The 57,671-nt window shown below is 32.1% G+C and carries 41 protein-coding genes and 1 tRNA gene (2 of these 42 only partly in view); 26 read left to right on the top strand and 16 right to left on the bottom strand.

Annotated elements, in window-relative coordinates; genetic code table 11:
* The 7 genes in view from VCM48_RS08120 to VCM48_RS08090 are tightly spaced (at most 57 nt apart) and all read left to right on the top strand, a layout consistent with a single transcriptional unit that may run on beyond the window.
* Window positions 1-3,104 carry the 3' portion of a hypothetical protein gene (locus VCM48_RS08120; protein WP_482270183.1) on the top strand. The gene continues 2,011 nt to the left of window position 1, outside the view, so 3,104 of the gene's 5,115 nt are visible here — the last part of the coding sequence; the start codon falls outside the window, past its left edge; the stop codon is at window positions 3,102-3,104.
* Window positions 3,104-4,882, top strand: coding sequence for a contractile injection system tape measure protein (locus tag VCM48_RS08115; RefSeq protein ID WP_482270182.1), 1,779 nt, complete (start codon window positions 3,104-3,106; stop codon window positions 4,880-4,882). The genes VCM48_RS08120 and VCM48_RS08115 overlap by 1 nt, the downstream gene beginning before the upstream one ends.
* Window positions 4,883-4,906: 24 nt before the next feature.
* Complete coding sequence (locus tag VCM48_RS08110; protein ID WP_482270181.1) at window positions 4,907-5,965, top strand: eCIS core domain-containing protein; 1,059 nt, start codon at window positions 4,907-4,909, stop codon at window positions 5,963-5,965.
* Between the two features lie 45 nt (window positions 5,966-6,010).
* Entirely contained in the window at window positions 6,011-10,333 is a 4,323-nt protein-coding gene (locus tag VCM48_RS08105) for an eCIS core domain-containing protein (RefSeq protein ID WP_482270180.1), read from the top strand.
* 57 nt (window positions 10,334-10,390) lie between these two features.
* A complete protein-coding gene (locus tag VCM48_RS08100) occupies window positions 10,391-11,617 on the top strand; it encodes a hypothetical protein (protein WP_482270179.1) in 1,227 nt (408 codons plus the stop codon).
* Between the two features lie 26 nt (window positions 11,618-11,643).
* Window positions 11,644-12,996, top strand: coding sequence for an ATP-binding protein (locus VCM48_RS08095; protein WP_482270178.1), 1,353 nt, complete (start codon window positions 11,644-11,646; stop codon window positions 12,994-12,996).
* Between the two features lie 11 nt (window positions 12,997-13,007).
* Window positions 13,008-13,829 (top strand): hypothetical protein, encoded by an 822-nt coding sequence (locus VCM48_RS08090; RefSeq protein ID WP_482270177.1) that lies wholly within the window; start codon window positions 13,008-13,010, stop codon window positions 13,827-13,829.
* Between the two features lie 5 nt (window positions 13,830-13,834).
* Here the strand turns inward: VCM48_RS08090 and VCM48_RS08085 are convergent, their stop codons facing one another.
* Window positions 13,835-14,191 carry a hypothetical protein gene (locus VCM48_RS08085; RefSeq protein WP_482270176.1) on the bottom strand — a complete coding sequence of 119 codons (357 nt, stop codon included), beginning with the start codon at window positions 14,189-14,191 and terminating at the stop codon, window positions 13,835-13,837.
* Window position 14,192: 1 nt separating this feature from the next.
* Window positions 14,193-18,566, bottom strand: coding sequence for a DNA polymerase III subunit alpha (gene dnaE, locus VCM48_RS08080; protein ID WP_482270175.1), 4,374 nt, complete (start codon window positions 18,564-18,566; stop codon window positions 14,193-14,195).
* A gap of 241 nt (window positions 18,567-18,807) precedes the next feature.
* Between dnaE and VCM48_RS08075 the strand changes: the two genes are divergently transcribed.
* The 3 genes from VCM48_RS08075 (at window position 18,808) to rimM (ending at window position 20,219) form a co-directional block, all read left to right on the top strand.
* Entirely contained in the window at window positions 18,808-18,999 is a 192-nt protein-coding gene (locus VCM48_RS08075) for a cold-shock protein (protein ID WP_028891302.1), read from the top strand.
* A gap of 172 nt (window positions 19,000-19,171) precedes the next feature.
* Window positions 19,172-19,675 (top strand): 30S ribosomal protein S16, encoded by a 504-nt coding sequence (locus VCM48_RS08070; RefSeq protein WP_482270174.1) that lies wholly within the window; start codon window positions 19,172-19,174, stop codon window positions 19,673-19,675.
* A gap of 16 nt (window positions 19,676-19,691) precedes the next feature.
* Window positions 19,692-20,219 (top strand): ribosome maturation factor RimM, encoded by a 528-nt coding sequence (rimM, locus tag VCM48_RS08065; RefSeq protein WP_274639715.1) that lies wholly within the window; start codon window positions 19,692-19,694, stop codon window positions 20,217-20,219.
* Here the strand turns inward: rimM and VCM48_RS08060 are convergent.
* A complete protein-coding gene (locus VCM48_RS08060) occupies window positions 20,216-20,719 on the bottom strand; it encodes a GNAT family N-acetyltransferase (protein WP_274639488.1) in 504 nt (167 codons plus the stop codon). The two genes, rimM and VCM48_RS08060, sit on opposite strands and share 4 nt — an antisense overlap.
* A 51-nt stretch (window positions 20,720-20,770) precedes the next feature.
* Here VCM48_RS08060 and VCM48_RS08055 point away from each other — a divergent pair, with 51 nt between their 5' ends.
* Together VCM48_RS08055 and VCM48_RS08050 are read left to right on the top strand one after the other, a co-directional pair.
* Window positions 20,771-21,361: a PhnA domain-containing protein gene (locus tag VCM48_RS08055; protein ID WP_124590441.1), complete on the top strand. Its 591-nt coding sequence runs from the start codon at window positions 20,771-20,773 to the stop codon at window positions 21,359-21,361.
* Window positions 21,362-21,363: 2 nt separating this feature from the next.
* Window positions 21,364-21,945 (top strand): outer membrane protein, encoded by a 582-nt coding sequence (locus VCM48_RS08050; RefSeq protein ID WP_482270173.1) that lies wholly within the window; start codon window positions 21,364-21,366, stop codon window positions 21,943-21,945.
* A 28-nt stretch (window positions 21,946-21,973) separates the two neighbouring features.
* Here the strand turns inward: VCM48_RS08050 and VCM48_RS08045 are convergent, their stop codons facing one another.
* Together VCM48_RS08045 and VCM48_RS08040 are read right to left on the bottom strand one after the other, a co-directional pair.
* The gene (locus VCM48_RS08045) at window positions 21,974-23,029 is read right to left on the bottom strand and encodes a nucleoid-associated protein (RefSeq protein WP_482270172.1); all 1,056 of its coding nucleotides are present in this window, start codon (window positions 23,027-23,029) and stop codon (window positions 21,974-21,976) included.
* Between the two features lie 33 nt (window positions 23,030-23,062).
* Window positions 23,063-23,662 carry a ribonuclease HII gene (locus VCM48_RS08040; protein WP_482270171.1) on the bottom strand — a complete coding sequence of 200 codons (600 nt, stop codon included), beginning with the start codon at window positions 23,660-23,662 and terminating at the stop codon, window positions 23,063-23,065.
* Between the two features lie 70 nt (window positions 23,663-23,732).
* On the opposite strand from VCM48_RS08040, the gene VCM48_RS08035 reads away from it, so the two are divergent.
* The gene (locus VCM48_RS08035) at window positions 23,733-25,682 is read left to right on the top strand and encodes a putative porin (protein WP_482270170.1); all 1,950 of its coding nucleotides are present in this window, start codon (window positions 23,733-23,735) and stop codon (window positions 25,680-25,682) included.
* Window position 25,683: 1 nt separating this feature from the next.
* Window positions 25,684-25,920: a hypothetical protein gene (locus tag VCM48_RS08030; RefSeq protein WP_274639493.1), complete on the top strand. Its 237-nt coding sequence runs from the start codon at window positions 25,684-25,686 to the stop codon at window positions 25,918-25,920.
* Here VCM48_RS08030 and VCM48_RS08025 read toward each other — a convergent pair.
* The 3 genes from VCM48_RS08025 to VCM48_RS08015 all read right to left on the bottom strand — a co-directional run bounded on the left by VCM48_RS08025 (window position 25,897) and on the right by VCM48_RS08015 (window position 29,269).
* The gene (locus VCM48_RS08025) at window positions 25,897-26,355 is read right to left on the bottom strand and encodes a GNAT family N-acetyltransferase (protein ID WP_482270169.1); all 459 of its coding nucleotides are present in this window, start codon (window positions 26,353-26,355) and stop codon (window positions 25,897-25,899) included. The two genes, VCM48_RS08030 and VCM48_RS08025, sit on opposite strands and share 24 nt — an antisense overlap.
* Before the next feature lie 36 nt (window positions 26,356-26,391).
* Entirely contained in the window at window positions 26,392-27,876 is a 1,485-nt protein-coding gene (gene nhaC, locus VCM48_RS08020; protein WP_482270168.1) for a Na+/H+ antiporter NhaC, read from the bottom strand.
* A gap of 193 nt (window positions 27,877-28,069) precedes the next feature.
* The gene (locus VCM48_RS08015) at window positions 28,070-29,269 is read right to left on the bottom strand and encodes an aminotransferase class I/II-fold pyridoxal phosphate-dependent enzyme (protein ID WP_482270167.1); all 1,200 of its coding nucleotides are present in this window, start codon (window positions 29,267-29,269) and stop codon (window positions 28,070-28,072) included.
* 165 nt (window positions 29,270-29,434) lie between these two features.
* Between VCM48_RS08015 and VCM48_RS08010 the strand changes: the two genes are divergently transcribed.
* The gene (locus tag VCM48_RS08010; protein ID WP_274639496.1) at window positions 29,435-29,893 is read left to right on the top strand and encodes an Lrp/AsnC family transcriptional regulator; all 459 of its coding nucleotides are present in this window, start codon (window positions 29,435-29,437) and stop codon (window positions 29,891-29,893) included.
* Here the strand turns inward: VCM48_RS08010 and VCM48_RS08005 are convergent.
* From VCM48_RS08005 to VCM48_RS07990, 4 genes are all read right to left on the bottom strand, one after another.
* Window positions 29,888-30,988 (bottom strand): DUF4407 domain-containing protein, encoded by a 1,101-nt coding sequence (locus VCM48_RS08005; protein ID WP_482270166.1) that lies wholly within the window; start codon window positions 30,986-30,988, stop codon window positions 29,888-29,890. The two genes, VCM48_RS08010 and VCM48_RS08005, sit on opposite strands and share 6 nt — an antisense overlap.
* Window positions 30,989-31,069: 81 nt before the next feature.
* On the bottom strand, window positions 31,070-32,473 hold the full coding sequence (locus VCM48_RS08000; RefSeq protein WP_482270165.1) for a M56 family metallopeptidase: 1,404 nt from the start codon (window positions 32,471-32,473) through the stop codon (window positions 31,070-31,072).
* Window positions 32,473-32,841 carry a BlaI/MecI/CopY family transcriptional regulator gene (locus VCM48_RS07995; RefSeq protein ID WP_274639499.1) on the bottom strand — a complete coding sequence of 123 codons (369 nt, stop codon included), beginning with the start codon at window positions 32,839-32,841 and terminating at the stop codon, window positions 32,473-32,475. The genes VCM48_RS08000 and VCM48_RS07995 overlap by 1 nt, the downstream gene beginning before the upstream one ends.
* 107 nt (window positions 32,842-32,948) lie before the next feature.
* A complete protein-coding gene (locus VCM48_RS07990; protein WP_482270164.1) occupies window positions 32,949-34,337 on the bottom strand; it encodes a dipeptidase in 1,389 nt (462 codons plus the stop codon).
* A 101-nt stretch (window positions 34,338-34,438) separates the two neighbouring features.
* On the opposite strand from VCM48_RS07990, the gene VCM48_RS07985 reads away from it, so the two are divergent.
* The 4 genes from VCM48_RS07985 (at window position 34,439) to cls (ending at window position 38,275) form a co-directional block, all read left to right on the top strand.
* Window positions 34,439-34,520, top strand: a tRNA-Leu gene (locus VCM48_RS07985).
* A gap of 546 nt (window positions 34,521-35,066) precedes the next feature.
* On the top strand, window positions 35,067-35,897 hold the full coding sequence (locus tag VCM48_RS07980; RefSeq protein WP_482270163.1) for an ATP-binding protein: 831 nt from the start codon (window positions 35,067-35,069) through the stop codon (window positions 35,895-35,897).
* Window positions 35,898-35,974: 77 nt separating this feature from the next.
* Entirely contained in the window at window positions 35,975-36,244 is a 270-nt protein-coding gene (locus VCM48_RS07975) for an STAS-like domain-containing protein (RefSeq protein ID WP_482270162.1), read from the top strand.
* A gap of 588 nt (window positions 36,245-36,832) precedes the next feature.
* Window positions 36,833-38,275 carry a cardiolipin synthase gene (cls, locus tag VCM48_RS07970; RefSeq protein ID WP_482270161.1) on the top strand — a complete coding sequence of 481 codons (1,443 nt, stop codon included), beginning with the start codon at window positions 36,833-36,835 and terminating at the stop codon, window positions 38,273-38,275.
* An 89-nt stretch (window positions 38,276-38,364) separates the two neighbouring features.
* Here cls and VCM48_RS07965 read toward each other — a convergent pair whose 3' ends face one another.
* The 4 genes from VCM48_RS07965 to VCM48_RS07950 form a co-directional block, all read right to left on the bottom strand.
* The gene (locus tag VCM48_RS07965; RefSeq protein WP_482270160.1) at window positions 38,365-40,314 is read right to left on the bottom strand and encodes an OmpA family protein; all 1,950 of its coding nucleotides are present in this window, start codon (window positions 40,312-40,314) and stop codon (window positions 38,365-38,367) included.
* A 12-nt stretch (window positions 40,315-40,326) separates the two neighbouring features.
* Window positions 40,327-41,262 carry a PorP/SprF family type IX secretion system membrane protein gene (locus VCM48_RS07960; RefSeq protein WP_440122694.1) on the bottom strand — a complete coding sequence of 312 codons (936 nt, stop codon included), beginning with the start codon at window positions 41,260-41,262 and terminating at the stop codon, window positions 40,327-40,329.
* A 15-nt stretch (window positions 41,263-41,277) separates the two neighbouring features.
* Complete coding sequence (locus VCM48_RS07955) at window positions 41,278-45,105, bottom strand: DUF7507 domain-containing protein (protein WP_482270159.1); 3,828 nt, start codon at window positions 45,103-45,105, stop codon at window positions 41,278-41,280.
* Between the two features lie 101 nt (window positions 45,106-45,206).
* On the bottom strand, window positions 45,207-47,849 hold the full coding sequence (locus VCM48_RS07950) for a SprB repeat-containing protein (protein WP_482270158.1): 2,643 nt from the start codon (window positions 47,847-47,849) through the stop codon (window positions 45,207-45,209).
* 768 nt (window positions 47,850-48,617) lie between these two features.
* On the opposite strand from VCM48_RS07950, the gene VCM48_RS07945 reads away from it, so the two are divergent.
* The 7 genes from VCM48_RS07945 to VCM48_RS07915 form a co-directional block, all read left to right on the top strand.
* On the top strand, window positions 48,618-49,094 hold the full coding sequence (locus VCM48_RS07945) for a GbsR/MarR family transcriptional regulator (protein WP_274639556.1): 477 nt from the start codon (window positions 48,618-48,620) through the stop codon (window positions 49,092-49,094).
* A 30-nt stretch (window positions 49,095-49,124) separates the two neighbouring features.
* Window positions 49,125-50,249: an efflux RND transporter periplasmic adaptor subunit gene (locus VCM48_RS07940; RefSeq protein WP_482270157.1), complete on the top strand. Its 1,125-nt coding sequence runs from the start codon at window positions 49,125-49,127 to the stop codon at window positions 50,247-50,249.
* An 11-nt stretch (window positions 50,250-50,260) separates the two neighbouring features.
* Complete coding sequence (locus VCM48_RS07935; RefSeq protein WP_482270156.1) at window positions 50,261-53,398, top strand: efflux RND transporter permease subunit; 3,138 nt, start codon at window positions 50,261-50,263, stop codon at window positions 53,396-53,398.
* Window positions 53,399-53,400: 2 nt separating this feature from the next.
* Window positions 53,401-54,801, top strand: a complete 1,401-nt coding sequence (locus tag VCM48_RS07930; RefSeq protein WP_482270155.1) for an efflux transporter outer membrane subunit — start codon at window positions 53,401-53,403, stop codon at window positions 54,799-54,801.
* 10 nt (window positions 54,802-54,811) lie between these two features.
* Window positions 54,812-55,381 (top strand): TetR/AcrR family transcriptional regulator, encoded by a 570-nt coding sequence (locus VCM48_RS07925; protein ID WP_274639560.1) that lies wholly within the window; start codon window positions 54,812-54,814, stop codon window positions 55,379-55,381.
* Window positions 55,382-55,580: 199 nt separating this feature from the next.
* Window positions 55,581-57,083 carry a tetratricopeptide repeat protein gene (locus tag VCM48_RS07920; protein WP_482270154.1) on the top strand — a complete coding sequence of 501 codons (1,503 nt, stop codon included), beginning with the start codon at window positions 55,581-55,583 and terminating at the stop codon, window positions 57,081-57,083.
* 178 nt (window positions 57,084-57,261) lie between these two features.
* Window positions 57,262-57,671, top strand: the 5' portion of a protein-coding gene (locus tag VCM48_RS07915; RefSeq protein WP_482270153.1) for a BspA family leucine-rich repeat surface protein. 6,706 nt of this gene lie beyond the right edge of the window; the window shows 410 of its 7,116 coding nt (coding positions 1-410); the start codon lies at window positions 57,262-57,264; its stop codon lies beyond the right edge, outside the window.

Here is a 57,671-nt window from a genome sequence, read left to right as displayed (position 1 = left end):
ATCTTACAGAAACCTTAGTTCATACCTATATTTTAGATACAAAAATCCCATTAAATATAAGAGATATAGATAGTCTTGTGCTAACAAGTTATAAACTAACGATAGCAGAGTTGTGTAAAAGAGTAAAAAAACTACAAGCAAAGTATAACAGTACTTCATTAGAACTATCAACCAAGCAAATTCTAGGTCTATTAATTAACCAGTTGTCAATTGTTTGTTGTTCAGGAAAAAAGTTAGAAACACTACTTGCAGAAATAGATAAAAGAAAGAAAAAGATTTTAGAAAGAATACAGCTTTCAGAATTTGTAAAACAACACCCAGGACTTGAACATAAAGCAGGGGTTGTTCCGGGAGGAACTTTTGTAATGGTATATGTTACCGAAAACGCAGCTGATAAAAATACATTTGATGATGTAGTATTAGATGTAGTATTTAAAAATCAACCGATATTATCGGATATCGGATTTATAAAAGACGGGTTCTTAGCTTCTAAAGAAACTTTTTTGGAAAAAGAAGTGTTGTACAAAAATGGAGGAGTAATCAAATTATGGGATACAAGCTCTAGTATTAATTTTTCATTTGTAGATGGAAGTTATTTTAACCTAAAAGACAGGCTGTTTTTTGAACAAGATGTTGTATTGGTTGGAAAAACATTAGCAGAAACAGTAAATAATTTTACAGCATTCTTAAATAGAACTTGGTTTAGAGCGGGAGTATCTAAAGTTCTTAAGGCTGAAGAAACCAAAATGTACAAAGATGGATCCGTTGGAATGCGTATTACGATTAAAGATCACTTAGTACCGAAAGGAGAATACTTCTTTCAGGTATACAATCCTGTTGTTTTAGAAACTACCAAACGTTTGTATTTCGACGAAAATGAAGTGATCAGTGAAAACGAAACATTAAAAAACACCGTGGTAGCAGATTTTTCTTTGCCATATATGTGTTGTTCAGACTGTGCACCAGTGAACTTCATCATTCCTAAAGAGCCACCATTTTTAAGTTTACCAGTAAGTACTATCTGTTTGAAAAAAGATACTGTAATTGAACCTTTAATTTTTACTGTAAGACCTGTGGATGGAGAAGTAAAAGCAATTGCTCCAGAAGGAGTAATATCAGGAGTATTTAAAGATCCAGAAGATGAAAAATGGAAAATTGATGTAACTAAAACAGATAAAAGTTTATTAGGTAAACCAATGAAGTTTACAGTAAACGATGAACCTACCGATTGTGAACTTATCGTATATCCAGCATTAGAGTTGTTGGTTGAAGTAGAACAACCTATTGAATATAATGAAGATAAATCTAAAGCTAGGGTAACTTATGTATTACATTGGAAAGATGCTGATTTTGTTGAAGCTGATTTCTTTAATAACATCAAGTATTCTTGGGACTTTATGGGAGATGGTAATAGAGTAGAACATACACCAATAAACAACAAAGTTTTCCATAACTATACATTACCAATTGATGATATAAATAATGAAATAAACCCAGCATTAGAAATTTCATTAGGACCATGCTCGAAAGAAATTTCTATAAGTCCAATAAAGTTTGACACCTTAACGCCATCAGAGTTGGCTATTGAATCGTCATACTGTATCGATTTTACTGAAGAAAAAACAGCAAGAATCCCATTTACCAATGTAAACGGAACTATAACCATAGCAGGAGTTGCTATTGAAGGAGTAACCATTGAAAGTAATGAATTGGTAATTGATGTAGCGACTTTTAAAAGCTACGATCAAACCATTGAGTTTTTAGAAGACGGGCAAACAACAAATGCAAGAATAACAATTCATGAAGTTAAACAAATAAGCATTTCAGAACGAAGCGAATCAAGATTTATATGGAAAGACGGACAGTTATTTTACGAAGCAGCTTTTGAAGCAATACTTCCAGAAGGTGTAAAGCCGGAAGGATTAAAGTTTAATTGGAGTGTAAATAGCATTGAGTCGGAGACAGAGTTGTTTAATCCTCAGTTATTAGTAAAAGAAGGTGTAGGAAACTCTTACACAATAAAATTAATGATTACTGATGGCAACGGATGTTTTTCTAAAGCAGATTTTACAAAGAATATAGCCTTCCCAGAGTTTACAATAAGCTTACCAAACACCACTTTTTGTTTAAGTGATAAAGAGTCTTATTCTGTTGTAGTAAGACCACAATTTGAAGGGGTACAACTTACAGGAGGAAATGTAAAGTTTAATGAAGAAATAAAATTATGGGAGTTTGTACCAGCAAACTCAGGATTAACAGATTCAGGTACTGTAAGTATAAGTCTAGTAGGAGCTTTTGTTACACAGACTATTAATTTAACAGCAACACCACAAGCAAGCTTTACTCATAGTTTTGATCCAGAAACTAGAATATTATCATTAACAAATACTTCAGAAAAAGGAGACAAGTATGTTTGGGTAATTAATGGAGTTGAAAGAGAACCTCAAATAAATAGAACAACAATAACAGAAGACCTGAGCAATTTTGATGGAGATTTAGTAAAAGTCTCTTTAACGGTAGCAAGTAAGTGTGGAGAGAACACATCAACAGAAGTTGTAGAAATAGGAAAAATACAAGATAAAACCTGTGAGGAAATAATAAGAACAGAAGTTGAAAACTATTATAAGTTAAATAAGTTTAGCATAAATGATGGAGGAAGTGGAACTAATGTTAACATGGTAGTAGTAGTTCCTACAAATGATGCTTATACAGCAATTATAACCGATGAAAGTAATTCTTATTTAACAGGAGAAAACAACAATCAATTAAGAGGAATGTTTTCTAAGTTACTTATCAATACGTCAAAATTACTTATTGAAGATATTGAAAACAGAACATTACTTACAAGGTATTTTAGGGCAGAAGTAAGGTTGTTTTTAAATATTCTTCATTGTCAAGACCAAACTGTTTTAGAGTTGGATGAAAATCAAGGAGTTATTTTAGAATTGTTACAAGTTATAGATAGTGCTTTTATTTCTTTTAAAGAAAATCAAATAAAAGTAGCAAATGAAGCTTTTTTACAATTTTTAAAGGAGTTCACAACTGAAATTCAAGCAGAATATATTTCTAAGTTTATTAATGAAAACTTAATACAAAACTTATAATGGTTGCTAAAGAACATACCATTCAAAAAGTATTTGTTGAGGTAAATACGAAAAGTAAAAAAGTAGCAGAAGAGTATAAAAATACTATCGAAGACTTTTTACAGGAAGAAGTATTTCCAGAAATAGAAAAATATTTTAACTCTCAAGAAATCGAATATGAAGCATACATTCAGCAAATAGAAAACTTAAATATTGAAGTAGATATATCAACTAACAATAAGTCTATAAATGATAACAGTACAAAGAGAGAAATAAAAGAACAACTTATAACAAAGTTAAAAGCAATTTTCAAAGCCCCAGAACTACATAAGGTAGCTATAAAAAAGGTTACTACATCAGAATCTAAATTAGATACTTTTTTTCACTTTTTGCAACACGGAACAACAGCTTGGTGGAATCAAAAGGAAGAGGAAAATTTTACAAAAAAGATGTTGTTTGAAATAACAGAAAGTCAATTTTTTGAAGAATGTTTTTTTAAATCATTAAGAGATCCAGTTCAACAGAATAGATTAATTCAACAGTTTAAGACTGAAGAATTGCAAATATTATTCCTAGGAGTTTTTAATAAACCAATGGGGTATGAGGCTTTTCTATCAACTATCAAAAAATTTGATTTTAAGAGCTACTCCATAAGGAATAAAGTGTGGAAGTTTTTCATCAAAGCAACAATTAATAATAATTTTTCAAGAATAGTAAATGAAGTTCAAGAAGAAATAGAGATATGTAAAAGAACAAAGGCTTTTAATTCTTCAAAAAATCTAACTCAATTTTTACAAGAGCTAATTTCTCAAGAAAGAATATTTAGAAGTCAGTTTAATAGTAAAGAACAGAAGGAGTTTAAAAAGAAAAAAGAAGGGAGTAGCATTGAGGTTGTCAATACAGAGTTTATAGGTAAAAAAGAAGAAAAAAAATCAGATGTAAGTATTGATAAACTAGATAAAGTAGGAGTCAAAAAAAATCAAAATAAAGCAGAAGAATTAACTCTTTCAAAGAATGAATCAAGTAAATCTAATTCACAAAAAACTCCTGAAAAAGTAGATAATCAAAACAAAAAAGAAGTCTTAAAGAAGAAGAAAACGTCATCAAAAGAAAAAAGTAAAGAAGTAAAAGAAGAATTAAGAATAAAAATGCAAGCGAAAAGTAAGAATCCTTATGAAGATAAAGGAGTAAACTTGAAAACGGAGAAAATTACTGACGACCAAAAGAGAGCTGAATATAAAAGGAGACATCAAGAAGCGTTAAAAAACACTTTTTCAAGTAAAAAAGAAGTTACAAGTGAGCCTAAATCACATCTTATAAGAAACGCTGGATTAATTTTATTACACCCCTTTTTAAAGCAGTTTTTCAATTCATGTGGTTTTTTAGATAAAGAGAATAAAATTATCAAACCTAATGAAGCAGTTCACTTACTGCACTATGTAGCAACTAAAAAAGAACAACAGTTTGAAAACAATTTAATTTTCGAAAAGTTTTTGTGCAATCTACCAATACAAAGTTCTATTGAAAGAAATATAGTATTGAGTGATGAGCTTAAAGAAAAGTCAGAAGAATTGTTAAGAGCAGTACTTCAAAATTGGTCAATTTTAAAAAACTCTTCAAATGACCTATTGCGTAATGAGTATTTACAAAGAGAAGGAAAACTAGATTTAACTAAAGACAATCCTACTCTAACAGTTGAAAGAAAAACACAAGATATCTTATTAGATACCAAATTACCATGGAATTTAAGCTTATGTAAACTTCCTTGGAGGAAGGAATTAATCTTTACGAATTGGTAAAATATAACTAAAACTTTAAAAGTCATGTTTAAAAGAGATAAAAAACCAGAAGCTAATAACGTTCAAGCAAAGGATAAAAAAAAGGATTTGTTTATTCAACCAAAGCTAGCGTTTGGAAAAAAAGGAGATCAATATGAAGTTGAAGCAGATAAAATGGCTGATAAAGTTGTAGGAAATAATAATGAAGCTAATTCAATACAAAAAAAAGAAAATGAAGAAGAAATTCAGCAAAAACCACTGGCTTCTGAAGTAACACCGTTAGTACAAAAAAAGGAAACTACTGAAGATGAGCAACCTGTTCAAAAGATGGAGGAAGAAGAAGCGGTACAAAGTAAAGAAGAGGAAGAAACAGTACAATCTAAGTGCGATGATTGTGAAAAGGAAGAACAAGTACAAAAACAAGAAGAAGAGGAAGCAGTACAATCAAAATCAGAAAATAGCAGTTCAACAAATAATTCTACTTCATTTGAAGGTAAATTAAGAGGAGGAAAAGGAGGCCAAAAAATGGATGGACAAACCAGAAGTGAAATGGAGTCAGGTTTTGGAGCTGATTTTAGCCATGTAAACATTCACAACGATTCAGAAGCAGCACAAATGAGTCGAGAAATAGGAGCACAGGCATTTACGCATGGAAACGATATCTATTTTAATGAAGGAAAATACAATCCAAACTCCAAAGAAGGAAAACATCTTTTGGCGCACGAATTAACACATACCATTCAGCAAACAAAAACAATACAGAAGCAATCAGAAGGATCAGGAGGGTTTGACAGTACTATATCTATTAGACATAGATATTTAAAGTCGCGAGAATTTCAAGTGTCAAATGGTAGTGTGACTTTGACAAGTAATGCACAATGGGATAGAGGTACAGGTAATTGTGGATCAGCAAATTACTGGGTTGTCTTACATGAGAAAGGAATGCTATATGATTCTAGTTATGATGAAAAAACATTCTCTGTAACTCGACCAAACACAGCGAATTGGAGTAGTTTGCCAGATGGGACTTACTATATTACATTTCATGTCCCTAATACTAATCCACATTGTGTTTTACAGGGGGATGTAAGTGTAAGGACATAAAAAATAATATTACCTAAAAATTTAAAGATACAAACTAGATAAAATATGTTTTCACCAAAAATCCAGCATACAACAAAGCCAACTTCTTCAAAGCCAAGTGGAGGAGGAAGCTTTATTCAACCTAAATTAAATGTTGGGAAACCAGGTGATAAATATGAGGTTGAGGCAGATAAAGCTGCTGACGAAATAGTAGCTAAGGGAAAACAAACTCCAAACTCTTTTTTCGCACCAACAGTTCAAAAGAAAAACGAAGAAGAGGTTCAAAAAAAAGAATCAAACGGGCAAGAAATTCAGCAAAAACCGTTAGTTGATTCCATAAGCCCTGTAGTTCAATTAAAATCAGATAATAATCTTCAAAAGCAAGAAGAAGAATTACAACAAAAAGAAGAAGAAGAATTACAACAAAAAGAAGAGGAAGAAATTCAGGAAAAAGAGGAGGAAGAAATTCAGCAGTTACAAATGTCAGGAGGCGATGATAATTCTTCATTAGAAAGCAATCTCAGTAGTTCAAAAGGTAGAGGAAACTCATTACCAAGTGGTACTAAAAATGAAATGGAATCAGGTTTTGGAGCTGATTTTAGTGGCGTGCGTGTTCATAACGATAGCAATGCAGTTCAAATGAATAAAGAACTAGGTTCCCAAGCTTTTACTAACGGGAATGATATTTATTTTAACGAAGGGAAATACAATCCAACATCAGAGTCAGGAAAACATTTATTAGCACATGAGTTAACTCATACTGTACAACAAGGAGCCTCACCAGCTTCTAATAACGTTCAAAAATCAGAAGGAGAAACAGGTGGTGTAACTCTAGTAGCTCCCACAGAAGTACTAGATATCACAAACGGATTGCAGTTATCTGATGATTGGTTAGCTTATATCGAGCAAGAATCAAGAACAACTAACTTTGATGTAAATGTTAAAATAGGGGCACAATTCGAAGGAACAATTAAAATTCGAAAATTAGGAAGACCAGCAGAAGGGCAAACTCAAAAATTTGAGCTTTCAAGAAATGGAGGAAATAAACATTTAGATGTCCGTGGAATGTCATTTTTAAATCCTTTGAGAGATGCTGGTGTATTTCCTGTATTAGTATTAAATAGTTTTGGAGAAGAACAAAACACTACAGGTTTTTTAAGTATTCGAACAGGAGAGGACGTTTTTACTAGAGATGCACTAGGAATTATTCATAAAATTAATGAAAACCTTGAGGCAATGAGCTTCTTAGGTTTGAGTCCTATTGAAGTTGCAGAAGGCTTAGAAAATAGGTTTGAAAACGGAGGGTTAAATTTTAGAGCTAATAATCTATCAGCAAATATAGATGGTTATATAGAAGCTACAGGTAGTTTAGGTATTACAGATTCAAACTTTAGTTTTGAACTCAATTCTACTGTTGATATTGCAGGGTTGGCTTCAGGAGAGTTTAACGTTGCCAGAGGTGCTGACGGAAAATTAAGTGGACAAGCAAATATTGCTGCTGATATTGCTAATATAAGTGCATCGTTAACCGTTGAGTACGACGATGGTGCAGTAACTATTCAGGGTACAGGTAGAATGAATTCAGAAAAATTCTCTGGAGAAATAACCTTATTAGTTACTGATGCAACACGTTCTCGTCAAATGATGCATGCTGCATTAGGGGTAGAAAGTATGGATCAAGAAGCTGAAGCTCCTGCTCAAGAACAAGCACCCGTTCCAAAAACAAAAGATAACCAAGTATTGGCAGGTTGGGGAGAAGTACAGGCTACCATTACACCTTGGTTAGAGGGGACAGCTAAAATAGGAATTGACCACCTAGGTCATGTAACTATTGTTGGTGAGGTCGTTGTAACAGAAGATATTGAGTTGATGGAGCAACGAGGAAAAAAGGTGGATATTTTTGAAGTAGAAATACGAGCGGGATATGGTATTCCATTGGTAGGACAAGTATTCTTATTCGCAAGTATTGGTATGTTTGCCAACGCAGGTTTTGGACCTTTGGTTTTAAAAGATGTAGGTTTTACAGGAACCTATTCTACAGATCCATCTGTTTTACAGAATTTTAGTATTACAGGAACTTTAGGAATTAATGCTTTTGCGGTACTAGGGTTAGAAGCCGAAGCAGGAGTAGGTGTTACTTTAATAGGACATGATGTAAAAGCAGGAGTTAATGTTACTGCAGCTGCTGGGTTGAGAGCATATGCAGAAGCTACACCAACTTTTGAGTATAAAGAAGAACACTCACCAGAAGGAGGAAAAATTGGAGAATCAAGATTAAAAGGACACTTTGAAGCTGCAGCTCAATTGTTTTTACAATTATCAGGAGCGTTATTTTATGAATTAGACAGTCCGTGGTGGTCACCAGCACCAGACGGAAGAGAAGAGTTTCCGTTAGGAGAAGTACAATATCCAATTGGAGATAGTTTAGGAATAGGTGCAGATGTAGATTGGTTAGTTGGAGGAGAAGAACCACCAGAATTAACCATGTCTCCTGTCGAGTTTGACCCAGATAAGTTTACAGCTGATGTGATGGCAGACCCTCCTCCTAGAACTATGGGAGATAGCGAGTCCAGTCCTGATGGAGAGTGGCAAGGAGAAAATGTTAATGGAAATCAAAATGAGAATCCAGAAATTACAGGAGAAGCAGAAGGGTTACCACCAGGGAGAAGAGAAGAAGATTTAAGCAATCTTTCAGAAGAGCAAAAATATATGCGTGCTTTAGATGAGTTGTCTCAAATGGAAAATGCAAATCCGAAAGCTACTATTGGGGTTGTGGAAGATAAAATTAGCTTAGTAAAGCGTAGGTATGGAATTCGTAAAATTCAAACCAGAAACGAAGAAGCTGAAAGAGTAGCTATTTATGTAGAACATGGAGAAGAAAATAATGGAAGACATTTATTACAAATACCGTTAATGAGTGAGGCTGAAAGACAACGTTTAATTGATGCTGCAAAAGAAGAATTACAAAGGAATTCTAGAAGAGCAGCAGATGAAGAAGGAAAGATATCTAGAGCCGAGGCAGAAGAAGTTTTAAATACTATTAAAAATAGTCATGATGTAATTTCAGAAGCTCAAGTTATAGATGGACAAAATACATGGGATTATTTAATTGATACGGGAGGGCGTGACCAAACTGAAGGAGGAAATCTTAAGAAAGAAACTGAGGTTGAAGAAGCAACAGATGAGAATAATCTTGAAAATTTATCACAGATAGCAGTTCCATTTACTGAAACTGATGGAGATAATCATACTCTTAAGTTTGCTGTAGAAGGAGAGGCTGTAGATTTAATGATACATAGTACTCCAAAGGATATTTTTAAGTATTTAAATTCTGACGAAGTCGATCAGTCCGATAGATTAGTGCAAGATGCTAGAAGACTTGCTACAGAAATTAAGACAATGGCAAATAATGCTGCAGACACTGAAGGGCTTGTTACTAATTTAAATAGTAAAATGAGAGAGCTAAGTGAAATGATGTCTGAAATTAGATCAGACTTTAGAAGATTCTTACCCAGAAATCCAGTTTATAACTATACTCCTCAAAATAATATGGCATATATAGCCGAAGCTGATATGTTGTCTGCTAATAGGTCTGGAGGTACTCCTCCAGGAGGTTCTTACGTTGCAGGTTGGCAAGCTATTCAACAAGGTTTAACTACAGGAGGAGGTCACTGGAAGCGTTTACATCTTATTAATCAAGGATTTGGAGGTTTTGGTGTTCCAGAAAATTTAACACCTGGCACACAAAGTGATAATAGTGAATATGAAAAATTTGATGGACCAGTAAAAGAACGAGTTGGTAGCAGACCAAACGATGAATCAGCTCAAGGAGTTGTAAAAATAAAAGCAACAGTCACCTACTATTCAGGAGAGTTTCCAACCAATCAACAAGCACCAAAAGAAGGAAGAGGAGTTGATCAATTTGCTGATGATGGTAGAGTTAAGAAAGATAATTATGCGGATAATATAAAATTTGAAGCATGGGAATACAGCTATAACAAGGGGGCTAATAGCTGGGCACTAGGAGATAAATTTGTTGATGATAATTTAGGGATAGATCTTCCTGATTGGAATTTGGTAAGTCCACCAACAATTGGAGCAGCAACAAAGAGTGAATATACAAGGGCTTATAATAATTTATCTGTAAGAGATAAGTTTAGAGTAGATTCGGTAACTTCAGTAAGTTTTGACAACTTACTATCTCCAACTATATTAGAATTTATTAGAGGGAAATCTTTTGGGAACTCTGTAAATTTTAGAGGGCAAATGGATTTAGAAATAGACCCTTCTACATCATCAAAAAGAAGACGACAACAAACTATTGATAAATTAGAATCATTCAGAGACATTATCCCAGTGATGATAAGTGCAAATGCTTTGAAATTTTAAACCAATAGAATAAAGCGTTGTAAACCTTCATAAATAACATTTTATTAAAACTAATAGATGATAAATTTAATTGATAAAATAAAAACACTAGAAAAAACATTCATAAAAAATGCAATTATATTTAATATAAAGAAGAGAGAGACATTAGGAGAAAAAAAAGTAATTGCATTATCTAAAGAATATAATTTACCTGATGAACTTGTTCAGTTTTATCTAGCATATAACGGGTTATTTATAACATGGTTTTCGGATCGAGATATATTGTGCACAGGAAGAATGTTTATTCCAGATTTAGAGTCATTAAAAAAATATTTTATAAATACTTCTAAAACAGATTTAAAATCATTTTCAATATTTATTAAAAAAGGATACATCCCACTTGATGTAGATGCCATCAATGGTTATGTTACTTTTATCAAGGTAGAAGAAAACGCATATACTCTTATCAGAGTAGATATATATCACAGTGAAATTGAATTAGGAATCTCTATTATAAAATATCTTGAAATTGGTATTATGTCAGGAGGTTTATATCACTGGCAAAATTATATTTCGGAAAACACGTATAATCATTTTAAGAAATATAGTTACGACGGTTTTGTGGAAATAATAGTAGATAAATTAGAAGTTAAATCTTTAGATCACTTCCACACTAAATTTATTAACAGGGATTTTACTTTTTCTAAAAGAAAATCAATAAAATTAAATTTACCAGAAAATTCTCAAATTAAAAAGAGAAAAGAAAATTTTGGATGCTCAAATGTAGAGGTTAGGAAAGCTGAAATGAGCATTCAAAATAAACTTCCTAGTTCATTCGTAAATTGGGCATATAACATTAATGGTTTAGAGATAAACTGGAATTTCGATAACTCTTTCGCAAATTTTAAAGTTATTGGAATTGAGAAAATTTTTGGAGGTGTAAACCATGGAGAATTAAAAAAATGGAAAAACAGTTATGCAACTTACCTAGGTTTAGATGATTCTCACGAAAAAAAATATGGTTCTTTTTATCCTTTCATTTTCGAAGAATCTGGACACACTGTATTTAAAATAGAAAATGATGAGGTGCTACTTTATTTTATAAAAGACTTAGAGCCCATAAAAATCAATCTTACTTTCAATCAATTTATAAATAAGTTATATGAATGCGGGGGGATATCGGGATGGCAAAACCTCTTTATCAATCAATATTCTAAAGAAAACCCTGAGATAAAAAGTTTGCTAAAAAATATGAAAATTTGTTTTCCAGATATAGATATAAAAAAATTTATCGGAAGCATGTAAGTTTTGTAACATAAATTATTGCAAGTATGGACACATTAGTAAATAACATAGATACAAAAACGGGTTTGCAGGAAGTCGTTTCTTTTTTAAGAGAATTAATTTATGCTAGATTGTCTTCGGAATTCCATGGAAATGATTTTTTAAAACTAGATTTGAGTTTTGAGAATAATAATTCTTGTTTAGCTTCTTTTGTTAGAGAGAATGAATTGAATTATGTAGACAAAGTAGTATTGTTTTTGACAATAACACCCAATATTTCACCAAATTTTTTCAGTACCATTATTTCTGATTTCTTACCCAATGGAGGAGAACTTCCTGAGTTTGGAGGTGTAAAAGGGAAAAATCATAGAGGTATTATACCAACGGTTGAGACGGTTTTATATATTTTGGCGGGTAATGATATTGAAGAACGAAAGAAACTAATAAGCTTTATACTATGTGAGAGTAAACTAATCAAAAACTCTATCATAGAAATAGAAAAAATGCCTTATGGAGAGCCACAAATGAGTGGAAAAATAATTCTTGCTCAAGAATACGTGCATTTATTTTTAACAGGTAAAGAATTAAAACCGCAATTAAGTCAAGATTTTCCAGCAAGTTTAATTACTACAGACCTAGAATGGGAAGATTTAGTGCTACAAGAAAAAACATTAAACGATGTTAAAGAGATAGAAAACTGGCTAGCCTATAAAGAAGTATTAATGAACGACTGGTGTATGGCTTCAAAAATTAAACCAGGATATCGTGTATTATTTTGTGGGCTCCCAGGAACAGGAAAGACATTAACAGCAGGCCTGCTAGGAAAGTATACAGGGAAGGATGTGTATCGAGTAGATTTATCTATGGTTGTATCAAAATATATAGGAGAAACAGAGAAAAACCTTTCTAAGCTCTTTGATAAATCTATTAATAAAGATTGGATTTTATTTTTTGATGAAGCCGATTCTATTTTCGGAAAACGAACAAACGTTCGTGATGCACACGATAAATATGCGAACCAAGAGGTGTCATATTTACTACAACGTATAGAAGCACATCCAGGTCTTATAATTTTAGCGTCTAATTTTAAGAATAATATTGATACAGCATTTACACGTCGCTTTAATAATATTATAGAATTTGAAACACCAAACTATGATGAGAGGTTAGCTTTATGGAAAAATAACTTACCTAATAAGGTTGAGGTTGAAGAATTAATTACTGTAGAAGAATTGGCGAAAAAATTCAACCTTACAGGAGCTAACATCGTGAATGTAATTCAATATGCGTGTTTAAAGACTATTGGGGGTAAAGAGAATAAAATTTTAAGACAATACTTATTAGAAGGAGTAAAAAGAGAGTATACAAAAGAAGGAAAAACAATTAATATTAAACTTTAAAAAGAGCAGTAATGAAAACAATCAATCAAATAAATAGTATACCCTTACATTATGCTAGGTTAACAAATCACCCTTATGGAACTAGGGGAGAACAGCGTAATTTTTCAGTTGATGAAGGTTTTTTAAGTATTTTAGAAAAAGCACTTCAAGAAGTTTTTGAACATTGTCCTTTAGGAGTTCCTGAGGTAATTACAACAGCAGGAATTTTTGTAGACAAACCAGGACAGCATGGTCATGGGAAAGCATTTGATTTGGATGCTGTTTTTTGGAGTGATGAAACCCTAGTTACAACTAATTTTATTCATCAAAAAGAATTGTATTTAGGAATGGAATCTTTTTTAAGAAAACACTTTGGTATTGTATTAAATTATTATTATCCAAACCATAAAGATCATTGGCATGTTGATACAAGTGTTCCTGTTGATTATAATGAAACATCTAAATCGGAAACATTGTATTTACAATTAGTCTTAAAACATATTTATAAAGAAGAAATTTTGGTTGATGGTATATGGGGAAGGCAAACTTCAGGAGTAGTAAAAGAAGTTTTTGAAAGATTAGGAATAAATACCCCCATAACAACGAAAGCAAATTATATAAAGTTTTTAGATATAACAGGTAAAATAGCATTTAAACTATATGAAGAAAATACTTCTCCAAAACACTTATTAAGTAATTTAACAGAAGTAATTGAAGGTTTACCACAACAAAATAGAATCACTGTGCGAGAGGCATTAAATAGCTTTTTAGATCATGAAGAAACAGTAAATTGGTTGGGAGACTTTGAAGAGAGCCATAACTTAAATACTATTATTGAAGAAGTAATAGCTTAAAGTTTTTATTCGGAAAACTGATTTTTAAACCAGACCTTTTTCCAGATTCTTTTTAGAATTAAGAATGTAACATTTTCGGTATACTTATCAATATCGTTAGATTCAGTAATTTGTGAGTCTTTTTCAGAAACATCAATACGATATAAAAGGTTAGTGTACGGACTAAAGTCATGTAAAACAAGTTCTTTAATTGATTTCTGGAGTTCTTCTTTTAACTCTAAAGGAGTGTTATTTTCAGAAAAAGTTAAATCAATTCCAGTTAAACTAAAATCTTTGTTAAGTTGAACTACGAGCTGTTTATATAACTTTTGATTGGCTACATTTGTTAATAGATCGATACTATTTTGATAACTAGGCAGCATTTTAATTCAACTTGTAATTAATAAACTGTTCGTCTAAAGCCTTTAAAAATTCACTAGATACTTTAATCTTAGTCGTTCTACTCGGTAAGCTTAATTCTATTTTTTCTTCTGCATCCCAAATGGTAAAATATAAACTTTGTGAGCCTTTGTTGGTGGCAAATAAGTGTTGTAACTCCTTTATAGTATTATCTTTTACTTCTTTTAACGGAATTTTTATAGTAAGTTTCTTACACATTTTATCCATAATATCATGCAATAGTAAAAACTCATTAAAACCAACCCTAGGATCACCTTTTACACCTTCTTTATTAGTCCAGCCAGGTTTGATAGTAGTTTTGATAAATAAGAATGAATTAGGAACTAAAAAGTGTTTAAATTTTAAGTAATCTTCACCAAAAATTCGGAATTCAAAACTATCATTATAGTCTTCCATAGTAAATGCGGCCCACCCTTTACCTGCTTTTGAAACTCGATGTTGTACATCAGTGACAATACCAGCAAAAGAAAGTCCCAAGCCTTCATATTGAGCAATGTTTTTAAAATGTGCAAGTGAAGCGTTGCAAAACTTTAGTTCGTTTTTAAAATCATCAAGAGGATGTGCAGAAATATACATTCCTACTACTTCCTTTTCGCGAGCTAACAATTCCATAGTTCCCCAAGTTTCACATTCTGGAATTAAAGGTTCAGGTAAATCAACATCCGAAGCTTCTCCAAATAAAGATACCTGAGATGAATTCTGATTTTCTTGAAACTTGTTACCAAAGCGGATAGCTTTTTCTAAAAAAGTTTGCCCTTTCTCATCCTTTACATAATACTGAGCTCTGTGAGTATTGTTAAAGGAATCAAATCCACCAGCTAATACTAAACCTTCAAAAGCTTTTTTGTTAGCAACACGTAAATCAACACGTTTCGCCACATCAAAAATTGAAGAAAAATGTCCATTTTCTTTACGTTCATCAATAATTGCCTTAACAGCAGAACCACCTACACCTTTAATAGCCGCCATACCAAAACGAACGGCGCCATCTTTATTTACAGAGAATTTAGCATACGATTCATTTACATCTGGACCTAATACTTCTAACCCCATTCGTTTACATTCTTCCATAAAAAACGAAACCGTTTTAATATCGTTCATGTTGTTAGAAAGTACTGCCGCCATGTATTCGGCAGGGTAGTGGGCTTTTAAATAAGCAGTTTGATAGGCAATCCAAGCATAGCAAGTAGAGTGAGATTTGTTAAAGGCATAGGATGCGAAAGCTTCCCAGTCTTTCCAAATCTTTTCTAGTGCTTTTTCATCATGACCATTATCCTTAGCTTGATTTACAAACTTAGGTTTCATTTTAGCAAGCACTGCAGCTTGCTTTTTACCCATTGCTTTACGAAGTACATCGGCTTCACCTTTGGTAAAATCAGCTAGCTTTTGCGAAAGTAACATTACTTGCTCCTGATATACTGTAATTCCATAGGTTTCGGCTAAGTATTCTTCCATGGCAGGAAGGTCATATTGAATTTCTTCATCACCATGTTTTCTTCTAATAAAAGAAGGAATATATTCTAAAGGACCTGGACGATACAAGGCGTTCATTGCAATTAAGTCAGCAAAAACCGTAGGTTTTAACTCACGCATGTATTTTTGCATTCCGGGAGATTCGTATTGGAATATCCCTACGGTTTCACCACGTTGGAACAGTGCATAAGTTTCTTCATCATCAATGGGGAAATTTTCAGGATCGAGCTCTACACCATGACGTGCTTTTACAATTTTTACCGTATCCTTAATTAGGGTTAACGTCTTTAACCCCAAGAAATCCATTTTTAATAACCCTGCACTTTCTACTACTGAGTTATCAAATTGGGTAACATACATGTCAGAATCTTTCGCAACTGATACGGGTACGAATTTGGTAATATCATCAGGAGTAATAATTACTCCACAGGCATGAATTCCAGTATTACGAACAGAACCTTCTAAAATTCGAGCTTTGTTAATGGTTTCAGCTTCAAGTCCATTACCATTGGCAATAGCTTTTAGCTCATTAACCATTTCAATTTCTTCAGAACGAAGTTTTTCTTTTAATCCTTTCTCATCTAGAGAAAAGATCTTTTTTAACTTCATTCCAGGAATTAACTTAGCAATCCTATCTGCTTCAAATAAAGGTAAGTCAAGTACACGAGCGGTATCACGGACAGATGATTTAGCTGCCATGGTACCATAGGTAATAATTTGTGCTACTTGATTAGCTCCATATTTTTCAATTACGTAATCCATTACACGACTTCGACCTTCATCATCAAAGTCAATATCAATATCGGGCATCGATACACGTTCAGGATTTAAGAAACGCTCAAAAAGTAAATCATATTGAATAGGATCAATATTAGTAATCCATAAGCAATAAGCAACTACTGAACCAGCTGCAGAACCACGCCCTGGACCTACTGATACATCCATATTACGGGCTTCTCTAATAAAGTCTTCTACAATCAAGAAATATCCTGGATATCCTGTTTTGGCAATTACATCAAGCTCAAAATCTAAACGTTCTCGAATTTTATCAGTAATCTCTCCATAACGTTTTTTGGCACCTTCATAAGTTAAGTGACGTAAGAAATTATTTTCACCTCTTTTTCCACCATCTTCTAGATCTTTTTCATCTCTAAACTCTTCTGGAATATCAAAGGCAGGTAATAGTACATCACGAGCTAACCCAAAAGGTTCTATTTTATCTACGATTTCTTGAATGTTAATAATAGCTTCTGGTAAATCAGCGAAGAGCTTTTTCATCTCTTCGGTAGATTTAAAATAATATTCGTCATTAGGTAATCCATAGCGATAACCCCTACCTCTTCCTTTAGGGGTTGCTTGCTTTTCACCATCTTTTACGCATAATAAAATATCATGAGCATTGGCATCTTCTTTGCCTAAGTAAAAAGTATTGTTAGTAGCGACAATTTTAACGTCGTGCTTTTTTGAAAATTCTAAGAGAGTTTCGTTAACAACTCTTTCGTCTTCTTGTCCGTGACGCATTAATTCGATATACAAATCATCTCCGAATTGTTCTTTCCACCAAAGTAGAGCTTCTTCAGCTTGAGTTTCACCAACATTTAATATTTTACTAGGAACTTCACCATATAAATTTCCTGTTAAAACAATAACATCTTCTTTGTATTGTTCGATAACTTTCTTATCAATTCTCGGAACGTAGTAAAAGCCATCTACAAAAGCAATGGAAGACATTTTTGCTAGGTTGTGATATCCTTTTTTATTTTTAGCAAGTAACACAACTTGATACCCATTGTCTTTTTGACTTTTATTGGTGTGGTCTTCACAAACATTGAATTCACAACCTACAATAGGCTTTAAAATACTCTCAGTAGGTTCTTCTCCTTTTTCTAAAGCTTCTTTATTGGCTGCTTCAGCAGCTTTGTTATGTCCAATAACTGCTTGTACGAAATGAAAAGCAGCCATCATGTTACCAGTGTCAGTCATAGCAACTGCAGACATATTGTCTTTGGCAGCAGCATTTACAATATTACCAATTTGAATGGTAGATTGTAAAACTGAGTATTGAGTATGGTTGTGTAAATGAGCAAATTTAACGCCTTCAAGTTCTGCTAATCCTTCAGCGGTAGAAATTGTATTCGCTTCATCAGTTTCAGAAGACTTTCTCTTGCGAATTTTTTCACTTTCCTTTTTAAGGTTTAAGTGTTTAAGTCCAATTACTTGTATTGGATTTGGATTAGCTTCTGTATAACGCTGAAAATAATCTGAAGAAGCATCTAATTGTTCTTCTGTGTATTGGCGTAAACGAATTAACTCCAAGAAACATCGAGTGGTAGCTTCCACATCAGCGGTTGCATTGTGTGCTTCTCCAAAACCAGTTCCGAAAAGGTGGTTGTGTAATTCGGTAAGGGTTGGAAGTTTAAATTTACCTCCACGACCACCAGGAATTTGACATAATTGTGCCGTATGCTCGGTACAAGTATCCAAAACAGGTAATTCTGTTAAATTGTTTTCAACACCTAAACGATGAAACTCACATCCCATAATATTGACATCAAATCCAACATTTTGACCGACAATAAACTTCGTTTTTTGTAATGCGTTGTTGAATAGTTCTAGCCCTTCACTTAACTGAATTCCTTGTTCGATAGCTAAATCGGTAGAAATTCCGTGAATACGTTCTGCATCGTACGGAATATTGAACCCGTCAGGTTGTATTAAGAAGTCGTTATGTTCAATTAATTTTCCTAATTCATCATGTAATTGCCATGCAATTTGTATGGCTCTAGGCCAGTTATCGGTATCGGTTATTGGAGCATTCCAGCTTTTAGGTAATCCAGTAGTTTCGGTATCGAAAATTAAATACATGGGCAAAAATTACTTATTGAAGTGTTTTGGATGAAAACAAAGTGTAAAAATACGAAGAATTTACATTGTTATTAAGAGAAGTTATTAACGAGTGTTTTTACTTAATGTAAAGGCTTGAATAGCTGATTGTAATCAGTAAAGAGATGTTAAGTGTAGGTTAATTTTAAAATAAAAATGAAAAAAAGTGATTGATAATCAATTAATAAGATTACATTTGTACTTTAATATAATATTTTTTACAATGAAAGAAGGAACAGTAAAGTTCTTCAATGAATCTAAAGGTTTTGGATTTATTACAGAGTCAGGATCAAACACAGAACATTTTGTACACGTATCAGGTTTAATCGATGAGATTAGAGAAGGTGATACTGTTGAGTTTGAACTTAAAGAAGGAAAAAAAGGATTAAACGCAGTTAGCGTTAGAGTATTATAATATACCTCACAATTTATTTTTCTTAAGAGCCTGTTTAACAGGCTCTTTTTTATTTTAATAAAGGATGTTTTTTAGATGTTATTTGAAAAATATTTTATAATTTTGCGGCCACTTATCACGAGATGGTAAGATTTATTAATAACCAAGGTCGCGAACCTTAAAAATTAAAATTATGCCTGTAAAAATTAGATTACAAAGACACGGTAAAAAAGGAAAACCATTTTATTGGGTAGTAGCTGCTGATTCAAGAGCTAAAAGAGACGGTCGTTTCTTAGAAAAAATCGGAACTTACAACCCTAACACTAACCCAGCAACTATCGATTTAGATGTTGACGGAGCTGTAAAGTGGTTACAAAACGGTGCTCAGCCAACTGATACTGCTAGAGCAATCTTATCTTATAAAGGAGCTTTATTAAAGAATCACTTAGCTGGAGGAGTAAAGAAAGGTGCTTTAACTGAAGAGCAAGCAGAAGCTAAATTTACTGCTTGGTTAGAAGAAAAAGCGGCTAAAGTTGCTGGTAAAACAGAAGGTTTAGCAAAAGCTGAAGCAGAAGCTAAAGCAAAAGCTTTAGAAGCTGAGAAAGCTGTAAACGAAGCGCGTATAGCTGCTGCAACTCCTGCTGTAGAAGATAGCGAGGATGCTGCTGCTGAATCAGGTGCTGATAGCGAAGAATAAAAACTGTACTACGATGATGCAAAAAGAAGATTGCTTTTATCTTGGCAAAATCGTTAAAAAACATAGTTTTAAGGGGGAGGTAATTATTAAGTTAGATACTGATGAACCCGATCTTTACGAAAATTTGGAATCAGTTTTTGTCGATTTAGGCAATAATCTGATTCCTTTTTTTATTGAAAAATCTTCCCTAAGTAAAGGAACTATGTTTAGAGTGAAATTTGAGGATGTTGATACTGAAGCAGATGCTGAAGCTATTTTACGTTCTGAAGTCTATTTACCATTAGATTTACTTCCTAAATTATCAGGAGATAAATTCTATTATCATGAAGTAATAGGTTTTAAGGTTGTTGATACTTCTTTTGGAGAGGTAGGGAATATAGTAAGTATTAATGACTCTTCTGCGCAACCTTTATTTGAAATTGATAGAGAGGGAAAAGAAGTTTTTATTCCTATGATTGACGATTTTATTAAAAAAGTAGATAGGGATAATAAAACTATAGAAGTTGAAACCCCAGAAGGATTAATTGATTTGTATTTGAGTTAAAACACATACTCAAATACACAATCTTCTCCATTTTCAAAAACTTGCTGCATTCCAATAAACTCAAAACCTAGATTTTTTAATAGTTTTTGAGATTTTTCATTTTTAGGCATAGTTAAAGCTAATACTTTCTCTTGTTTGAATTTAGTACGGACGTATTCAATAATTAGTTTTGTGGCTTCTGTAGCATACCCTTTACCTCTTCCTTCAGGTAAAAAAGCGTACCCAATATCAATAAAATCTAACCTGTCTCTTTGTAGCGCAGTTGAGGCTCCAATAGGTTTATTGGTTTCCTTTAGAATTACAGTAAAAAATCCCAAACCACCTAATTTCGAGTTTTTGAATAAAATATCTTTTAAGTAAACGCGAGTTTCTTCAATAGATTTTAAGTTTTTATCACCTATAAATTGAATCCAGTCTGGATCGTTAAATAATTGAAAATAAAAAGGGGCATCACTAACTAGAGCTTCTTTAATAATTAATCGTTCGCTTTCTAATAACATAGCCTAAATATAAATTAAAAATGTACTTTTGCGAAGCAAAAAAAGAATAAAATGAGTTTATTACAAGAATTACAAGATAGAAGCGGAAATCAATGTGAATTATGTGCATCAAAAAGCGATTTGTCAATTTATGAAGTGCCACCAATTTCAACAGGAGGAGTTGACGGTAGTTTATTGGCTTGTGCTACTTGTATTGAGCAGATTGAAGATGTTGATAAAACAGATGCTAATCACTGGCGTTGTTTAAATGATAGTATGTGGAGTGAGTTTAGAGCAGTAAAAGTTGTGGCTTGGAGAATGTTACACCGTGTTAAAAAAGATGGGTGGTCACAAGATTTGTTAGATATGATGTATTTAGAAGATGAAGAATTACGTTTTGCAGAAGCTACAGGTGAACATTTAGATGAAAGTGAAAAAATAATTCATAGAGATGTAAACGGAGCTATTTTGCAGGCAGGTGATAATGTAGTATTGATTAAAGACTTAAAGGTAAAGGGTTCTAGTATGGTAGCAAAGCAAGGGACTGCTGTGCGTAGAATTTCGTTAGATCCTGAAAATGCTAAATATATTGAAGGTAAAGTAGGAGCACAAACTATTGTGATTATTACCGATTATGTAAAGAAAATGGCAGAAAAGGAATAGTTATGAAGTATAAACTTATATTAATTTTATTATTGTGTGGAATGGGTTCATTCTCTCAGAATAAAAAAATTAGCTTAGAAGTAAGTTATCCTTTAACAATAGATAATAATTTTATTGGGGGTAGGTCTGAAGGAGTTGTTGATTTTGGATTTAAATATAGGATAAAGGATTTTAAAATAGTTAATTTAGGTATAGGTATAAATGGTGGACTTCTAGTTGATGATATAGATAAGAGTAATTATCCACAAGATTTTGAGAGAACAATATATGCTATACAACCTAAAATTTTCTCAGAATTAAACTTGAGTCAATTAACAAAATTGCATCTTTTTGTAAATATAGGATACTCGTTTATGAAAATGAAACTAACTAATACTAATAATTCAGGCCCGGTAGATTTTTCTAAACTTTCTGATACTTTGAGAGGAATAAATGCTGGTTTAGGTGTTAGTTATGATATTTTGCCAAGAGTTTTTTTACAAGTTCAATATGATTTTTCCAAATTAAATTCTGGAAATTCACCAGATATAGATTACAATACAAATGTAAACCTCCTAAAAATGGGAGCAGGAATAAGATTTTAATAAAAAAGCTGAATTAAACTCAGCTTTTTTATTTCTCTGTATTATAATACACTTTATAAAACTTCATTTTCTTATTTTCATCATACCCTTGTTCTAAGTATTCAGCAGAAGCATCAGGAGCATCAACATCAATTTTAATTTGAATATTGGTGTCTAATTTAATTTCTGTTTTAAACTTACTTTTTTCCTTCTTTAAAACAACATCAGATACTTCAAAGTTATTACGAATTAATACATCGTTCAACTTCTCAAAGTGTTGTTTATAATCTTCAAAAAGATCTTTATGCTTGTCTTCTTCAAAAACTTCATCTTTGAAACCGTGATAGTCTACGCTTTCATGTTCTTTAAAATAATCAACAGTGTTAGCTAAGAAGTTACTTTGCTCTTGTTTTCCTAATTCAGGTTTTAAAACTTCTTCAGAAAACTCTTTACACATTTCTAGGTAGTTTTGAGTGTGTAAATTACGATCATCAGCATACTTTACACTTAAAAAATTTTTTATCCAGTATTGCGCATCGTATTGATTATTGTCTACTGATAAAACCACAGTTCCTTCAGCATCGGTAGAGTTTAAAATTAAACAACCCTTATCCAATCTTTTTGTTGAAATTCCTTTTTGAACTACTACATCAAAACTATCATCATCTAAATAGGTCTGAAAGAAATCTACTTTACTTTCAATTTTAAAAACCCCAACAGCTTCAGTTAAAACATCTTTATACTCAATACCTTCAAAATAGGCAACAATTACATCACCAGTTTTAATATTTGCTGAATTTGATTGTTCGTAAAGGTGGTTAACAATGTTTTTAGAATGTTCAATAAAAACCTCATTACTATCATCTTCAAAAATATCAGAACAATATTTATTGATTTCGTTTAGGCGTACATCCGCATGATGACTAAAACGGTAACTTTGCGTAACAGTCCCGAAAGGTTTTAATAAAAAAGGAAGTAATAATTCATAGCTTTCTTCATCAAAACGAACTAAACTTTCTGAAAAAGCATTTTGTCCGCTATTATATTTGTTAGCTACTTTGTGAATAATACACTTATTAATTTCGGTACGAGTTCTTTTAATCATCTTCTAAAAAATTGGAAGACAAAAATAGAAAAATTAAAGTTTCAATTTTAATTGTTCAGGTAACAATTTAAATGATTTTCGGTGGTAAGGAGTTGCGCCAAATTGACGAATAGCTTCGCGGTGTTCTTTAGTAGGATATCCTTTGTTTTTTTGCCAATTATATTGAGGAAATTCTTGATGAATTTTCTCCATATACTCATCGCGATAGGTTTTAGCAAGTACAGATGCAGCTGCTATACTCATAAATTTAGCATCGCCTTTTACAATGGTTTGATGAGGTGTTTTTTCAAAAGGGTTAAACTTGTTTCCATCAACAATAATAAATTCAGGTTTAATAGATAATTGTTCTATTGAACGATGCATTCCGGTTATAGAAGCTTGTAAAACATTAAGCTCATCAACTTCTTCTTGATGGATGAAAGAGACCCCAAATGCAAGTGCATGCTCTTCAATATAAGGTCTAAGCTTTTGACGTTTTTTTTCTGAAATTTGCTTAGAGTCGTTTAATAGTTCATGTTGAAAATCATGAGGTAAAATAACCGCAGCAGCTACAACAGGTCCTGATAAACAGCCTCTACCAGCCTCATCTGTTCCCGCTTCCAATTTACAACCGCTATAATTTAATTGCAACATGCTACAAATTAACAGATTTCAAAGAAATTAATCGTGATTTTTGTCGTTAAATTATTTTACTTTTGTTGCTATGAAGAAAAAATTCTTAGTATTTTTTTGTTTGATAAGTGTTCAGGTAATTTTTGCCCAAATAAGAACAGTTGATGGAGGTTTTGGTAAAATTCCAAGAAGGGGAGTTGACTCGTTACCTGATAATGAAATTAATGTAAAGCTTAGTGGAAAAACTAAGTATACCGATTATAAAATTATTTCGCATAAAAATGATACTACAATAGTAGATACCACATTAACAATTCAAAAAGAGTATAAGTTTAACTTTTTAAGAAAGGATAATTTTGAGTTATTGGCTTTCCATAATCAAGGACAAACGTTTAATAACTTAGGATACGATTTTACTAATATTTCACAATTTCCAGATATAGGTTTTAGAGCAAAAATGTTCAATTGTTTTGATATTGAAGATGTTAATTATTATCATGTACCCACACCAACAACAGAAATTATGTACCGAACTGGTTTGGAGCAAGGACAAGTACTAGATGCGCTTTTTACAACAAACTTTTCCAAACGATTTAACCTAGCAATAGCATATAAAGGGCTCCGTTCATTAGGTACTTATAGACGCTCCTTGTCAAGTACGGGTAATTTTAGAGTAAGTTTTAGTTATGAAACTCCTAAAGGGCAATATGCAATTAGAGGACATGCTGTAAATCAAGATTTTTTTAATCAAGAAAGTGGAGGGTTGACAGAAACTTCTTTAGAGGCATTTTTAGCAGATGATCCTAACTTTAGCGGAAATAGAGGTAGGATGGATGTGAATTTGAATAGTGCCGAAAGTACTTTAGATGCTAAAAGATTGTATTTTGAACATACTTTTAAATTATTATCTTCAAAAGATAGTGTGAGTCAAAAAGATTTTTCTAATTTAAAATTGGGGCATTCATTTACTAGAGATTCTAAGTTTTATCGATTTAATGAAGGTACAGCTTCAGGTATGTTTGGAAGTGCAAACATTTCAAGCAACATAAATAACAAGACTATTTATTTGTTATACAACAATCAGTTCTTTATAGATTTTAACTCAAAATATGTATTAGGTAAATTTCGTGTAAAAACGGAATTATCAAATTATACATATGGATATGAAAATTTACAGAATAATACGGTTGGAATTACAAAGAATAAGCTGAAGGGAGATGCAATTTCTTTTGGAGCTGATTGGAATGGAAGAATTGGAAACTTCCATGTAAATGCTTCTGGAAGTCTTACACCAGGAAGTGGACGTTTATCTGGAAATAGTCTATCTGGAGAAGCTTTTTATAAGAAAGATAGTGTACTTACTGTAAAAGGTAGGGTAGGAATAAGTAACAAATCGCCCAACTTTAATTTTTTATTGCATCAAAGTAGTTATGATGATTATAATTGGGAGAATGATTTTTCTCAAATAGGAACACGTACATTGGGAGGAGTTATTGAGTCTAAATGGGGAAATGTCTCGCTAGATATTACGAATATTAGTAATTATACATATTTTAATAAAGAGAGCAAACCGGAACAATTTTCTGGAGATGTTAATTATTTAAAAGCAAAAGCCTCTAAAGAGTTTACTTTCGGAAAGTTTGCTTTAGATAACACTATAATGTATCAAAAAGTAGCAAGTGGAAATAGTGTGTTTAGAGTTCCAGAATTTGTTACTCGTAACACACTTTATTATACAGATGAATGGTTTAAAGGAAAACCTTTGTTAGTACAAATAGGAGCTACATTTAAGTATTTTTCAGAATATAAAGCGAATGCGTATAACCCTTTGTTAGCTGAGTTTACTTTACAAAACGATACGGAAATAGGATACCCAACAGTTGATTTGTTTTTTAATGCAAGGGTTCGTAGAACTCGAATTTACTTTAAAGCAGATAACATTAGTTCTTTTGTGCTTAAAAAGAATTATTTTTCAGCACCGAACTATCCGTATAGAGATTTTGTAATTCGTTTTGGGGTAGTGTGGAACTGGTTTATATAATATGAAAGAGAAATTACGACAAAACTGGAAGTTGTTTTTAATAGCAAGTTTAACTTTAGGTTTGGCACCTTTTAGACCACCACATATTGTAGGTAAACTAAAATGGATAGCAGGAGGAAATGCTTTTTCAGGAGAACATGCTATGCAATTTATGGATTGGTTTGATGTGTTTTTGCACGGAACTCCTTGGATACTTTTAATTGTATCAATTTTTTTACATGTTTTCAGGAAAATATAGTTCCATTTCAGATAAAAAACGTCCTTTAATACTACTCTCTCGTTTACCAATTACTTCAAAACCATGTTTTAAATAAAAAGTATCTGAATTTGGATCTGATAAAACATTTAAAACAGCGCAAGAACCACTTATACAAGATTTTTTTGCATGTTCTAGTAGTTTAGAACCTATACCTTGGTTTATAAACTTAGGAGTAACAAATAAAAAATCTAAAAAACTTGTTCTAATATTAGCTCTATATAAAACGTAAAAACCAGCTGTAATATCGTTAACTTGAAATTTATAAATATTACAATCGGCAAAAGTTTTAGGGGTGACTGTTAGGTCGTCTTTCCAAAGTTCCATTTGTTCTTTGGAGTACCCCCAGTATGCTTTTGAACTTATAGCAATTTCAGTTAATAAGTTAGCGTCTTGTATTTGAGCCTTTACAATCATAAAAAGAACCTCACAAATAGTGAGGTATAAATGTTATTATTTAGAAGCTAGTTGTTTTATTTTAATTCTAAATGCAGCAAAAAGTAATGTAGTAAACGGGCTTAACCAGTTAAACATAGCATAAAAAGCGTAATCTATTACAGGAACACCTAAAACTCCTGAATGATAAGCTCCGCAAGTATTCCAAGGGATTAAAACAGAAGTAACAGTACCTGAGTCCTCTAAAGTTCTACTTAAGTTTTCAGGAGCTAAACCTTTGTCTCTATAAGCTTGCGCGTACATTTTCCCTGGTACTACAATTGCTAAGTATTGATCAGAAGCAGTAAAGTTTAAACCAATACAAGTTGCAACTGTACTAGCAAATAACCCGAAAACTGAATCAAATAAGCTTAACATAAAGCTACTAATCTTAGCTAAAGCTCCTATAGCATCCATTACTCCACCAAAAACCATTGCCAATAAAATTAACCAAACTGTTCCAAGCATTTTTTTCATTCCTCCAGCGGTGAATAAATCTTTTAATACTTCATTATCTGTAGCTACTGAAGTTTCAACAGTTATCGCTTGCATTATCCCTTTATAAGCAGATTCAAAATTTAATCTTTCGACTCCTGCAATTTGAGCTACTACATGAGGTTGAAAGATTAAAGCAAAAGCACCACCTAAAATGGTCCCTGCCAATAGAGCTATTAAAGGAGGTGTTTTTTTTATGATAAGTATAATTACAAGTATAGGAACTGCAAATAACCAAGGAGTAATGTTAAATGCTTTGTTAATATCGTTTAACATTAATTGTGTGTTAGCTTCACCAGTAGTTGTTTGTGTAAAACCAAGAATAATGAAAAATATAATAGTTACAACAAAAGTAGGTACTGTAGTATAAGCCATGTATCTTATATGTGTAAATAAATCTGTACCAGCCATAGCAGGAGCTAAGTTTGTGGTGTCAGACATTGGAGACATTTTATCTCCAAAGTATGCTCCTGATAAAACTGCACCAGCTGTCATTCCTAAAGAAATACCTAATGCTTCACCAATTCCTATTAAGGCAATACCAACAGTTGCTGCAGTGGTCCAAGAACTACCAGTGGCGATTGAAATTACAGCGCAAATTATTAAGCAAGCAACTAAAAATATGGTAGGGTTTAAGATTTGCAAACCATAATAAATCATTGAAGGTATAATACCGCTTATAAGCCAAGTTCCTGCTAAAGATCCTACCATTAAAAGTATTAAAATAGCACCAGCGGTAGACTTAATGTTTTCGGCTACCTCTTCAATCATTCTTTCATAGGATACTTTATTTTTAAAACCTACAATAGCTGCAACAGCTCCTCCTAATAATAAAATAAATTGATTGCTTCCACTTAAAGCGTCGTCTCCAAATACGAATACATTATATGCAAGCATACCAATTAGAGCGAAAACAGGAATCAAAGCTTCCCATATGCTTAATTCTTTATTTTGAATTATTTTTTGATTTTCTATTTCAATTTCAGATAGGTTTTTGTCGTCTTGCATGTGTGGTTTTTTTCGGCTTGTAATGTTACGACTTTGTTGAGAATTACACAAATCGAATTAGTTTGCTGCATTCTTTAGAAAAAATTGAATAGAAGCGCTTGAAAAGCAAAAATGTCATTTCTAAAAAGTAAAAGATAGGATATGATTTCTGACTTTTTAGAAATGACAAACTGAAATTAAAAGTAAGTATACTTTATAATATGCCTATTTCTTTCATACAAGCATTCATCATTTGATAAGTGCGCTCTATATCGTTGTCTAATCCAATAGAAAAACGAATCAAACCATCAGTTAATCCCATTTCTTTTTGCTCTTCTAAAGGAATTTCTGAAGATGTTGAAGTACCAGGAGCGGAGAATAAGGTTTTGTAAAAGCCTAAACTTACAGCTAAATACCCTAAGTTTCTTTCTTGCATTAGCTCCATTAAAGCGTTAGCTTTCTCTAAAGAACCTGTATCTATAGTTAACATTCCTCCAAAACCGTATTCTTCATTCATCATCGATTTGAAAACTTCATGAGAAGGATGCGATTTTAATCCAGGGTATACAGTTTTTAATCCGTCAGCTTCAAATTTTTTAGCTAAATAATTAGCATTCTTGCTGTGTTGTTTTACACGAATATGTAAAGTTCTCAGGTTTTTTAAGATAGAGGCAGCTCTCATTGAATCCATAGAGGCACCTAATAACATGCTTGCGCCATCAATTACACTTTTTTGAGAGTTGATAAAATCAGTAGTTCCGCAAATAACTCCTCCCATAGTGTCTGAAGAACCGTTGATGAACTTTGTTAAGCTGTGAATAACAATATCAGCTCCCAACTGAGCAGGGGAAATTGATAATGGAGAAAATGTGTTATCAACAACTAATTGTAAATTATGTTTTTTAGCTAAGGTTGATAGCGCTTTAATGTCAGCAACCTCTAATAAGGGGTTACTTACTGTTTCACAGTATATCATTTTAGTTTTTAGTGTAATGGCAGCTTCTACCACATTTATTTTTGTAATATCAACAAAAGAAGTCTCTATGCCCATTCGAGGTGTGAAGTTCTTTAAAAAAGCATAAGTTCCTCCGTAAATAGTTCTGCTTGAAACAATATGATCTCCAGCTTCGCATATTTGTAAGATGGTGGGAGTAATGGCTCCCATACCTGTTGCAGAAACATTGGCTGTCTCAGTTCCTTCCATAGCTGCTAAAGCTTCGGATAAGTATAGGTTTGAAGGAGATGAGTGACGAGAGTATAAATAACAACCATCTGTATTTCCTTCAAAAGTATCAAACATAGTTTTTGCTGATAAAAAAGTGTAGGTTGAAGAGTCTGATATAGATGGGTTAACACCACCAAATTCTCCAAAATATTGTAGGTCTTGTATGTTGCTTGCAGGTTTAAATTTCATAATTGATTAAGGTTAATTATTAGTAGACTACTAAATTCAGTTTTAATTGTTTAAAAATCAATAAGAGGTGTGTTTTATAGATTATTATGCTAGTTTTGTGTCTATAATTGGTTTTTTATTTGGTAATGGTAGTGAAAGGTGTAATAAATGTAGATTTTTTTTCAGATGAAATTAGATAAGATAGATAAGAAGTTACTAGGGTTACTTCAAACAGATAGTAAGCAAACGACAAAACAACTGTCTTTACAGTTAGGGTTGTCTGTAACTGCGGTTTATGAGCGCATAAAAAAGTTAGAAAAAGAAAAGGTTATTAAGCAATATGTTGCTTTGGTGAATAAAAACAAAATTGAAAAGTCATTTTTAGTTTTTTGTCATGTTCAGTTAGAGAAACATAATAAAGATCATATAGCAGTTTTTGAAAAGGAAGTTAATAGGTTAGAAGAAGTAACAGAATGTTTTCATGTAAGTGGAGACTACGATTATATTTTAAAGGTTTATGTGAAGGATATGGATGCTTATCGAGATTTTATAGTAAATAAACTTACTGCGTTAAAACATGTTGGGAATACTCGAAGTGTTTTTACGATTGGTGAAGTTAAAAATTCAATAGCTATTGCGTTATAGTATATCCTGTTGATTTTTATAAAAAGTATCAGCTTGAAGTTTCATTAAATTACGAGCCATTTTTTGTTTGTAGTTGTATAACTCTTCTTCCGTTTTTAAATCGGAATATATTTTATTGTTAAGGTCTTTATCGGTTTGTAAAATAGCTTCTCGTTGATGTACTTGTTGTTGAATCCAAGTTTTAACTAATGATTCATGATTTTCGAATTTATAATCGTATTCACTTTTTGAACTGATGAGTTTCGCAAAAATAGGAGCTGTTTCTATAGCTAAAAATAATAGGAAGATAAAGAAAGAAGGTAGCCAAGGCAATTTGTTTAAAGCATTAACACGAGCCATTAACCCATCAAAATTGGAAATAATAGGTTGTGTTTCACTTTCAGTTTCTTTTTGTAGCTGAGTTAAATTACTAATAGCCTCTTCTTTGGCTTTTATCTTCACAGAATTATTAGCTTTTAATTGAGTTAATTCCTGTAAAGCTTTATCATGCTTGTCTCTCTTTTCTTTATAAACAGGACCTTTACCGATGAGTTTGGTGCCTTTTCTTCCTTCAGCTTCGGCAATGTAGGTTTCATATAAAGTATTAACTTCTTTTTCTTTAGTAGTTACTTCGTTTTTTAAAGCAGTAATTTCACTATTAATTTTCTCTATTTCAGGAGTGAATTGTTGTGCAATTTGTGTTTTGTTATCTAGTGTCATCTGATTTTTCTCAGTCAACAATACTTGGTTGATTTCCTTTTCAAAAATCTTTAACTCTAAAGGTTTAGAAATTACCACAGCGATAATCATTGCAAGTAATAATCTAGGAAGTGCTTGTATAATTTCTTTTCGTTTTGACTCTCTTTTTTTTATGGTTGAAACAATAAATCGATCTAAATTAAAAATGAGTAGTCCCCAAATGATTCCGAAGAAAATAGATGTATATATATTGTCAAAAACTGTAAATAAGGCATATGCAGCAGCAATGGTAGCCATTAAAGCGGTAAAGAAAACTGTAGCACCAATACCCGCATATTTATTTTGCTCTCCATTAGCACATTTTTCTAGCAAATCTAAATCAGCTCCAGAACAAAGAAGGAAAAAACGTTTTAACATAAAATAAGCTTATAGTTTAGTAACGAGTGATTTAGGGTTTTGTTACAAAAAAAAGCCTCATTTAAGAGGCTTTTAACAAAATTAGTTTTTTATAGTTATCGGTTTGTCTGAAAGTTTAAAAACAGCTTTACCATTTTTATTCCAATTATGTAAATTTATTGAGTTGTCAGATTCTAAAAGTTTTATAGCTTTTTTGTAACTTATTTTCTTACCGTTGTAGTAATATTCAGAGTTATTGTCTTTATGTTTTTTGATATATTCCAAAGGAGAGATTGGCTCTGGAGGTGTTCTCATTCCTTTTTTAACTCTAATATGAGGAGGTGGAGGAGGAATACGTGAAACATCACCTTTTTTTACTCTAGTAGGAGGGGGTGGTATGTTTGATTCTTCTCCCATCCTAACTACTGGAGAATTTGGAGTTGGTGGAGTTCTCCTATAAACTCTTTTCTTAGGTGGAGGAGGTGGGGGAAGTTGTTTTCTTTCTTCTAAGGTAAGGTCATCATATTTTTTTTGGACTACGCTTCCATCTTCATAAGTGTAAACTACTAATGTTTTTTTAGAAGACTCTCCTTCTAAGTTTTTCTCACTATTTTTTACTTGTATAGATACAGGTGCTTTGTTAGTATCTTTTTTTTGTGCTTCAACTCTTTCGGCAAATAGAAAAGTGAATCCTGCTAGTACTGGTATTACTGCCAGCTTTTTAAGCAAAATTTTGGTACGAGAACTTTGTTTTGTCATCATTAATAATCTTTTTTTAGTTAATAAATAATTCAAATTACTGGCCAAGTAATATTCGTTGTTCCAAGTAGCTCTATTTAATAGTAAATATTGATACTCAGTAGTGTTTTTATGTGTAATAATCACTTTGTTGTCTGCTAAAAACTCATGATTTAATTTGATAGCTTTTTTGAGGAATATAAATGTTGGATTAATCCAAAAAATAATTTGTAAAAGTTCAATTAATAAGATATCAAACGTGTGCTTTTGCAATGCATGTGTTAATTCGTGTGTATAGAGTTCGGTTTCAATTTTGTTTGAATTGTATTCTTCTTTATTAATAAAAATATAATTCCAAAAAGTGTGTGGACTTATAGCATCATCTACTAAAACAAGCGTAGTTTTTCCCTTTTTAATTTTTTGATGTCGTTTTATTTTCAAAAAGATGTCAAACAAGTTTTTTGTAAAACGGATTAATAAAATGATTGCTACGATTGTATATCCAACAAATAGATATGGTGTGTAGTTAATTTCTTCAACTGTATTTGCATTCATAGTTGAATCTGTAATTAAGGAAGCTGTCGCTCTTACAGTATTCGAAACAGTTTCTATATATATTTTATAAAAAGGAGCTACAAACGAAAACAATACACTGCCTAGTAAATAAAATCGGTTGAATTGATGCATTTTTTCTCGCTCTAGTATCAAATGATGAAAGGCAAGTAATAAAGCCAAACACAGTCCTGATTTTATTAAATACGTAACCATTATTGTTGCTTTTTTATTTGCTGATCGATAATCTTTTTTAAATCTTCTAGTTCAGAAACTGATAAATCTGTTTTTTCAGTAAAGAAAGAAGCAAATTGACTCGCAGAGTTGTTAAAGAAGTTTTTAATCAATCCGTTTACATGTTTCGAAAAGTAATCTGACTTTTTAACCAAAGGAAAATACTCTCTTGCTTTTCCATCAAGCTTATAATCTACAAATCCCTTGTCTTTCATTCTTTTCAACAGTGTAGCTACAGTAGTTGTTGCAGGTTTCGGTTCGGGAAATTCAGCTAAAATATCTTTCATAAAAGCTTTTTTCAATTTCCATAAATACTGCATTACTTGTTCTTCGGTTTTTGATAATTGCATTTCTACAAAATTAAAATTAACTCTACAAATGTAGAGTTGAAAAATAAAGCAAAAAAATAACCTTGAATGAGTTTCAAGGCTATTTTGTTGATATTATTGAGATTGAATTATTTTGATAACTCAGTAAAATATTGATAGAAATATGGAATGGTTTCAATTCCTTTAAGGTAATTCCATACTCCAAAATGCTCGTTTGGTGAGTGAATTGCATCAGAATTTAATCCGAATCCCATTAAAATGGTTTTACTTTTTAATTCTTGTTCAAATAAAGCAACGATAGGAATACTTCCACCACTTCGTTGTGGAATTGGAGTAACTCCAAACGTTTCTTGGTAGGCTTTACTTGCTGCTTGATATCCAATATTATCAATCGGAGTTACATATCCTTGCCCTCCATGATGTGGTTTTACTTCTACCTTAACTGATTTTGGAGCAATGCTTTCGAAATGTTTTTTGAACAATTCAGTAATTTCTTCCCATTCTTGCCCAGGTACTAAACGCATTGAAATTTTTGCGTATGCTTTAGAAGCAATTACAGTTTTTGCTCCTTCACCAGTGTATCCACCCCAAATTCCGTTTACATCTAAGGTAGGACGGATAGAGTTGCGTTCGTTAGTAGTATAACCAGCTTCTCCGTGAACATCATCAATATCTAAAGCAGCTTTATAGTCTTCTAATGAGAAAGGTGCTTTCGCCATTTCATCACGCTCTTCACGAGATAATTCCTCAACTTTATCATAAAATCCAGGAATGGTAATATGATTGTTTTCATCGTGTAATGAAGCAATCATTTGTGTTAGAATGTTAATAGGGTTTGCTACAGCACCTCCATATAAACCAGAGTGTAAATCTCTATTAGGTCCAGTTACTTCAACTTCTACATAGCTTAAACCACGTAAACCAGTGGTAATAGAAGGAATGTCATTAGCAATCATTCCTGTATCTGAAATTAAAATTACATCGTTGGCAAGTTTTTCTTTGTTTCTAGGAACAAACCACGCTAAACTTTCAGAACCTACTTCTTCTTCACCTTCAATCATAAACTTCACATTACAAGGTAAGTTGCCAGTGTGTGTCATGTATTCTAATGCTTTTACATGCATGTACATTTGACCTTTGTCATCACAAGCACCACGAGCAAAAATAGCTCCCTCTGGGTGAATATCTGTTTTTTTAATAACTGGTTCGAAAGGAGGAGAAGTCCATAAATCGATGGGGTCTGCAGGTTGTACATCATAATGACCATAAACTAATACGGTAGGTAAGTTTGGGTCTATTATTTTTTCTCCATATACGATAGGGTATCCAGGAGTTTCGCAAATCTCTACTTTATCACACCCAGCTTTTTCTAAACTTTCTTTAACAGTATCAGCAGTATTTAATACATCTTGATTGTATGCTGGATCAGCACTTACTGACGGAATTTTTAATAAATCGATAAGCTCATTAATAAAACGATCTTTATGTTGAGCTATGTAATCTTTTACGTTTTGCATGTGTTGTATATTAATTAGCATCAAAAATAAGAAAAATAGTATACTTCTTCTTTGTAGTTTACAAGTATTGTTTATATTTGCATCCACAATTTCAAAAGTACGCGGGCGTGGTGGAATTGGTAGACACGCTAGACTTAGGATCTAGTGCCGTGAGGTGTGAGAGTTCGAGTCTCTCCGCCCGTACATTGACAATGAACATCTTAGCTACAGCTAAGGTGTTTTTTTTTGGTCTAGCGTCAAATATCTAAAAGAACCCGTAAAAGAACCCGAAAACAAATAAAAGGTGAGTTTCTCTTAGTTTTTATTATTGTTTAACTTGTTAATTACTAGTGTTTTATGTTGTTTTCGCTTGCTTTAAGCACACGCTAGATTCAAAACCTAGTGTTTTTTGTTGTGTAATGTGTTTGTTTTGAGTTGTTTATGTGGTTTGTGTATTGGTTTTTAATTGATGTTGTTATCTTTAAATCAAAATGATATAGATTCAACTTTCATAAGAAGTTTTTATAAAATAAAGACTAAAAACATCTATAGTTGATGAAGGTGTTTGAAGAGGAATAATTTATTAAAACTTTATGTTGAAAAGTTTCTATTTAGAAAATGAGATAATTTTTTATTTTTGTAAAAAAAAGATAGCTATTGATGTCCAGTTCTTTACAGGTTTTTTCGTGTGATATTTATATAAAACAATATATTATTAGTCATGAAAGTATGTTAGATTTATGTTATAAATTGAGAGAAATTTATAATAATAATGATAATAATGAGGTTTTATTAAATTTAAACTTTAAAGATTGTGTCTTTATATTTCCTGATTATGCACTGATGCTGTTGAGTACAATAAGAGAGTTAAATTTTCAAGGGCATGAAGTAAGAGGGACTTTATCTTATAATAACCCAAATGTTATTACATATTTAACAAGAATGAATTTTTTTAAAGGTTTGAATATAGAGCTACCTGAAGATTTTACAAGGTATAATTCTATGTCACTAGTAGAAATTCAGGAATATAATGAGGATAATCAAATAGAGGTATTAAATAAGATAATAGACGTCATAAAATATAATTCATGTATTAATGAAAATGTGATTACGGCTTTAGATTATTGTTTAAATGAAATATTAGACAATGTTCTTAATCATTCAAAAAAAGAAAATGGCTGGGTTGTGGCACAATATTTTAAAACCCAAAAGAAGATTAGGTTAATGGTTTGTGATACAGGAATAGGTATTCATAACGCACTTAAGGATGTTTATGGTTTTACTGAAATGGAGTCTATAAATAGGTGTATTGATAAAGGAGTTACTAATGGATTTGGTCAAGGACATGGTTTGTATGCTTCATCTTTATTTGCACATGAAAATGAAGGTAGTTTAAGTTTAATTTCGGGAAATTATAAATTAGATATTGAAAATGGAGGGAAATTTATTGGAAAAATACCTGAATGGCAAGGAACTTGTGTATATTTAAGGGTGAATACGGATATTGATGTTGATTATATGAAATTTACAGGAAGTAATTATGATCATAAAGAAACTGTTTTTGGTGATCTTTTCGATTAATTTACTATTTATATTGATTTTAAATAAAAAAAATTACCTTTGCAGTAAAATCGCTACTAACTTAATAGATTGAAATAATGGAAAAAACTATAGTGTTCTCTGAGATTGGTACTAGTTTAGGTACTAGAAATCTTGGGGCAAAAATAAGAGAGGATATTAAAATCGAAGCTAGTATAAGTGATAAAATATATATAGACTTAAAAGATGTTGATGTTATAACAAATTCATTTGCTAATGAATGTTTCGGAAAACTTAAGGATGGAATATCTATGGAGGTTTTTAAAAACAAGATTTCGTTTATTAATGCTAATGATTTTGTGAAAAAAGTTATAATATCAGCATTGTAATAAATTAAGAATCAAAATAAAAAACTCCTTTTAAGGAGTTTTTTTATTATATGATTTTGAAGGGTTAAATTTGGATACACCTGTTAATATAAACCCGCAATGTATTTGGATTAATTTTAATTATTAAAAGTTTAATAAAATGAATAATTCATATACTAGCGTTTAATACTTAAGAGGTAGAGTTTATTTGTATATAAGTTTAATTAACAAGCAGTTTCAATAGATTTTTTTGTGTCTTAAAATGCGCAAAAGAACCAGTAAAAGAACCCGAAATAAGTAATAATTAAAGAAAATTGAAAATATAAAGTATTGATTTGCATGTTTTTATTTCTTTTAAAAATTAAGGGGTAAAACTTAGGATCTAGTGCAGCAATGTGTGAGAGTTCGAGTCTCTCCGCCCGTACTAAAAAAACAAAACCTTAATTCATTGCGAATTAAGGTTTTTTGTTTTTAATGCTGTAAAAACTAACTATTTCGGTTTTATTTATAACATTTAGTTATGCAATTGTATTAGTTGAGTTTTTTTATGGTTGAGTATTTGGATGTTAATATTTTAAATATCTTTAGCATAAAAAAGATACTTTTATTTTGATAACTACACTACTTATAATTTTATATGTAGCTATTATTGCTACAGTTGCTGTTATTATTATTAATACTTCAACACCACCTAAAGCGATAGCTTATTTGTTTTTGCTGATTCTGTTTCCTGTAGGGGGAATTATCATTTATTTAACAGTAGGAATAAATCATAGAACTTATAAACTTTACAATAAAAAGCTTGAAGTAGATAAGAGTATTTTCTTTGAGCTTAAAGAAAAACTCAAAAACTATACTGAAACAACGTTATCAACTTCCAAAAGTCATTTAGGGCATTTTTATAACCTAACTAAGTTTATACACAAAGAAAATGTTTTAACAAATAATAATAAAGTTAGTTTACTTTTAAATGGAGAACGTAAATTTCCTGAAGTTATTGAAGCTTTAAAAGAAGCAAAAAATCATATACATATAGAATATTATATTTTTCAAAATGATACTATAGGAAATGAAATTGGAGAGGTATTAAAAGAGAAGGCTAAACAAGGAGTTAAAGTGCGTTTTATTTACGACGATTTTGGAAGTAAGGATATTCGAAAATCGTTTGTAAAATCATTGATTGATAGTGGAGTGGAGGCATATCCTTTTTACAAAATTAAATGGTTGTTGTTAGCTAATAGAATTAATTACCGAAATCATAGAAAAATTATTGTTATAGATGGTAAAGTTGGTTTTGTAGGAGGTGTTAATGTTTCTGAAAGATATATCAATCCTAATAAATTTAATTGTTACTGGAGAGATACACATATAAAAATTGAAGGGCTTGCTGTTTTAAACTTACAACGAGTTTTTTTAGCAGATTGGAATTTTTGTGCTGATCAAAACGTTATTGTTGAAGAAGAACTTTTTCCTGTAGGAAACCAAGAAAAAGAAAGTGAGGATAAACAATTGGTACAGGTAATTTCAAGCGGACCTGATTCTGATCACCCAGATATTATGTATGCACTTATTCAAGCAATACTGTTATCAAAAAAAGAAATATTAATTACTACTCCGTACTTTGTGCCCAGAACATCTTTTTTAGATGCTCTTAAAATAGCCAGTTTGAGTGGGGTTTCTATCAAGTTATTGGTGCCAAGTGTTTCAGATTCGAAATTAGTAAACGGAGTATCAAATTCTTTTTATAAAGAAGTTTTAGAGATAGGAGTAGAGGTGTATAGATATAAAAAGGGATTTGTGCATGCAAAAACAATGGTATTTGATGAATTAGTTTGTTCCGTAGGAACAGCTAATTTAGATGAACGTAGTTTTGATTTAAATTTTGAAATTAATGCGTTGGTTTATGATAAAGATTTTGCAAGTCAGTTGAAAAAAGCTTTCTTAGAAGACTTAAAAGATAGCGAAAAAATAGAGCTGCATCAATGGAATAATAGACCTGTTTTAATACGTTTTACAGAAAGAGTAGCTCGATTGTTAGCTCCTATTTTATAGTGAAATTTAATAAAAATAGCAGTAAAACTTCTCAAGGATAAGAAGTTTTACTGCTGTATATCCAACAAAAAGAGCTTTCTTAAATTATTTTATTCTTTAATTATAAACATGGATCTGCGATTTAGCTGATGTTCATCTTCACTACACGTAGTTTGGTTATTACATTTGTTAATAAGTTCCGATTCTCCATATCCTTTTGCAGTTAACCTGTTTATATCAATTCCTTTTTTAAGAAACCAATCTAATGTAGCTTGTGCTCTATTTTCAGATAATCTTGAATTGTATAAATCATTACCTCTAGAATCGGTATGTGATTCAATATGAATTTTTAAAGTAGGATACTCTTTTAATGCGGCCAGAATTTTAGCTAATTCAATTTCTGCATCAGGACGAATATTAGATTTGTCATAATCAAAATAGATAGGTTGTAACGTTAATCTACAACCTAAATCATTTGGAGGACACGGGTCAGAGAGTTCTAAAGCTAAAGGCATGTTTAACTTAATAGGCATTTTTATAGTTTTAGGATTGTTAGGAGTTTCTATAACCTTTTCTTTTGGATGATACTTTTCTTTCTTTGCTCTCAAAGTATACTGTTCTTGACAGTCTAATAGAAAAGTAAAAGTAGCATCATTACCAACAGTAACTGTTTTTACTTCTTTATTGTTACTGTCAATTAAAGTAACTTCTGCATTTGGAATTAATTCGCCAGTATTTTTATCCATTACTGGTCCTTGAATTGTAATTTCACAACGTTCCCAAATTTGATAAATATCGTCGCTCTTGCTTCCTTCTTTGCCATCACGATTAGATGTAAAATACCCTATTCTATCTTCTTTTATTATGAAGCCGAAATCGTCTTTTGGACTGTTTATAGGGTCTCCAAAAGTAGAAACTTCTCCATGAGAGTTTTCTTCTAGGTTTGTTACAAAAATGTCTAAACCTCCCATACCAGAATGCCCATCACTTGAGAAATATAGGTTGTTTTCATCACTTACAAAAGGGAATGTTTCTCTTTCAGCTGTATTAATTTTATTCCCAAGATTTACAGGACTTGTATAAATATCTTCACCTAAGATTTTTACATACCAAATATCAGACATTCCCAAGCTACCGGGCATGTCAGAAGAAAAGTAGAGTTTATCTTCGTCAGGACTAAGAGTTGGGTGTCCAACAGAATAGTTATCACTATTAAAAGGAAGTTCTTGTATGTTTTCCCAAGAATTTCCATTTCTGGTAGCTTTGTATATTTTGAGTCTAACTACATGATCTCTATCTCTCTTCTTTTTACCATTTAAGTAGTTGTTTCTAGTAAAATACATTGTATTTCCGTCTTTTGTAAAAACAGCAGTAGACTCATGATAAGGAGAGTTAACATTTTTGTTAAAAGCTTTTACTTTTCCAAAATTCATGTCTTTATCTAATGATACCTGATATAAATTTAAGAAAGGTTGTTCATTCCACCCAGCAAGATCATCTGTCTGTTCTTTTGATAAAGATGGATTTTTTCTACTTGAAGCAAAGACAATATTGTCACCATAAAAAGCTGGTCCAAAATCAGAATATTCTGTATTAACAGGAATTTTTTCTATTTCAAAAAGTTTGTCATGTACCCCTTTTTTAAATAAAGTGTCAGCAACATTTTTATAAGAATCTAAAGAAGTAATTTTGCCTCCTTTAAATCTATATATTTCCATGAGTTTCTCAGCTTCTTCAGGTTGGTTAATACTTTTTAAACATTGTGCAGCTCTAAAATAATCAATAGTAAGGGCTTCGTTTGGAAACCTGTCTATTAAATTGTAATACCATTTTGCAGCTTTTGAATAATCACTGTTAAAATAGTATGTGTTTCCCAGCTTTCTGTAAATTTCGGCTGATCCGTAGTTTTTTTCAACAACTTTTAAATAGATTTTTCGAGCGTCTATAAAGTCGTAGGTGTTATACTTAGTGTTTGCCTTTTCAACTAGTGCTATTTGAGCAAAAGTAGCAGAGCTTATAAAGGCAAATAAAAAGTAAAAAATTAAATAATGCTTTTTCATGATATTAAAATTTTAGAAGAATCTTGGTGTTAGTATGCGTTCAGGATTATTGAAAATATCAAACGTTAAGAAGAATTCGTATGAACCATTACTGTGATCTTCAATATCGGTAGTTTGAAAGTCATAACCCATTCCTAAGAATAACTGATTAGTTATTTGAAATCCTGCCATGGCGCTAATTGCAGCGTCCCATCGATAAGAGGCTCCAAGGGTAAATTTATTATTGAATAGAAAATTTGCAGATAAATCAGCTTGTAAAGGGGATCCATTAACCCATTTAAACATAGTTGCAGGTTTAAGTTTTAGGTTTTCACTAATATCAAAAACATAACCAGCTATTAAAAAGTAGTGTAAACGCTCTATAGCTATAGCATCTTCATTACTGTTATTAGCACTGTCTGAATTATAATGTTTGGAATTGAAAAAGTTAGGTACTGATAATCCTAGGTAGAGCCTGTCATTATTATAGTAAATACCTGCGCCTATTTGAGGTTGCACTTTTTTATCAATATTTTCTGCAAATTGCCAATCGTTATCATCATATATGTTTAGTTTAGAGTAGTCTACATCAAGTATACTTAGTCCTCCCTTAATCCCGAAAGATATTCTTGAGCGGCCTGATAAAATTAAGGAGTAGGCATAATCTATTGTAATACCTGTTTCGTTAGAAGGACCTATTTCATCATTAATAATAGAAAGTCCTATTGCGTTTCGTTTTAAGGTACCTAAAGGCATATTAAAAGTAAAAGTCCCTGTATTTGGAGCACCTTCAAATCCAGCCCATTGTGTTCTGTATAGTAAACCTAAACCAAGAGCATTTTTTGAACCAATATAACCTGGGTTTACAACTTGAGTGTTATACATGTATTGTGTATACTGTGGGTCTTGTTGAGAAAAACACACATTTACACTAATAATTATTAATAGTAATATAGAATAATGTTTCATTAGGTTTAGTGGTTTTTAGTTTCTTTTTAGATATAAATATCCTTTGTTAGTCATAGCTTCTTGGTCAGAGTTCCATCGTGTTAGTATATAGAAATACGTACCTGTAGGTAGTTTTTGGTCTTTACTAACTGTTGCACGCCCTTCAGAAATTCCTCTAAATAAGTTTCCGTTAATTCCATAAGCATCAGTTTGATAAACTAAAACCCCCCATCTATTAAAAACCTTCAGGTTGTTGTTAGGGTAATTTTCAATACCATTAATACGGAAGAAATCATTGGCTCCGTCATCATCAGGAGAAACAGCATTAAAAATTTCAAAAGCAATTTCTTCAACAGGTAAATCCGTTATTGTAGGGTCATCAGGATCACCATCATTGTCAATATCAATATCATCTAAATTATTTGGGTCGTCAGAAGTATCAGTTACAGAACCTCCTGAAGAATCTTCTGCTGTAACCAACGCTTGATTAGTAACGGATTCGTTTGTCAAGTCTTGCTCAGTTATAACATAAATGGCAGTAAAGGTTGTGTTATCTACTTCACCAGGCAATAGTTGAGAGATGGTGCTACCGTTAATTGTAATTCCAGGTAAGTTATCTTGTAAAGTAATATTATATAAAACTGAATCTCCGGTATTGTATATGATAAAACTATATGTTATGGTTTCTCCAACATTAGCATATCCATTTCCATTAGCATCATTAAAGGTGCTTACTTTTTCAAGGGAAATACTATTATTAGGTTGACACAACGTAGTTTGGGTTTGATCATCTTCAAGAATACTGTTGTCGTCAGATAAATCACTTACATTATTACCGCTAATACTTGTACCTGTAACAGTTGCTTGATTATTAACTGAACCATTATCAATGTTAGCTTGAGTAATGGTGTAACTAGCAGAATAATTCCAAGTTTCATTAATATCAAGTTGATTGTCATTGTTAGTGTCACCAGATGCAAGAGTAACTGTACCACCTAGCATTGGATCAGTAAGAACAACATTCGTAATAGTGGTATTACCAGTGTTTGTAAGCGTAAAATTGTAAGTTATTGTTTCTCCTACGTCACTACAACCATCGGTATCTTCATCATTGAAAGTAGCTGTTTTAATAAGAGCAATACCATCTGATTGGCACAATGTAGTTTGGGTTTGATCGTCTTCAAGTATACTATCATTATCAGATAAATCACTTACATTATTACCGCTAATACTTGTACCTGTAGCAGTTGCTTGGTTGTTTACAGAACCATTATCAATATTAGATTGAGTAATGGTGTAACTAGCAGAATAATTCCAAGTTTCATTAATATCAAGTTGATTGTCATTGTCAGTGTCACCAGATGCAAGAACAATTGTACCACTTAGCATTGGATCAGTAAGAACAACATTGGTAATAGTGGTGTTACCAGTGTTTGTAAGGGTGAAATTGTAAGTTATTGTTTCTCCTATGTTACTACAACCATCTGTGTTTTCGTCATTGAAAGTAGCAGTTTTAATAAGTGCAATATTATCGGATTGACACAATGTAGTTTGTGTTTGATCGTCTTCAAGTATACTATCATTATCAGATAAATCACTTACATTATTCCCGCTAATACTTGTACCTGTAACAGTTGCTTGGTTGTTTACAGAACCATTATCAATATTAGATTGTGTAATAGTATAACTAGCAGAATAAATCCAAGTTTCATTAATATCAAGTTGATTGTCATTGTCAGTGTCACCATATGCAAGAGTAATTGTACCGCCAAGCATTGGGTCAGTAAGAACGACATTCGTAATAGTGGTATTACCAGTGTTTGTAAGGGTAAAATTGTAAGTTATTGTTTCTCCTATGTTACTACAACCATCTGTATTTTCGTCATTAAAAGTAGCAGTTTTAATAAGTGCAATACTATCGGATTGGCATAGTGTGGTTAGTGTTTGGTCGTCTTCAAGTACACTATTGTCATCAGATAAATCTGTAACAATTACACCTAGTGATGATTCTCCTCTAGCTGTAGCTTGATTAGTAATTGACCCAGTATCAATATTTACTTGTGTTAAGGTGTAATCAGCAGTATAAATCCAAATTTCACCTACATCAAGTGTATTGTTGGTGTTTAAATCTCCTGAATCTAGAGCAATAGCTCCGCCTAGTAGAGGGTCATTTACAGTTACATTTACTAAACCGGTATTACCTTGGTTGGTAACTGTCATTGTATATGTTATAGTTTCGCCAACATTACTACATCCATCTAAATTTTCATCGTTAAAAGTAGCTGTCTTAACAATGGCGATGCCTGGTGCTTGACATAAATCAATAGATGTTATGTCATCCTCTAGAACACTATTATCGTCTGATACATCAGTTACTGTACCTCCTGAAACAGTATTTGCTTGTACGGTAGCTTGGTTTTCGACAGATGTATTTGCTATATCAGGTGGAGTAATAATGTAAGATCCTGTGTATATCCATACTTCATCAACATCTAATTCATTATCTGAGTCAGTGTCTCCCGAACTGTAAGAAACCGATATTAAGGGATCGATTACGACTACAGAATTTAGTGTTGTGTTTCCTGTGTTTATTACAGAAAGAATGAAAGTTATAGTTTCTCCATCATCGCTACATCCATCACCATTTTCATCATTAATTGTTCCTTGTTTAATCAGTGCTATATCTTCGGTTTGACATAAACTAACTACAGTTGGATCGTCTTCTAGTGTGCTGTTGTCATCAGATAAATCACTCACATTGGTTCCTCCTGTACTCACTCCTGTAACAGTAGCTTGACCAGTAACAGAACCATTGTCAATATCGTCTTGAGTAATAATATAGTCTAGCGAATATATCCATGTTTCGTCAACATCTAGTTCATTATCACCATCAGTATCACCAGAGTTTAATGTTAAAGGAGAAGGAGAAATAGGGTCTGTTAATTCAACGTTTGTAATACTAACATTCCCTGTATTGGTCACGGTATAAGTATATGTAATTGTTTCGTCTGGATTTGCACATCCATCACTGTCTATGTCATTAAAAATGCCTTCTTTTAATAAAGCAATACCAGCTTGTTGACAAAAAGTTGAGTTAGTAGCATCTATATATCCACCATAAACTTCAATTGAGTTTACTGCTGCAACTAAAGAGTTTACAGTTAATTGAATTTCATCAAAACTAGTGCTAGTATCAAAAGCTATAACATAAAAACTATCTGTGCTAGTTGGAGTAATATTTACTAAACCTAGAGCTTCAAGAGCGAGTAGGTTGTTTGCTGTTTGTTGCTCTTGTTGAACGCCATCAAGGTAAGTTGTGATGGTGAGTGTATTTAATAAGTCTGCTTGCAGTAAATCATTTGTATCTCTAATTACAAAACCAGCTTGGGTACCAGCAGGGTAATCAACAAGTACGTCTTGAACTGAAATTGAAGCACTTCCTGCTACACCAGCTACAATGTTTATAAGAGCATAATCAGAATTGTCCTCAGATATAACATTTACGGCATTGTCAACTTCGCAAGCGATACAAGCAACACCGTCGGTTCCTGTATTTTCGTTGTTAATAATAACCGAACTACTAGGATTTGATATTACGTAAGGTTCATCACAATTAATTATTCCTGGGCAGAAAGATTGAAGTACCATTCCGTAAATTCGGGTACTACCTAAATTTAAAGAAAGAGTTTGTGTTATAGAAAGTTGTACTTCGTCAAAAGGTGCTGTGGTTATGAATCCTAATCGTACAGATTCACTTCCTGTTAATAATAATCCAGAATATACAGGAAGTAACTCGGTTGCACCTGTTTTTGATTCAACAAGTACTCCATCTAGATAAGTTGAAATAGTAATGGCGTCAAACAATTGAGTGTTTAGAAGAGTGGTGTTTTCAATATCAAAACCAGCAAAAGTATCAGCGGCATAATCGGTAATTTCGTTTTTATAAGCTATAGATGCTGTACCTGCTATGCTACCCCAGCTAATAAGTTTATAGAAGCATAGTTTGAAGTGTCAGAATCGATAGCATTGTTAATGTTGTTAACGCTTCCCAGTGTTAAAAGCCCTCCATTTCCTGTATGCTCCTCTACAGCTCTAACAGGAAAGTTTGGTTTGGTAAGTTGAGTAGCCGTGTTACAAGTTAATTCAGGTCCTTCACAAAATCTATTTGTTACAGCTGCATAAATGTTTGTTGTTGATGCTACTCCAGCTAAACTTGAAATTGAGATTTCAACGGCATCATAATTCATTGAGGTGTAAAAGCCAACGTAAAATTGATCGTCTCCTAAAATAGGACTATCTAAAGTTAGTAAGGAAGTACTTGTATTCGTTTCTTGTTGTGTTCCATCAAGATAAGTTGTTATTGTAATAGCATTTAAAAGATCGGCTTGAAGCACGGAAGTATTCTCTATCAAAAAACCTGTATAACCACCTGATTCGATAAACTCACTAGCTGTATTATCTGTTACTGTTAAAGTATGTGTTACTCCAAGACCAACAAGCGTTGATACAGAAGCAAAGCTAGAAGGGTCGGTATCTATAATATTATTAGCGTCTGAAATTCCACAGCCTACTACACAGAGTCCAGAAGTATTTTCACCTACTGTTAAATCTGTAAAATTATCATTTGTTATAGCTACAGGATTTTCTGTATTACAAGGAATAGGATATTGTACACCATCAGTAAAAATAATATATTCTGCTGTAGATTGACATCCGTTAGCATCTGTTACTGTTACGTTGTAGCTTCCTTGGGTTAAACCAGAAATAGAAGAAGATGTTTGACCTCCAGGACTCCATAGATAGGTGTAGGGAGGTGTTCCTCCAGATACAGATAAAGAAATGCTTCCATCTGAAGCTCCTATAGAGGTTTCTTTTATTTTACTTCCAGATATTTCAATCGAATTGTCTACGTAGCTGCCATAAACCTCAATACTATTAATAGTAGCAGCGAGTGAGCTGACAGTAAGCTGAATTTCATCGTATTGAAGTGAAGTAGAAAACCCCACTAAATAAAAACCATTAGTTGTAGATGGAGTTATATTTATTAGACCTAAAGCTTCAAGAGCTAGTAAATTATTTCCAGATTGTGTTTCTTGTACTGAACCATCTAAATACGTTGTTATAGTTAGAGAATTTAATAAATCTAATTGTAAAAGATCATTTGTATCCCTAATAACAAAACCAGCAGAGCTTCCAGAAGGAAAATTACTTAGAACATTTTCAACTGAAATAGAAGCTGTACTTGCAACACCAGCAGTTACATTTATCATAGCAAAGTCAGATTCACTTTCGCTAATAACATTTGTTGCGTTATCTACTTCACAAGCCACACAAGCTACTCCATTTACACCAGTGTTTGTGTTATTAATTATTACAGGTTGAGAAGGATTGTTTAATAACGTAGCTGTGTCACAGTTTAAATCACCCTCACTAAAAGCTTCTAATATGAGACCATAAACTCTAGTGCTTCCTAAATCTAAAGAAAGAGTCTGTTGAATGGATAATTGAACTTCATCAAAAGGTAATGAAGTAACAAAACCTATTTGAGAGCGTTCGGTTCCTGTAAATAACAAACCGCTGTCTACGGATAGTAGTTCAGAGCTTCCTGTTTTAACTTCTTGTTGAACACCATCTAAATAAGTTGTTATGGTAATCCCATCAAGTAGTTCTAGATTTAAAACAGATGCATTTTCAATATCAAAACCTACATAAGTTTGTGCAGGATAATTTGTTAATTCATCTTTTATTGAAATACTACCAGTAGCTATAACTCCTAGGGTAAAATCAATACTAGCGTATGTGTTACTGTTTGAATCAATTGCTGAATTGGTGTTTGTAACAGTACCAACATTTAAAAGACCTCCCATTCCAGTACGTTCATCAACAATACGAGCAGGAAAATCAGGTTTGTTTAGTATAGTAGGGGTATTGGACTCTAAAGTAGGGCCAACGCAAAAACTGTTAGTAACAGGATAATAAATTTTAGTGCTTGATGCAATACCAGCTAAACTAGTAGCGGAAATTTCAATACTATCATAATCTAAAGTCGTATAAAAACCCACATAAAACTGATCATTATTCAGTAGAGAGCTGTCTAATGTTATTAATGAATTTCCAGAATTTGTTTCTTGTTCGGTACCATTTAGATAAGTTCTTATGGTGATTGAGCCTAGTAAATCTATTTGAGCTACAGAACCGTTTTCTATTAAAAAACCAGCATAACTTCCAGCTTCAAAATATTCATCGGTTGTTTCATCGGTTACTGTAATTGTATGGGTTACTCCCAATCCTAATAATGTGGATACAGTAGCGTAGTTTGTAAGATCAGAATCTGTTAAATTGTTGAGATTAGAAATTCCACACCCTAACAAACAAAGACCGTCAGTGTCTTCATTTACAGTTAAATCAGTGAAGCTAGATGAAATAATAGCAACAGGAGAATCGGTATTACAGGGCACAGTTATTGGCGGAGAGAAATTAATATTGTCATTTAAATTTCTTTTTTCAGAAAAGGATGTAAGAATCAAGAACAAGAAAAATAATGAAGTGAATTTGAACTGTATGCAAGTTTTTTGCAACGTTAAGTACGTTTGGGTAATTCTTTTCATAATAGTTGATTGGTTAGACATTGTAAAGAACCCGTCAAGTCCTAGATAGTGTTTTACGGACACAGACAGTCATTACATTAGTTTAATAATGTTGAAAATAGCTTCTAAATAGTAAGATGTAATAGCTAATTTTTTAACAAAGCAATAATTCAGAGTTCATTTTACGGGGGTATAATTAGTTACTGAGTATTAGATATAAGTTATAAAACTTCCAAAAAATGGGAGTTTAAAAAGCAACAGCATTGTTGTTGAAGTAGCAGTAGGTCGATTTAAAATTTTCGTGAGAAATAATAGTTAATTACAGCTAACCTTTTTGGTAAGGTAAGAGATAAGTAATCATAATGATAGAGCTTAAATTAAAAAAACTTAAAATGTGTTCCAGTAAAACCAAATAAGGAATTACTTAGTTTCCAACAGTCAATAAATATTGACAGTAAATAGTATTTTAACTTTAAGGGTACTTTTTTTTTAAAAAAAACATTGATTCGCCGCGATAAAATCAATATTTAAATCATTAATTCTTTGTGAATATAATAAAAAAAAATCTAAAATAAAACATATTAATTAATGGAATTTGATTTTTATTGTGTTTTTGTCTGTGTTGATTGGTGCTTTTAGTTAGGGTTGATTTTAGATTATAATTTGAGTTGAGGGGTTAAAGGATAGTTATTTAATATCGTTTGTTAAGAATGTATTAACAATTTTTTAACTTCGTTTAGTTCGGTTTGTTCCGAACTAAACTTATTTTTGCAATGTAAATTTTTAATGATGATGAATCAAGCAGAAAAGAGAAAATGTGAATTAGTTGAGAAGCTAGGTATTTTTTTGGAAAAAAAAGAACAGTTAGCTCCAGTGGCGGCAAGGATATTTTCACACATTATTTTAACAGGAAAGCAAGGAACAACTTTTGAAGATTTGGTGTCTGGTCTGTGTGCTAGTAAGAGTACGATTTCAACACACCTTAATCACCTACAAGGATTAAAGAAGGTAAGTTATTTTACAAAAACAGGTGATAGGAAAAAATACTTTATCCTAAATAGTGATACTATGCTACAAGGAATAAGCAATATGGTAGAAGAGTGGGAAGGTGAAAAGGAGCTACATATAGAAGTTAAAGAATATAAAGAAGGTATTAATAAAACATTGAAAGAAGAAGATAAGTTTGATCTTGATTTTCATGATAGTTTTATTGAGTTTTTAAATGGAGCTATAGAATCTATTACTAAACTGAAAGAAAAATTATAAACCACAAACACTAATTATTATATACATAAAATGAAATATCAACATATATACGGTATTGCTATTCTTAGCATTGTTGCATTATTTTTTACAAGCTGTGGAAAACAACAACAACAAAACCAACAGAAGCCAACAGCGCTGCCTTTTCCAGTAGTTAAAGTAGCAAAAAAAACAATAACAGATTACCAAAGTTATCCTGTAACTATTGAAGGAGAAGTAAATAGTGAAATAAGACCAAAAGTTTCTGGATACGTAAAGAACGTTTTGGTAAAAGAAGGACAGAAAGTTAAACAAGGGCAACTATTGTTTAAGTTAGAAACCCAATCATTAAGTCAAGATGCTGAGGCAGCAAAAGCAGCTGTAAATACAGCACAGGTTGAAGTAAATAAATTAAAACCATTAGTAGAAAAGAACATTATTAGCCCAGTTCAATTAGAAACAGCAAAAGCAAGTTTAGCACAAGCTAAAAGTAGTTATAACAGTATTGTAGCTAATATTAATTACGCTAATATAAAAAGTCCTGTGAACGGGTTTGTAGGTTCAATTAATTATAGAAAAGGAGCTTTAGTAAGTGCACAAAGTGCAATGCCACTAACAAAAGTAGCTTCTATAAAAAATGTATATGCATACTTTTCTATGAATGAAAAAGAGTTTTTAAATTTCATTGCTTCAGCAGAGGGTGATACAATGAATGAAAAAATTAAAAAATTACCACCAGTAAAGTTATTGTTAGCTAACGGAAAAGAGTATGAGCAAACTGGAATTATTGAAACCATTGCAGGAGATATTAACCAGCAAACAGGAACTATTAGCTTTAGAGCAAAGTTTGATAATAAAGCAGGCTTGTTACGTAACGGAAGTAGTGGTACAATCTTAATACCTAAAGTACATAACGATGCATTAATTATACCTTCAGAATCTACATTTGAACGTCAAGGTAAGGTATATGTTTATACAGTAAATAATGACTCTTTAGCTGAAAAAACTATTGAAGTAGAAGCACAAGTAGGAAAGCTTTATGTGGTAAAGTCAGGATTAACAATAGAACAAACCATTTTAGCTAAAGGCTTAAATAAAGTTCGTTCTGGAGCAAAAATTAAACCTGTTCCAACACCTTTAGACAGTATAGTTAACTCATTCGATACGGTATTTAAATAATAAAGAAAATCATGTTACAAAAATTTATAGAGCGTCCGGTACTCTCTACAGTAATTTCTATTATCATAGTAATATTAGGAGTGCTGTCATTAACACAATTACCGGTAACGCAATATCCTGATATAGCGCCACCAACGGTGCAGGTTACTGCTTCTTACCCAGGAGCGAGTGCCGAAACAATTTTAGAAAGTGTTATTGTTCCTATAGAAGAACAAATAAACGGGGTAGAAGGAATGACTTACATGACTTCTACAGCAAGTAATACAGGTACAGCAAGTATTCAAGTTTTCTTTGAACAAGGTTACGATCCTGATATTGCTGCGGTGAACGTACAGAACAGAGTTGCTAGAGCTAATGCTTTATTACCTTCTGAGGTTACAAGAGCAGGGGTTATTACAGCAAAACAACAAAACTCGGCACTTTTGTATGCCGCTATATTTTCAACAAACCCTGAATATGATGATGTTTTTATTCAAAATTATCTGAATATAAATGTGAAACCAGAATTGCAACGTGTTTCTGGAGTAGGGGCTGTAAATGTATTTGGAGCAAAAGATTATTCGATGCGTGTATGGTTAGATCCAGCAAAAATGGCATCATATAAGTTAGAACCTAGAGAAGTAATAGCTGCAATTAATGAACAAAGTTTAGAAGCAGCAGCTGGATCTTTAGGGCAAAACACAGGAGAATCTTTTGAATATGTAATCAAATATAAAGGACGATATAAAACGGCAAAAGAATATGAAAATGTTGTTGTAAAAGCTTTGGGGAATGGACAGTTTTTACGTGTTAAAGACGTAGCAAAAGTAGAGTTAGATGCATTTTCTTATTCATCACTTTCACGTACAAATGGAAATCCAGCACTTAACTTTGGAGTTTTTCAAACACCAGGATCTAATGCACAGGAAATTATTGAGAATATTTATGTAAAGCTGGAAGATTTAAAGAAAGATTTCCCAGAAGGATTAGATTATATCATTAACTACGACACAAACAAATTCTTAACAGCGTCTGTAGACAAAGTAAAAAGTACCTTGATTGAAGCCTTTTTATTAGTATTTATTGTAGTGTTCATTTTCTTGCAAGATTTTAAATCTACCTTAATACCAGCCATAGCAGTTCCAGTATCAATTATTGGTACGTTCTTTTTCTTAAACCTGTTTGGATATTCGATCAACCTGCTAACATTATTCGCTTTAATCTTAGCAATCGGAATTGTGGTAGATGATGCCATTGTAGTAGTAGAAGCAGTACACGCTAAACTGGAAGATGGAGCAGAAAGTGCGAAAAAAGCATCAATTTCTGCCATGAGCGAAATTAGTGGAGCTATTGTGTCTATTACTTTAGTAATGATGGCAGTATTTGTGCCAATTACTTTTATACAAGGACCATCAGGAGTATTTTATGAGCAATTTGGTGTAACATTAATGGTTGCCATCTTAATTTCAGCAGTAAATGCATTAACATTAACACCAGCCTTAAGTGCGTTGTTGTTAAAACCGCATAACGACGATCATAAGAAAAAAGGATTGTTACAGCGATTTTATGATGCTTTTAACGCAGGATTCAACGCGGTAACAAATAAATATACCAAGTCTTTAGGCTTTTTAGTTAAGCATAAATGGGTAACAGCAGGTATTTTAGGGTTAAGTGTTTTAGCTATTGTATGGGCAAGTAATACAATACCTACAGGTTTCGTACCATCAGAAGATAGAGGGGTAGTATTTATGAATGCTGAATTACCAGCAGGTTCCTCATTAGATAGATCATATAAAGTAACAGAAAAGCTATATGAAAGTATTAAAGGAATTGAAGGAATAAAAGGAGCATCATTTATTAGTGGAAGAAACTTTTTCTCTGGAGAAGGAAGTTCGTATGCTATGGGCTTTATCATTTTAGAAGATTGGAGTGAAAGAGAAAGTGATGCGGAATCAGTTCAAAGCATAGTAGGTCAATTGTTTGGTAAAGCAGCGATGATACCAGATGCAAATATTATTTTCTTTACGCCGCCAAGTGTACCAGGTTTTGGTAGTGCAGATGGTTTTGAAATGAGGTTATTAGATCGTGCTGCAAAACCATTAACAGAAATGGATGCAACAGCAAAAGAATTTGTAGGTCTTTTAAATCAACAACCAGAAATAGCATTTGCTTCTAACTCTTTTGATACTGGTTTCCCTCAGTTGGAATTAGATATCAATGTAGAAAGAGCTAAAGAGGCAGGAGTGTCAACAAGCGCTATCCTTTCAGCTTTACAAGGATATATTGGAGGTAATTATGCAGCTGACTTTAGTAGATTTGGAAAACAGTTTAGAGTTTTTGTACAATCATTACCTGAAGACAGAGTAAATGAAGAAAGCTTAAATAGTATGTTTATAAAAACTCCAAGTGGAGAAATGACACCAATATCTCAATTTGTAAGCTTAAAACGTGTATATGGTCCTCAAACGGTAAATCGTTTCAACTTGTTTAACTCTGTAACAGTAAACGGAGGTGTAACACCAGGATTTAGTACAGGAGATGCAATTACTAAAATAAACACATTAGCAGAAAATAATTTACCAGAAGGATATAGTGTTGCTTATTCAGGAATTACTAGAGAAGAAATAGCATCATCAGGACAATCTACCATTATTTTTATGATTAGTATTTTGTTTGTTTATTTCTTATTAGCAGCACAATACGAGAGTTACCTATTACCATTATCAGTAATTTTCTCATTACCAATTGGGGTAGCAGGAGCATATTACACAACATATTTAGCTGGGTTAGAAAATAACATCTATTTCCAAATAGCCTTAATTATGTTATTAGGTCTGTTAGCTAAAAATGCGATTCTTATTGTAGAATTTGCAATACAACGTCGTAAACAAGGAAAAAGCTTATACGATGCGGCTATTGAAGGAGCAAAAGTGCGTTTAAGACCTATTTTAATGACCTCATTTGCATTTATCCTTGGATTAATGCCGTTAGTATTAGCAAAAGGAGTAGGGGCTGCAGGAAATAACTCTATCGGAACTGGTGCTGCAGGAGGATTGTTAATAGGTACTTTAATAGGGGTATTCGTTATTCCTGTATTATTTGTGGTATTTCAATGGTTACAAGAAAAAGTATCAAGCAAACCAGTTGTTATTGAAACTAAAGAAGATTAATTATGAAACGTATACTAAATAAAACCTTGGTTGTAGCCGTAATGGCTACAACCTTACAAAGTTGTTTTGTTGCTAGGGATTATGCACGTCCTGAGTTAAAAGAAACAGAACATTTGTATAGAACAGATAATTTACCAAAAGATAGTATCTCAATGGCAGATGTATCATGGAAAGATATGTTTACTGATGCCCACTTGAAGCAATATATTGATGAAGGGCTTCAAAATAACTTAGATATCCGTGTAGCAATACAACAAATGGCAGCTGCTGAGGCTTATATGAAACAAGGCAAGGCAGGATATTTTCCTACTTTAAGTGTAGGAGCAAAAGCTACTCACCAAGAATTAGCAAAAAACAGTCAGTTTGGATCTTTTTTTAACGGTAGTATCGACCAGTATGATATAACAGGAAATCTTTCATGGGAAGCCGATATCTGGGGTAAAATACGAAGTAATAAACGAGCAGGAAAAGCAGGTTATTTACAAAGTGTAGCAGCTCATCAAGCAGTAAAAACTCAATTAGTTTCAGCAATAGCAACTACCTATTATCAGTTAGTAGCTTTAGATGCTCAGTTAGAAATTACTGAACAAACTATTGAAACGAGAGAGAGTAGTGTAAATACTATCAAAGCTCTTAAAGATGCAGGTCAGGTAAATCAGGTAGCAGTAGATCAAAATATTGCACAGTATAACAATGCAAAAGCACTAAAAGTAGATTTAGAAGCATCTATCTTTAAAATTGAGAATACACTAAATCTATTACTAGGAAGAACATCTGTAGTTATTGAAAGAAGTAAACTTTCAGAGCAACAACTAAATGCCGCTATTAAAGTAGGTGTTCCAGCAACTTTATTAAGAAATAGACCAGATGTTATGGCAGCTGAATATGGTTTAATAAACGCTTTTGAAATGACTAATGTTGCCAAAAGTAATTTTTACCCATCGTTAACAGTAACGGCAAGTGGAGGATTTCAAAGTTTAGAGTTAGATGAATTATTAAGCACAAACTCTTTGTTTGCAAATATTATAGGAGGTTTAACACAGCCTATTTTTAATCAAAGAAAGATTAAAACACAACATGAGGTAGCTAAAGCACAACAAGAACAAGCATTGTTAACTTTTAAAAAGACTTTGTTAACTGCTGGAAATGAGGTTTCAAATGCACTTTTTGATTATAAATCAGAAACCGAAAAGTTTGATTACAGAAAAAATGAAGTTGAAGCTTTACGAAGAGCAGAAGTAAATTCTGAAGAGTTGTTAAAAAATGGATATGCTAATTATTTAGATTTATTAACAGCAAGAGAAAGAGCTTTAAATGCTGAGTTAAATGTTATCAATAACAAGTTAAATCAGTTATTAAGTGTTGTTAATTTATATGAAGCACTTGGAGGCGGTTGGAAGTAAATAGGTTATAATGGGTAATAGGTCAAAACTTATTAAGGTAGCCAAAGAAAAGTTTATAGCATTTGGCAGTAAGCATACCACAATGGATGAAATAGCTGAGCTACTCGGAATTTCAAAAAAAACTATTTATGCTTGCTTTTCTTCAAAAGAGGAATTGATAATTGAAAGTATTAAAGAATTAATAAATGAATTCAAAATTGATACTGAACCTATTTTAAAATCTGATAAAACAGCATTAAGTAAAGTAATAGAGATATATAAAGTAATTTTTAAGTACGTAGAAAAGTTTAAACCTTCATTTATTTTTGGGTTAAAAAAATACTACCCTAATGCTTACGATGCTTATAAAGAGATTACTACAGATGTTGTTTCAACAGATATAATGAATTTACTAGAAGAAGCCAAAACACAGGGAGAAATAAGATCTGATGTAGATCTTGAGTTATTTAGTAAGTTATATTTAAGCGGGCTTGAGAGTCGTTTGTTTGATGCAGATAATTTGTTTGACGATTACTCAAAAGAAGTACTATTAGAGTATATGATTATTAATAACTTAAACTCTCTAAAACCCGCTAAATAAGTACACAAGTTTTTGTGGTTTTTGATAAGAAGTGTCATGTAGTATGTTATCATATCTGCAAGACACTTTTTTTGTGTTTGAAGATCAGGTAGTTATTAAAAAGGATTAAGGGAAAGTATTTTGATGTATTTTTGTGGGAAATAAATAAAATTTGCTAAAAAAAATAACCATATATCTATTACTTAGTCTTGTAACCCAGTTGTATAGTCAGAATAAAGTAGATTCACAGTTTGCTGAAGTTCAGAAAAAAGCAGAGAGTTATTTAGAAAAACTACAAGAAAACTATAAGGAAGGAAACTACAAACTTCATAAGATTTATAGTGATTCTCTTTATAATATTTCTAAAGAGAATAACCTAAAAGATCTACAAGTAAAAGCAATGGTTAATCAAGCAATAAGCTTGAACATGCAAACAAAGTATGTAGAAGGTATAGCATTGTATAAAGAAGCATTAGTCGTAGCAAAAACAATACAAGAAAGTAAACAAGCTGAAACTGTAGTGCTGGTTAATTTAGGAAACACATATAATAATGTTGAGCTTTATGAAAAAAGTATAGAAACCATGAAGAAGGTTTTAAAGCAAACTACCTATGTGAAGAAACCTAACTTAATAAAAATGGCTGCGTTGAATGGTTTATCAACAAGCTATTCAGCTTTAAATAATGAGGAAAAATCACTGTTTTATGCGCAGCAAGTAAAAAAAATAGGAGAAGAAACAGGAAATGAAAGTATTGTTTTAACATCATTAAACCATATCAGTAGTTCGTATTATAAGTTAGGAGAATATGAAAAATCAGTTGAAATAGCTAATAGAGCTAGAAAGTATAAGGCTTTTGAAAAAAATACTAGAGTAAAAGCATGGATTTTTGTCAATTTAGGAGTCGCAAATTTAAAATTAGAACATTACAATAAAGCGGAAGAAAATTTAAAACAAGCATTAAGTATAGCTTCTGAAAAGAATATAGAAGAAATAGAAATGATATGTTATAAAAATCTAGCTATAATATATCAAAAGCTAAACAAAACAACAGCTTATTTAAATGCAGAAAAGAAACATAACAAAAGCCGAATAAGTTTTCTGAAGAATCAAAAGAAAGCTATTACAGAAGAGTTAAAAGCAGAAATTGGAGCAAGAGAAGAAACAGTTTTAGCACAAGAAAACACAAAAGCGCTACTTTCAGAACAACAAAAAAGTTTGTTGTGGTTTGGTGTGTTTTGTGTAATTGGTTTAGGAGGTGTGTTTTGGATTTACATAAAAAAGAATGAAGAGAAAAGTGTTATAAAAGAAACAAATGGAATAACGGAAAAGATAAAAGAAGCTTCTGAAAAGTATAAAAACTCCTCATTGTCAAAAGAAGATAGAGTTTCTTACCAGCAAAAAATATTAAAAGCAATAGAAGAAGAAAAGATATACTTAAATCACGATTTAACTCAAGCAAACTTTGCAAAAAAACTATCGTTAAGTAGTCATCATTTATCTGAAGTATTTTCGTTTGAATTTGATAAAAACTTCTACCAACTTATCAATTCATATCGAATAAAAGAAGCTAAAAAAATATTAGAACAACCTACTAATAAAGATTACAAAATAATTGCTGTAGCCTACGATGCTGGTTTTAAAAGTAAAACAACATTCAACCGTGTGTTTAAAGAACAAACAGGTTATACACCTACAGAGTACCGAAAAAAACTAATAAAATAGGTTCCACTCTATAGAATGATACTTCTATAACAACCAGCGGTTATATCTTGCGCCTTATTATTTAATAGTACAATCAAACAAAAAACATCTATGATTATTTAGGTGGTTTTACATCATGTGTTATGTTGTAAAATTAAAATGGTTAGTTAAGAAGAAGTTTAAAATTAGATTAAAAAGAATGAGGAAATTTATTAGTAAGTTTTTAAAGAATAGTTTTACAGTACTTTTTTTTATTGTAAGCAGTCAATTGTTTTCACAGTCATTTACATCTTTATGGAATACTACAAATGTTAGTACTGATTCTTCAGCAGATAATGAAATATCCATACCAACCAATTCAGCTTATACTTATTCTTATACCATTGACTGGGGTGACGGAAATATAGACTCAAATGTAACGGGAGATATTACACATACCTATGCTACACAAGGAACTTACACAATTAAGATAGATGGTACGTTTCCTGCAATCTATTTTAACAATGCTGGAGACGTTGACAAAATTATTGAAATATTGTCTTGGGGTACAATTCAATGGCAAAGTATGGAAAATGCATTCTACGGATGTTCAAACCTAAATTTTGATGC

This window comes from Tenacibaculum sp. DPLXC6, assembly GCF_056815515.1.
Note: the sequence above shows the minus strand (reverse complement) of the source record. Positions and strands in the feature narration are given on the sequence as shown.

Coding starts and splice junctions, on each gene's coding strand:
- VCM48_RS08115 (WP_482270182.1), top strand. CDS start 3,104: ATGGTTGCTAAAGAACATACCATTCAAAAAGTATTTGTTGAGGTAAAT.
- VCM48_RS08110 (WP_482270181.1), top strand. CDS start 4,907: ATGTTTAAAAGAGATAAAAAACCAGAAGCTAATAACGTTCAAGCAAAG.
- VCM48_RS08105 (WP_482270180.1), top strand. CDS start 6,011: ATGTTTTCACCAAAAATCCAGCATACAACAAAGCCAACTTCTTCAAAG.
- VCM48_RS08100 (WP_482270179.1), top strand. CDS start 10,391: ATGATAAATTTAATTGATAAAATAAAAACACTAGAAAAAACATTCATA.
- VCM48_RS08095 (WP_482270178.1), top strand. CDS start 11,644: ATGGACACATTAGTAAATAACATAGATACAAAAACGGGTTTGCAGGAA.
- VCM48_RS08090 (WP_482270177.1), top strand. CDS start 13,008: ATGAAAACAATCAATCAAATAAATAGTATACCCTTACATTATGCTAGG.
- VCM48_RS08085 (WP_482270176.1), bottom strand. CDS start 14,191: ATGCTGCCTAGTTATCAAAATAGTATCGATCTATTAACAAATGTAGCC.
- dnaE (WP_482270175.1), bottom strand. CDS start 18,566: ATGTATTTAATTTTCGATACCGAAACTACTGGATTACCTAAAAGCTGG.
- VCM48_RS08075 (WP_028891302.1), top strand. CDS start 18,808: ATGAAAGAAGGAACAGTAAAGTTCTTCAATGAATCTAAAGGTTTTGGA.
- VCM48_RS08070 (WP_482270174.1), top strand. CDS start 19,172: ATGCCTGTAAAAATTAGATTACAAAGACACGGTAAAAAAGGAAAACCA.
- rimM (WP_274639715.1), top strand. CDS start 19,692: ATGCAAAAAGAAGATTGCTTTTATCTTGGCAAAATCGTTAAAAAACAT.
- VCM48_RS08060 (WP_274639488.1), bottom strand. CDS start 20,719: ATGTTATTAGAAAGCGAACGATTAATTATTAAAGAAGCTCTAGTTAGT.
- VCM48_RS08055 (WP_124590441.1), top strand. CDS start 20,771: ATGAGTTTATTACAAGAATTACAAGATAGAAGCGGAAATCAATGTGAA.
- VCM48_RS08050 (WP_482270173.1), top strand. CDS start 21,364: ATGAAGTATAAACTTATATTAATTTTATTATTGTGTGGAATGGGTTCA.
- VCM48_RS08045 (WP_482270172.1), bottom strand. CDS start 23,029: ATGATTAAAAGAACTCGTACCGAAATTAATAAGTGTATTATTCACAAA.
- VCM48_RS08040 (WP_482270171.1), bottom strand. CDS start 23,662: ATGTTGCAATTAAATTATAGCGGTTGTAAATTGGAAGCGGGAACAGAT.
- VCM48_RS08035 (WP_482270170.1), top strand. CDS start 23,733: ATGAAGAAAAAATTCTTAGTATTTTTTTGTTTGATAAGTGTTCAGGTA.
- VCM48_RS08030 (WP_274639493.1), top strand. CDS start 25,684: ATGAAAGAGAAATTACGACAAAACTGGAAGTTGTTTTTAATAGCAAGT.
- VCM48_RS08025 (WP_482270169.1), bottom strand. CDS start 26,355: ATGATTGTAAAGGCTCAAATACAAGACGCTAACTTATTAACTGAAATT.
- nhaC (WP_482270168.1), bottom strand. CDS start 27,876: ATGCAAGACGACAAAAACCTATCTGAAATTGAAATAGAAAATCAAAAA.
- VCM48_RS08015 (WP_482270167.1), bottom strand. CDS start 29,269: ATGAAATTTAAACCTGCAAGCAACATACAAGACCTACAATATTTTGGA.
- VCM48_RS08010 (WP_274639496.1), top strand. CDS start 29,435: ATGAAATTAGATAAGATAGATAAGAAGTTACTAGGGTTACTTCAAACA.
- VCM48_RS08005 (WP_482270166.1), bottom strand. CDS start 30,988: ATGTTAAAACGTTTTTTCCTTCTTTGTTCTGGAGCTGATTTAGATTTG.
- VCM48_RS08000 (WP_482270165.1), bottom strand. CDS start 32,473: ATGGTTACGTATTTAATAAAATCAGGACTGTGTTTGGCTTTATTACTT.
- VCM48_RS07995 (WP_274639499.1), bottom strand. CDS start 32,841: ATGCAATTATCAAAAACCGAAGAACAAGTAATGCAGTATTTATGGAAA.
- VCM48_RS07990 (WP_482270164.1), bottom strand. CDS start 34,337: ATGCAAAACGTAAAAGATTACATAGCTCAACATAAAGATCGTTTTATT.
- VCM48_RS07975 (WP_482270162.1), top strand. CDS start 35,975: ATGGAAAAAACTATAGTGTTCTCTGAGATTGGTACTAGTTTAGGTACT.
- VCM48_RS07965 (WP_482270160.1), bottom strand. CDS start 40,314: ATGAAAAAGCATTATTTAATTTTTTACTTTTTATTTGCCTTTATAAGC.
- VCM48_RS07960 (WP_440122694.1), bottom strand. CDS start 41,262: ATGAAACATTATTCTATATTACTATTAATAATTATTAGTGTAAATGTG.
- VCM48_RS07950 (WP_482270158.1), bottom strand. CDS start 47,849: ATGAAAAGAATTACCCAAACGTACTTAACGTTGCAAAAAACTTGCATA.
- VCM48_RS07945 (WP_274639556.1), top strand. CDS start 48,618: ATGATGAATCAAGCAGAAAAGAGAAAATGTGAATTAGTTGAGAAGCTA.
- VCM48_RS07940 (WP_482270157.1), top strand. CDS start 49,125: ATGAAATATCAACATATATACGGTATTGCTATTCTTAGCATTGTTGCA.
- VCM48_RS07935 (WP_482270156.1), top strand. CDS start 50,261: ATGTTACAAAAATTTATAGAGCGTCCGGTACTCTCTACAGTAATTTCT.
- VCM48_RS07930 (WP_482270155.1), top strand. CDS start 53,401: ATGAAACGTATACTAAATAAAACCTTGGTTGTAGCCGTAATGGCTACA.
- VCM48_RS07925 (WP_274639560.1), top strand. CDS start 54,812: ATGGGTAATAGGTCAAAACTTATTAAGGTAGCCAAAGAAAAGTTTATA.